The following is a 57,671-nucleotide window of genomic DNA, read 5'->3' on the forward strand; positions in this document are numbered from 1 at the left end:
CCCGGTTTCACCCACTGCTCCGGTTGTTCCTGTCGTTCCGGTACCTCCCGTTGCTCCGGTTTCACCTACGGCTCCTGTGGCCCCTGTCGCTCCAGTACTTCCCGTTGCCCCGGTTTCACCTACCTCACCTGTTGCCCCTGTCACTCCAGTACTTCCTGTTGCTCCGGTTTCACCTACCTCACCTGTGGCTCCCGTCGCTCCGGTTTCACCTGCGGCACCAGTCTCTCCGATCGCACCAGTACTTCCCGTTGTCCCGGTTTCACCCACTGCTCCGGTTGTTCCTGTCGTTCCGGTACCTCCCGTTGCTCCGGTTTCACCTACGGCTCCTGTGGCCCCTGTCGCTCCAGTACTTCCCGTTGCCCCGGTTTCACCTACCTCACCTGTTGCCCCTGTCACTCCAGTACTTCCTGTTGCTCCGGTTTCACCTACCTCACCTGTGGCTCCCGTCGCTCCGGTTTCACCTGCGGCACCAGTCTCTCCGATCGCACCAGTACTTCCCGTTGCCCCGGTTTCACCTACCTCACCTGTTGCCCCTGTCACTCCGGTACTTCCCGTTGCCCCGGTTTCACCTACAGCACCCGTCGCTCCTGTCGTTCCAGTACTTCCCGTCACTCCGGTATCACCCGCGGCACCTGTGGCTCCCGTCGCTCCAGTGCTTCCCGTTGCTCCGGTTTCACCTACCTCACCTGTTGCCCCTGTCACTCCAGTACTTCCTGTTGCTCCGGTTTCACCTACCTCACCTGTGGCTCCTGTCACTCCGGTACTTCCCGTTGCTCCGGTTTCACCTACCTCACCTGTGGCTCCTGTCGTTCCAGTATTTCCCGTTGCTCCGATTTCACCTACGGCACCTGTGGCTCCCGTCGCTCCAGTGCTTCCAGTTGCTCCGGTTTCACCTACGGCACCCGTCGCTCCTGTCGCTCCAGTACTTCCTGTCACTCCAGTTTCACCTGCGCCACCTGTTGCACCTGTCGCTCCAGTGCTTCCCGTCGCTCCGGTTTCACCTGCGGCACCAGTCGCTCCTGTCGCTCCTGTACTTCCTGTTGCTCCAGTTTCACCTGCGGCACCTGTGGCCCCTGTCGCTCCTGTCGTTCCAGAACTACCCGTTGCCCCGGTTTCACCTACAGCACCAGTCGCTCCAGTACTTCCCGTTGCCCCGGTTTCACCTACAGCACCAGTCGCTCCTGTCGTTCCAATACTTCCCGTTGCTCCGGTTTCACCTACAGCACCAGTCGCTCCTGTCGTTCCAATACTTCCCGTTGCTCCGGTTTCACCTACGGCACCAGTGGCCCCTGTCGCTCCAGTACTTCCCATTGCTCCGGTTTCGCCTACGGCACCAGTGGCTCCTGTCACTCCGGTACTTCCCGTTTCCCCGGTTTCACCTACGGCACCAGTGGCTCCTGTCGTTCCAGTGCTTCCGGTTGCTCCAGTTTCACCTGCGGCACCTGTGGCCCCTGTCGCTCCAGTACTTCCCGTTGTCCCGGTTTCACCCGCTGCTCCGGTTGTTCCTGTCGCTCCAGTACTTCCCGTTTCCCCGGTTTCACCTACGGCACCTGTGGCTCCCGTCGCTCCAGTGCTTCCCGTTGCTCCGGTTTCACCTACGGCACCAGTCGCTCCTGTCGCTCCAGTACTTCCTGTCACTCCAGTTTCACCTGCGCCACCTGTTGCACCTGTCGCTCCAGTGCTTCCCGTCGCTCCGGTTTCACCTACGGCACCAGTCTCTCCTGTCGTTCCAGTACTTCCCGTCGCTCCGGTATCACCCGCGGCACCTGTGGCTCCTGTCGCTCCAGTACTTCCCGTTGCTCCGGTTTCACCCACTGCTCCGGTTGTTCCTGTCGCTCCAGTACCTCCCGTTGCTCCGGTTTCACCTACAGCACCTGTAGCTCCTGTCGTTCCAGTACTCCCGGTTGCACCAGTATCACCTGCGGCACCTGTTGCTCCCGTCGCTCCAGTACTGCCTGTTGCTCCGGTTTCACCTACGGCTCCGGTTGCTCCCGTCGCTCCAGTACTGCCTGTTGCTCCCGTTTCCCCTATTGCTCCTGTGCTGCCAGTCACTCCAGTGGATCCCGTTGGGCCAGTTGGGCCCGTCGGCCCTGTTACGCCATCAACATACCAGGATTCGGCTAATTGATAAATATCTGCAACGAAAGCGAACCCGGGAGTTCCCTCACCATGATTCATAACCTGAAACGTAAATAAAAATCGAGAGCCCGGAAAAATATCTGAAGAACGAAATGAAGCTGTAACCGAATGATATCGAATGTTCTGCCACGGAATACCCGATTCAATAGAATGCAAATCAGCAGGCAATGCATAGAGTTCATTATCTAAATAATCCGGCGGAATTGGCATCACAGGATTGCCTATTGCATCGATAAGAGTGATACGCATACTGCAAACTTGGTTGCAAAATAGGGTGAAAAAGATAAGATAAGAAATCTCTTCCGTCCCCTCGAGAATTGGCAATGGTACAGACGCCGTAGCAAAACTGCAAACTTCCCCAGCTTTGGCTACTTGCTTGGACCAAATAAATGTCGGGTTGTTTATCTGCTTGAACCACACATTATTGTCACTAGTGAAAGATTCTAGTTTAAGCCATATCTCATTTACATCTACAATATTTACTGCATTCGGGGAATGCCCAGTGATTAATAATACTACAGCCTCGCCAACAGAATCAGCGACAAACACATTCTTATTGCTGCTTGTAATTCGTTGTAAAGGTGTAATTGTCATTCGCAATACCTCTCCATTCAAAACTAAACCATTATCATAACATCTTATGTAAGCAGCTCCAATTTGGAAACCGTTTTGTTTCAGAACCAATTATCGCAGTAATAGGTGCTGCCAATTGAGAGGTAATTGGTAAGTATGGACATGTTGATAGCTTGTTATTTTCACTATGTTCGTAATAAGTGGCGATATTTCTAGAGTCATCCGATCCTGCCCTACTGCAATATGTGGCCCAATGACAGGCTGAACCTCAAGCGTAAGGAGAAAGTCATACCCACGATTCTTGGGATTTTGATCTATTCTCTCTGCCTTTACAATGTCTATTTCATATGGATACACAACAGGATCTACCTTCAATATCTTACTGTAATAAGAATTGACGGCCTCTTGGATTTGGGGCAGAAGCAGAAGCAACAGCATGTCGGGATACAAATCAGAATCTGCCTCTTTAAGCGTTCTATTGACCTCGGCGTTTGCCTGAATGGGCAGGGACAAGACAACTGTGATTAGAATAATGGTTGTAAAAACATAAAATTGTTTCATTTGATTCACCTCATGCAGACTATCTCCAGAATTATGTTCCTCTATACATGTTCAGGTACTAAGATTCGTCTTCACAAGAAATTATTTTGCTCCAGGCAAAATATGTGTTGTTGGTGAAACATATTTGGAATATACTACATTCAAAGCTCACCTATTCATTATGAGAGAAAAACAGTTGAAGGAGGAGAATTCATACATATGGTTAACATGTATCGAATTCTAATAGAGGGATCAATTTACTCAATCCTATTTCTAGTCATCTTGCTCACCTCTCTTGCCTACAATCCAAGAATATGGCTACAGGATTATCCGAAGGATATACAACGGATGGCAAAGCCTAAAGGCAAGACGGAAGAAAGGCAGTTTCTTCTTATAGGCTCGGTTGTCATGCTGCTTACGCTTGCTCCATTGCTATCATCAATTGTACTCGATGGTGCTCAAATTACGTTCTGGAGTACATTCATCCAGTTTTATTTGATTTTCACAATGGTCAGCTTATCTGACCTCATCATCTTGGATTGGTTCATTTTCTGTATCATTACGCCCTCATTTATAATCATTCCAGGCACACAAGGTGCACGAGGATATAAAAACTTTCGATTCCATTTTACTGGATTTTTAAAAGGCGCTATTATTTATGGAGCATTTAGCTTGATATTGGCCGGCATTCGCATTGCAGTAACGTATATTTAATCAAAAAAGACAAGCACCTTGACTCCTAATGATAAGGATGTGAGGTGCTTGTCCGTAATTCAATGTATGATCCTACTGTTGTGATATTACTTAAACGATGCGTATCCTTCATCAGCCATGACGACACTGCCATTAATTGCACTAGCTTCATCAAGGGAGAGCAAGTATACCGTATCGGCTACTTGTTCAGGCTGTGTCAACTTATTGCCAATAACCTTCGCCTTCATCGCATCTACCATGCCTTGGTCTTTGTAGCCTTGAATAATCGGTGTGTCGACAGCACCTGGCGCAACAGCAAGCACTCGAATGCCATATGCAGAGAGTTCCAGCGCAGCGGACTTCGTCATCATGATGACAGCTCCCTTCGTTGCATGGTAGGCGAATGTCCCCGGCGAAGCCAGAAATCCGAACACCGAAGCGGTATTAATAATTACTCCACGAATACCGAGCTCTCTCATCTTGCGTCCAGCTGCGATAATTCCGTACGCAACTCCATGCTGATTCACATTAATCACATCATGGTAATCCTTCAGATTTTGGTCAAGCACAGGAGTCACGCGGCCAATCCCCGCATTATTGAACATCACATCAATTCGGCCGAACGTTTCAACAGCCTTCTCTACGAGTGCTTCTACCTCTTCTAGTTTGGACACGTCAGTTTTGACAAAGATCGCTTCACCGCCCAGTTTTTCAATGAGGGCAACGACTTCTTGTCCTGCTTGTTCATTAAAGTCAGCGACAACGACACGATCCCCTTTTTTGGCGAACTTCAATGCCGTCTCTTTCCCAATTCCACTTGCCCCACCTGTAATAACCGCTACTCTTGTCTCAGCCATGCTCGATTCCTCCTCGTCGAATGTGTACGTGCTTCATTATAACTGTGAGATTATTCATTGACTCTTGCTTCTTGCTATGCCTTTATTGTAACACTCTAGATAATTAACTAAAATTTATATAAACTAATATATAATTAAGTATTACTTAAGTATTGAATTGAGGTGTCAATATGAATATTGAGCAGCTTGAGAACATTGTTGAGGTGGCGAAGACAGGATCTTTAACGAAAGCCGCGCAACAAGCGCATGTAACCCTGTCGGCCATTAGTCAGTCCATTTCCTTGCTGGAATCAGAACTAGGCATTCGAATATTCCAGCGTTCACGTGGACAAGGAGCGGTTCCAACGCCTGAAGGTCAAGCAATTATTGGCATTGCGAGTGAAGTATTAGTGAAGATCAATGAACTAAAAGCAGAAGCACAGTCTTATACCAATACCGTCAACGGGCTATTACGAATAGCCACAATTCCCGGGCCAATGCATTTATTAATTGATGTTATATCCCGTTTCAAGCGCGATTACCCTGCTGTCAAATTTGAAATCATGGAAAAAGGCCCCAAAGAAATCGTGGATCTAATCAAGCAGGATAAGATTGATATTGGATTGATCGCTTTATCGGAAAGTCTCCTTCACCAACAGCGCAATTTAACATTTCAGAGACTGCTCGAAGGCAAGCTTGTCGTTGGGGTGAACGAGCAATCACCACTGCGATGGGAACATGTGATAACACCAGATAAGCTAATCAATCAGACGTTCGTCCTCTATGAGGATGAACATATTCGGAATTACATGTCACAGTTTGTTGAAACGTATGGTGGGGTTGATATTTTGTTCATCAGCAACAATACGCAAGCGATTCACAATGCGGTAAAAGAAGGAATTGCGGTGACGATAGGAATAGACTACTCGTTCAAAGAGGATAGTCAGCAAATCATTCCTATAACCTTGGAATCACCTAATATAGAGCGATTTTATTATGGCTGGGTGCATGCCTCAGACAAGCAAATTTCGCACGTGGCGAAGCGTTTTCTGAATCGTTTAAAATCCGAACTCTAACACAGTCATCAAAAAATTACTGTTGACAAACAAATGCAGAGGTCTATAATGTGATTTATCACATGAAAGCCCAAAAGCAAAAAAGCAAGAAAGCAAAACAGTAGAATATCAAAAAGCGTAGAACTAATACAGTAGCTGTCTGTGGCGGAAAATCAGAGACTTGGTGGAAGGTGCGAACTAAGCCGGGACATGCAGTGAATTACAATTAGGGAGCTGACTTCGGTCCGGCAATGCCGTTAAATAGATGAGTGAACAAAAGTTATTTTGTTAATCAGGGTGGTACCGCGGAACTTCCGTCCCTATTTGGGGATGGAGGTTCTTTTTTTATATATACAGGTTGTTCAACAAGTCGACTTATGAGCATCAACCACTACAACTACGACATAAAGGAGTGAAACGAACATGAAACGACAAGTATCAATTGGCTTAGCGCTATTACCTATCCTTGCGCTTATGGCTGCGGGTGCTGCCTCGATTTCCATCTGGAAAGCAGGCATGTTCATCCCGCTTATGATTGGCATCATCGTCACCGTTATAGTAGGGGTGATTAGCGGTTATAAATGGGATGAGCTTCAGGAGATGATGGTAAACGGCGTATCCAAAGCAATGCCAGCAATATTCATTTTGCTTGTCATCGGGATGATCGTTGGAACATGGATTTCTAGTGGAGTCATACCTACCATGATCTACTACGGCTTATCTTTTATTCATCCCTCATTCTTTGTTCCAGCAGTCGCCGTCGTGACTGGCATTGTTGCCATTACGCTTGGCAGCTCCTTCACTTCCATCGCTACGATTGGGTTGGCATTCATGGTCATAGGTGAAGGCATGGGATTCTCCCCCGGCTTAATTGCAGGGGCAGTCATATCAGGCGCATTCTTTGGCGATAAGCTGTCGCCGTTATCCGATACAACGAATATTGCACCAGCAATGGCTGATACGGATCTGTTCAGCCATGTACGGCACATGTTATGGGATACGATTCCCGCGTTTATTATCGCAGTTGCTTTATATGCCCTAGTTGGTACGCGCACAGTAGAAGGTTCGGTCGATACAGCCAATATCGATATGATATTGACCGGAATTCAAAATTCGTTCATTATCCATCCCTTACTGCTGTTACTGCCTGTTCTCACCATATTCTTAATGATTAAGAAACTTCCGGCTCTGCCGACATTGCTGTTCGTAGGCATCATTGGCGGAATAATCTCTATGGTCGTGCAAGGTGATAGCATCAGTTCCATGGTGAACACAATGACAAATGGATTTCATACCGAATCCGGTGTGAAAGCAGTGGATTCCTTATTGAATCGCGGCGGTCTAGTCTCTATGCTGAATACGATCGGGCTGTTGACCATTGCAACTGCACTTGGTGGATTGCTTGAAGGAACATGCATTTTCCAAGCACTTGTTCGGCCAGTCGTATCCAGAATTAAGACGTCAAGTTCGCTCATTGCGACTACTATTGCATCAACCTTCCTTGTAGCCTTTGCAAGTGGAGCGCAATTTCTGGCGATTATATTGCCTACGCGTACATTCGTTCAGACCTACAAGGACATGAATATTGATACGAAAAATTTATCAAGATGTGTGGAAGCTGCCGGAACAGTCGGCATAACATTAGTACCTTGGGGAGTACCCGCTGTGTTCGCAGCAAACATGCTTGGCGTAAGTGCGGAACAATTTATTCCATACATTTTCTTCGCCTTTCTAGTTCCGCTTATTAATATCCTATACGGGATCACCGGTTGGACCATTGTGAAGAAGGAATATCCTGTTCACTCGAACCGTGATCAAGTAACAGCAGGAGGAATTGGACATGAATGAGGTTATCGTCAATATTGTCGGAACAGCACAAGATGCTGGGGTACCGCACCCGAATTGTTTCTGTCAGAATTGTATGGCTGCAATGCACAATGGTACACGCAGACGCGCCGCTTCCTTAGCCATTATCGAACTGGGGCGCAAACAATGGCATCTTATCGATGCAACACCAGATATGCGGGAGCAGATGGCTTCCGTACAGATGAAGTACCAGCTTCAAGGGAAACTCATGAGTAGTATTTGGCTGACCCATGCCCATATTGGCCACTACCCTGGGTTGATGTTCTTGGGCAGAGAGGCCATTGGTGCGAGAGGTGTTCCTGTCTTCAGTGGGGATAAAATGAAGAAGATGCTGGAAACCAACGCCCCTTGGTCGCAATTGGTGGAATTGAATAATATACAATTGAACAGCATTCAACACGAGCGGCAAGAGCAGTTGTCTCCTCTCGTTCGAATAACACCGATTGAAGTACCGCATCGCAATGAGTTATCGGAGACATTCGGGTTCTGGATCGAAGGCCCTTCACGCAAGCTGCTCTACATTCCGGACATCGATCGATGGAACGAATGGGATCGGGATATTTATAACGTAGCGAAGGAAGCAGATATCTGCTTATTGGATGGAACATTCCATTCCATTGAAGAAATTGAGCGGATGGGACGCAATTACAAAGAAATCCCCCATCCTGTCATCACCGAAACGATGGATCGGCTACAAGGATTGGCTGAGCACACTGAGATTTATTTTACCCATTTTAATCACACGAATCCTGTCAACGACCGAACGAGTTCCTTCTCGAAGCTCGTACAGGATAGAGCGTTCTATATCGCTGAAGATGGAATGGAACTTAAATTATAGATTGTTGAACGTTCAACAGCACTGCCTTTCTGCAATGATAAGAAGGCGGTGCTGTTTTTTACTCCACTTTCCAGCGCAGGGATCATCTTTCTGATTAGCGAAGCTTCTGATTTACACTTATGCTGCGGGCATATTAGGGAGGGCGGCACGAAAGGATACATGGATGAATTTCCTAACTTCGACTCAAAATAATGGTGATACATGATCGCATTGATTACTGAATTGACTTGAGATCGAACAAAGGAGAACAAACCTCATGCCGCGTCATTCTATTACGTTTCTGCAAGCCTGCTTTATTATCATCATGTCAACAGGCCTAATGAATCACGTTACCGTTATTCCTCTACTGCTGCGTGAAGCTCATAAAGACGGTTGGATCAGTGTATTGATTGCACTCGTACTCGCCTTCTGCTGGATTCCGCTGCTTTTGATCACTGTTCGAGCCAAGCCGAGTCGCCCCCTACCATTGTTCGCTTGGGTTCATTCGCTAGGTGGCAGCTTTGCCGCATGGATGGTTACAACTTTGATTATTGTGTATTTGTTCTTCTCGGCATTTGTGACATTAGAAGACACGGCAACTTGGACCAAAATCTCATATTTGCCAAATACCCCGACGGTCGTAATCGCTGGTGCATTAATACTCTTGCCCCTCTCCAGTGCCTTAATCGGCATACATTCGATTGCGATCTGTGCCGGCATTCTTCTTCCGATCGTCATTATTCTCGGATATGTCGTAATGAGTGCTAACTTTCAATATAAGGATTATTCGCTTATCTTCCCAATATTCGAGCATGGGATTACTCCTATTATAAACGGGCTCATTCTGATTGGAGCTGGCATGGCCGAGCTGATTCTTATCATTTTCTTGCTGCCGCACATGTCAAATAAACCAAGATTCCGGGGAATGTCTACGCTGGCGTTCATTCTTGCTGGCCTTACAATCGGCCCTTATATCGGCTCTATCGCTAACTTTGGGATTATAAATGCTTCTTTCATGCGGTATCCGGCCTTCGAGCAGTGGAGAATTGTAACCGCAGGCAAATACATTGAGCATCTTGATTTTTTGTCAATTTATCAATGGTTATCCGGTTCTTTCATCCGCATAGCTTTGGCGATTTTCCTCATCATTGATGCCATCCCGCATCGAAGTCATCATACGAGAATCGGTGTTGGCGTGGGGACGGCTGCAATCATATTCCTAGCTGTTGTTGTTTATCGTGATGACATTCAATTCGTTAATCTGTTAAGAATTATCTATTTCCCAAGCGTCACTTATTTGCTTGTATTTCTGTCCGTGATATTCGCTATTCTCACCTGCTACAAACACCGTAGATACAAAGGAGGGATCGTCCGTGAAACCAAATAAAGCGTTGACTCAGAGATCGGATGATGATCCAGCAGGCAGCCAGCCGCTCAGCCTTCAACAGTTATTTTGTGCATTGGAGAATTGTGCAGATGTTCAGAAGAAAACCTACTCATTCGGATCAAGCACGCGCTCGTATACTGTATCTTTCATCTATTGTGAAGGATTGGCTGACACTAAACAGTTGAATCAATATGTGATCCCCCAGTTGAAAGCCAATTTGGAGGATGCCAATTCTGTGCAGGATCTACTTCACAAACATAATAGCTTATTAGCAATCCAGCCTATCGAGGCAAAGAATAGAGTACATGACATAGAGACATTATTGTTTGCTGGACATCTCATTATCGAGTTCAAAGAACTAAACGTCTACTATTCTCTCGATATTGCAGATCCGCCCAATCGAGCTCCCGAAGAATCCAATACCGAAATATCAATCAAAGGACCGAAGGATGGCTTTACGGAGAGCTGTCAAATGAACATTGCGCTTATCCGCAAGCGCTTGCGAACCCGCTCTTTGAAGTGCGAATCCTTTGTCCTTGGTACCCGAAGCCAAACCAAAGTATCCTTACTCTATATAGAGGATATTGCAAATCCAAGCATGATGCGCGATATCAAGCAGCGCATCGAAGCAATCGATACAGATGCTATCGTTAGCAGTTCGCAGCTTGGTGAAGCAATTGGCGACTCAACTTATTCCCTGTTTCCTTTACTCGATTACATTGGGAGACCCGACTATGCCGTACAATCCCTAGTCAGGGGCAGATTCATCATCATTGTAGAGGGAACACCCATGGTGCTTATTGGACCTGCAAACTTGATATTCACGTTAAAATCGCCGGAAGACATCCATTTTCCGTATTTTTTCGTAACGTTTCAAAGGCTGCTGCGCATGATCGGCTTAATGGTCTCTATCTATATGCCAGGATTCTGGATTGCGCTAATTGCGTTCAATTTAGAACAGCTTCCGTTCCCTCTCTTGGCAACGGTAACGAATTCTCGATTAGGGCTTCCGCTGTCCGCTCCAATGGAAATGATATTGATGCTTGGTTTATTTGAAATATTCCGCGAAGCAGGCATTCGCTTGCCAAAGGCTGTCGGTCAGACGATTGCCGTCGTAGGTGGACTCATTGTTGGAGATGCCTCGATTCGAGCGGGTCTTAGCTCCCCAACTACATTGGTCGTCGCGGCCGTTACCGCTGTTGCTACCTTTACTTTGGTTAACCAGTCGCTAAGCGGTACAGTCAGCATATTGCGTCTGTTTGTGTTGATCGTGTCGTCCACACTTGGCATGTACGGCTTTTTCATTTCCGTTATGGCCATACTCGTCTATTTATCGGCACTGCATTCATTCGGCATCCCCTATTTATCGCCATTGTCCCCCCCGATTTTCGGGGATATGCTGAAATCGCTTATCGCATTGCCTGTCAGAATTGTGAGCCGACGCCCTATCATGCTCCGAACGACTGATAAGACCCGTGAAGGAAAGGAGCCAAAATGAGCGTATTTGATCACACAGTAGATAAATCTCCGTGCAGACACGGTATAAATAAACGATACTTACTTATCAGCGTTCTTTGCCTATTTTTAATACTTACGGGCTGCTGGGACAGTAAAAATGTTCAGGATCTGAACTACGTCACGGCCTTTGGCATTGATTATGATAAAGGGAAGTATATTGTGTACACAAACTCATTGGAGTTCACGAATGTCGCTAAACAAGAAGGAACAAGATCTCCAAGTAAAACACCTACGTGGATTGGAAGAGGAGAAGGATTTACGCTCGACTCAGCCGTGAACGACATTTATGCTGCTTCCACGCTGCAAATTATTTGGGATCATACGACCGTAATTATTTTCAGTGAGCGCGCCTTACAAAAGGATGTGAATAAGATGGTTGATTCCCTTCTTCGTTTTTCAGGAATTCGATATACTGCGTGGGTGTACGGAACCAAAACCCCAATCGCTGATCTTTTCGCGGTAACGATTCCTTTTAATTTGTCCCCCATTGCGTCTATGCTCTACTCTCCGGATGATATACTGAAACAGCAAACGAACATCCCTCCACTGCAGCTGCAGAAAATGGTCGCACAGCTGAATGAGCCGGGGAGCACCGTATTATTGCCCAGCCTTTCCTTGAACCATGAGGAATGGACGAAGGACAAAAAGATAATTAGTCAGCACGAGCTCAATGGAGTGTTCATCCTTCAAAAAGGGAAGTACAAAAGTTGGATGAAACAAGAACAAGTACTAGGCTTGCGATGGATGTCAAATCAAATCCAGAAGGTACACATAGGAGTAGGGCAATCAACTACCCCTGATGCGGTTCTTACAATTAAGAAGCCCAAATCATCAGTGAAGGTATCTCTGCAAAACGGAGTCCCTAAGTTCAACCTCGAAATCGATGTCCAAGGCTCTGTCGAAGAAATTACGGACAATGCGACCAAAGAACATATCGCCGCCGCGGCAAAGGAAAAAATAAAAAACGACATCCAACAAACATTCCAACAGGGTTTGAACAGAAAGCTCGACATCTATTCGTTACAAAATTGTGTATATCGCAAGTACATCTCTTACTGGCAAAAAAACAATAATGGTTCCTTGCTGCAGCTTACACCCAACTCTCTTAAACAGATTGACGTCCATGTCCAGATAAAGGATTCTGGGATGAACCGTCTGAGCCGATAAATAAAGCCCTGACAATTTTGTCAGGGCTCGCTTGTATGCTTGAAGCTACTGCCCCCACACCTCAAACTCATAGATGCGTGCTGCAGTATCAGATTCTTGTGTCGCCTTGGTTATGTTCAACTTCGCGTAACGAGCTGAAGTTGGTGCAATATTATGTGTCGTCTTGCCAGCACTATTGCCGCTTACTGTCACAGCATCCACCCAATTTACGCCATCTTCACTTAGCTGAATGTTAAAATCTCTAGTATTGAAGTTTGCTGATTCTCCGCCTTCTTGCGCATGCTTGACAATAAATTTATCTACCGTATACATAGAGCCTAAATCGACCTGCAGCCAGTGTGGCTCAGAGCCCGTTGCACACCATTTGCTATTATTTGCTGTAGTTCCGTCAAATGCCTTGGCAGGTGTCTCACCGGGTACGAAGCGGTCTGCCGTAGCATTTTGATTAAGAGCTAAATTCATCGTGGAAGGAGCCTCCTGCCATGCAAAGCTTGCTTGAGCAGCGGAACTTCGTACCCCATTCGTGCCTAAAGCTACCACTTCTAATGTTGTTTGCTGCTCGCCAGAGTTGCGGCTCATCGGTTGAACATAATAGGCTGTATTCGGTGTTGCACCCACGAGCTCACGCGTTCCATCCGGCTTCACTCGATATACTTCATAGGCTTGCACATTGCCGCTGGAAGATGCGTTCCAATTCAAACGGGCATCTGCTGTATTGCCTGAGAAATCGACTTCCTCAATAGCCAGGTTGGTTGCCGCTTCTGGAGCGGACATATCTCCTGTATTCCGAATGGATAATTGCCCAATATTGATCACGTAGTTGTTAATTGCATTGCTGCTGTCGAACTTCAGTGAAATTGCATCAACAGTTCGACCTGCGAAGTTGCTAACGGATATCTCCTTGGTATTCCATACGCCCGGATCCCCATCCCCTACATCAAAGAACTCGAATTGACCCGGATTATCAGCGAACGAAACGCCAACTTTCATATGAGATGCAGTTTGTCCTGTCTTATAGGTAACGGATATTTCCGTATCACCGGACAGCGGCAGATTCGTTCGATAGAGCTTCAGATGCGTTGCGTTCTGTGAACTCAATAAGCCAGACACCTTCAGTGAGCTTCCACCGTAATAAGCTGTACTCCAATCGAAACTCGGCTTCAACGCTGTACCGGAGCTTTCTGTAATCCAACGCCAAGTTGGCAGTACATCCTGTAAGCTGCGATTGTTCCATTCCTTCATACTTAAGACGGAACCATCGACTGCAAATTGATTGCCGTGCCCCGTATTAAAGGTAGTCGTGAACGGCAGATGCTGAATCGATGATTTATCTGCAAAGTAATTAGCGATCCCTTTCCAGCTCGAAGATGTTGTCGTATTGCGTGGGTCGCTGTTCGGACCTACCCAATATTTCATCTCCTTCGTATAGAATTCATCATTGCTCGTTGAACTGCGGTATGTCCAATCTGGCCGATAAATGCCGAGTGAGGTAGCAGGTTTCTGATTGCTTGGGAAGATTCCAGCCCAGTTGACGTTCGTGTTGTAGCCATTCGCCTCTGTATCAATGCCGGCATATAAATCATAAGGATCACGATTTAAGCTGATCGCTTTATTTTTAGAGTTCTGAAGCATAGAAGCGGACCAATTGAAGTTGAGGAACATACTGTCCGCAACCTTTTGCGCACCATTTTGCAGGAACATTTGATTTCGTGCATTTAATTCATTTTGCCAGCTGATGCTGCCGCCGTTCGTCATTGAGTCATACCACATGATGTGCATATTTGATGGCTTATGCGCTTGCAAATATTGCATAAATTGCTGCATCTTCGTGGCGTCCGCCGAATTCCCGCCAGCTGTCTCTTGATTGATGAACCAACCATCGAAGCCGAAGTAACTGGCTGCTTCAATCAGTTTGTCAGCTACTGGGAAGGATCCATCCGGTTTCTGCTGCAGCATTTGTTTCACCCATTGGTATTGGCCACCATATGCAGTTGGAGGGAAGAAGATGGTTCCGAGAATCGGAACTCCATTCTTATGTGCCGCATCAATAATATCAGCACTAGGCGGTACGATCAGGCCCTCGGAAGCTGAACCTCCCCACAGCACCATCACATCAACATATTGCCAGTAACCGAAGGCATCGGCACGGAACTGCCCTGCACCTTGAGACGGAACACCACTCGTATTATCATTCAGCGCCGACAATGCAACAAGCCGGGATTGGTCTTGCGCATTCGGATTTACTTTCTGTCCTGTGAACCGATCTGCAAGTGAGATCGTACCACGGTTGAACTTCGCATCCTTGTCCGTTGTTGGGCTCCACTCTAGGAGAGTAGCTGGATGCCAGTATGAAGTGCGCGGTTGCTCCGCATATGCAGTGGGAGCCATCACCGGGCCGAATGTGGAAATAGCCAGAAGCGAGGTGATGAGTAGAAGCTTCACTTTCTTTTTCATCGTGTTGACCACTGTAAGTCTCCTCCTCGCACCAAAAGGTGCTATATTCGATTACAATTTAAATCTACTAGAAATAAAGCGCTTACATAAGTGTAATTAACTTATATTCAATGTATAAAGTATAGTGTGTTTGAATTGTATATATGGTATTTATATACATATAAATCATAATTTGAAGCATTCCTCTTTTCATGTGCCTGAAAAAGAAATCTCTTGCATCGAGAGGCGATCTACGAGCTGAAGGCAATTACGAAGATATTTATATTTTAGATATTGGGGGAGTAGCCGTTTAAAGTGGTCAACTCAACTGCTTTATACTGTCTGATTTGAGTGTCTACTCTATTCGTTAATTACATGTTCTGTATAGTGCTTCGATGATAGCTAGCGAGATCAACGAGACGAATATCCCCCTGTTCTATTGGTCTCGACCTCAGTAATACCTTCCTACAGAAATTTTCCCTGGCCTGCTCTCTGACAGTCTAGCTCTGCCGAGAAATAACTGCCATACAGAATTAGCCTTGCGATTGTTGTGAACCGCTTGAAGCTCTGATTGCAAACAAGCCGGAAAGTGCAGCAGCTATCCCACAAGCACATAAGACCAGAAATAAATTGATCTGTGTTTGATTCATCACCAGTGCTGCTATCATTGGGCCGGCAGCCACGCCGACAAAGCGCATACTGCTGTACAAGGAACTAATCGTACCTCTATGCTTCTTCTCAATGCTTGCGGTTATAAAGGAATCGAGACAGGGCAAGGATGCTCCTATTCCGAGGAAAGCAGCGCTTAGCCAAATGAACAGGGGTACAACAGATTTCGTTGGTATGCACATGCCAAGTCCTACTGCTGTTAAGGCCAACCCGCACACAATGATCCATTTCATTGCGATTTTATTACTTCCTATGCATTTTCCAGCAATAAAAGAGGAAGTACTCAATACAGCCAACGGTATTGCAAGCAGCAAACCCTTTACAATGCCCTTATACCCATGCTTGTCTTCCAGCGATTCCGATAAATAAAATAACGAACTGAACAGCATGAACATGCCGAGTCCGCCGATAACAAATATAGCGATTAACCAACGCGAATTCTCTCGAATCAGCTTCATCACTTGTTTTAAAAAGTCGCGAACGGGTATTGGTTCGGAATCAGAATCAGATTCCTTGGGCTGCTTGACAAAAAAAAGGACGAGCAGAATCGAAATTAGACACAATACTGGAATGGCCCAAAAAGGAAGATGCCAAACGATTGCGACCAGAGCTGTTCCCAAAATAGGGCTCAATACTTTGCCGCATGTATTGGCCGTTTCGATAATGCCGAGACCACTGCTCACATCTTTTTCACTTTTGAACATATCCCCTACCAACGGCAGAACGATGGGCATTGCTCCAGCAGCTCCAATCCCCTGCAGAACCCTTCCCAATAAAATGACAGAGTAGGAATGATCAATCCAGACCGCTGCTGCACCGCACACACTACCTCCAATGCCTGTTATGATAAGGCTGGGAATAATGACTGCCTTACGGCCAATTCGATCAGATAAATAGCCGGCAATAGGAATGAGGAAAATCGCCATTACGGAATATACGGTAATGAGCAGGCTTGTTTGGAATGAGCTCACCTTCAACTGTCTCCTGATTTCAGGCAATACGGGGATTAGCATTGAATTGCCTAACGTCATTATCAAAGGAATTGATGAAAGTGCTAATAAGTCAAAACGTTTGTCAGCTTGCACTTGGGCACACCTCCGTGGGGTATCCACGTCATTTTAGAATTATTGTACACTTCCTCAATCCTTTTATTCTCTAATTCCGATAAATTAAAACGGATTTAAAGCGAAGTATGGGTACATCTAAGCAACACTTATGGCTTTAATACGACCTTTACGCATTCCTCCTCATGATTATTGAAAATACGGTACGCATGGCTTGCTTGATCCAACGGCATTCGATGCGTAATGATGGCTGTCGGATCAAAACTGCCCTCCATTATTTTGTTATACAGCCACGGCATATAATGGATTACTGGTGCTTGTCCCATTTTTAGTGTAATATTCCTTGCAAAAAAAGCACCTAACGGAAACAAATTATAATTGCCTCCATATACACCTGTTATCTGGACTGTGCCGCATTTACGAACCGCTTTCGCCGATATTTGGATCGGTCCAAGCGTTCCCCCCTGCAGCTTCAGCTTCTGCTCGATATATTCAAGTGTTGATTTCTTCCCGTCCATACCAACGCAATCAATGACTACTTCGGCTCCCCCATGTGTAATTTCCTTTAAATGCTCCCCCATATCATCATGCTTCGTAAAATCAAACGTCTCGACACGATTTATTTGCTTGGCACGTTCCATTCGATAGGTAAGATGATCAACAGCTATGACGCGTTCGGCCCCTCTCATCCAAGCAAAGCGTTGGGCCATTAATCCTACTGGACCGCATCCAAGTACAATTACGGTGTCGCCTGCTTTAACACCTGCATGTTCCACACTCCAATAGGCTGTCGGAAGCACATCAGATAGGAATAGAAGCGACTCATCTTCAAGCTCGCAGGACGGGGGGATAACGAACGGCGTAAAATTGCCAAAAGGCACTCGAAGGTATTCCGCTTGACCGCCGGGGTAATTGCCGAACTTCTCAGAATATCCGAAATAGCCGCCCGAATCATAATGGGGATTACTATTATCGCACTGGCTCTCCAAATTGTGCGTACAGTAATGACATTGACCACAGGCTACAGTAAAGGGGATTACAACACGATCACCCTTCTTCACTCGAGCTACTTCCGATCCTACCTCTTCCACAATTCCCATTGGTTCGTGACCGATGATATAGCCTTTTGGCAGTGGAAAATTCCCTTGATATAAATGAAGATCTGATCCGCAAATGGATGTGCTTGTAATCCGCACGATAATATCATCTTTCTTTTCAATCTTCGCGTCATCTACGTTTTTTACTTCGATTGAATTTGCTCCCTGATATGTTACGGCTTTCATCATGATGCACCTCGCTATGGTTGTATGTTATTCCGTTATTGAGACAATATAATCATCGATATTATGTATCAGGGTTAGTAAGTTATTCAAAATAACACGGACTTCTATATTGGCATGAAAAAAGCCGCGCTGAGGCGGCCTGTATTCTATCGTATGAATATGAAAAATTAGCGCCATGTTAGGTCTACAACTACAGGCAAATGGTCGGATGGAAACTGACCGTTAACCTGATCCGAAAGAATGGAGAGAACCTCGCACGGAACCTAATTTGTCATGATCTCGGCTGGTGAACCTTATGCTTTCGAGCGAGTTAGTAAATACAGAAAGTAAGGGGCGCCAATTACAGCGACGACAATTCCCGTGGGCACCTCTGATGGCTGTAATATCCATCGTCCAATTGTATCTGCTGTAATCACAAGCAAGGAACCGGCTAAAGCCGAGGTCGGCAGAAGGAGTTGGTGTTTGGGACCCACAAGTCGTCTAGCTAAATGCGGTCCAATGAGCCCCACAAAGCCGATGCCACCGCTTACCGCCACACATGAGCCTGCCAATCCTACTGCTGCTGCCAACAGCAAAATTTGTTCTCTCGATACATATGCCCCCAGCCCAGTTGCCGTCTGTTCACCCAAGTTCAGAACATTCATGATTCGAGCTTTGTAGAATATGTATGGTAATAACACGACGATGAATGGAAGCAGTGCAAGTACATACTTCCAATTCGTTCCCCAGATGCTTCCGGCAAGCCATGTCGCCATCGTTTGATATGTTTCGGGACTAAGCTTCAATGTCAGTACGATCATAGCTGCACTGATGCCGGCAGCTACCGCTATACCAGTTAACAGTAATCGCGTAGGCGATATATTCTCATGCCGTTTGAAGGATAACAAGCAGATGAGCGCTGATGTAAGTCCAGCCCCAAGCCACGCGAACACTGGCAATAAATAGATCGGAGCCTGTGCAGTTGATGGGTAAAACGAGATGAACAACATTACGGCGAGACCAGCGCCCGCATTAATGCCTAAAATGCCCGGATCAGCCAATGCATTACGCGATATGGCCTGCATGACACAGCCGGATACCGCCAGACCTGCACCGATTAGCAAAGAAATAACAATGCGCGGTAATCGGAAGTCAAATAGGATTAGCTCTTCTTTTTTTGTTCCTGAACCGAACAATGTACGCAGCAAATCCATGGGGGATAAGCGAATAAATCCTGTATTCATGCTAATGATAACCATAATGACAATCAGTACAGCTATCGTAATCATAATCGCTATGCTCCGCTGCTTCTTTCGTTTTTGAATCATCGGTAAAGATAGACTTGTCATCGTTTACAGTCCCCTCCTTTCCTTGCGTGCCAAGAAGAGGAAGAAGGGTACACCGATTAAAGCGATTAATGCCCCAACAGGTGTTTCGTATGGCGGATTCACCATTCGAGCGGCAAGATCAGCGAAGATAACCAGCAAGCTGCCAAGCAAGGCTGAGCATGGGATAATCCAGCGATAATCCACGCCAACTAAATAACGGGTAACATGTGGAATAATCAAGCCTACAAAGCCAACAGCTCCAACAACAGATACGGCTGCACCAGCCAAAATAAGCACAATGACCGTGCCTGCCAATCTTACGAGGCGTGTTCTCTGACCCAGTCCCTTGGCGATCTCCTCTCCAAGACTGAGCATTGTAATCGAACGTGATAATACAATCGCCCCTACAAGAGCAGCTGCAATCCACGGAAACATCACTTCTAGCTGCGGCCATTTCGTGCCCGCTACTCCACCGGCGTACCAAAAAGCCAAATCCTGTCCAATTCGATAATATAATGCGATGCCTTCGCTCAGTGCGGATAAGAGAGCACTGAGCGCTGCCCCAGCCAATACCATTCGAACAGGGGTTAGTCCTCCCCTAGCTAATGAACCAATTCCATACACGAGCCCTGCGCCCAAGCCTGCGCCAAGAAAAGAATACAAAATTAAATACATGTAAGGCAGGCCTGGAAAAAATGCAAAGCATAGGGCCAGCATGAACCCTGAACCCGCATTCAGGCCAAGCAAGCCTGAATCCGCCATCGGATTGCGAGTCATGCCTTGCATAATAGCTCCGGCCACCGCGAAGCAGGCTCCTACCAACGCCCCCCCCAATACACGCGGCAGTCTGATTTCTTGAATAATTTGATGCTGTGTTACTTCTGGATTGAAGCGAAAAATCGCCTCCCATACGGTAGACATCTGAATATCTGCCGCACCGAACGATACAGATATAGCGATCCCTAACAGCAATGCGAAGGAACCGCCAATAAGAATAAGTGTTGCTGCCATTGGACGTGAGCGAAATTCAAATGCTTGCGATGCAGCTTCCTTAGGTAAAGACTTAGCCACTTGCCCCATACATGCCACCCTTGCTGTTTCTAAATTAGAATGATATTGATTATCATTTGCATCAAGATATATTTTAGGACATTTTTCCTCTTGTGGCAATGGAGAAAATAAATTGATTTTTTGTACAATTGTCACTACTAATTCAGTTCATATCCGTCTTTTTTCAAATAGATGCGGACTAAATTTCTCATTTTCCAATCGTCGTCCACGACCAAAATTTTGCCGCTGTGCATGGTCTCCTCCTCGATGTTCAAGCTTTGTATGTTCACAATACTGCATAAATTTGTGTTTTTTATGAATCTCCATCATTTCTCCATATTTGCTGTCTATGCTGAGACTGTATTCTACAAGAATGATAATTCAGGAGGCATGGAATTGAAAAGCTTATTCTCAACTCGCAATCGGATGCTCCAAACCATGGTCGTCACCGGGATAATTGCATTACTAGCAAGTGGATGCTGGAACGGAGGAACTGCCAAGGATCATACCAACATGGATCATGCTTCTATGTCGAACAAACAAGAGTCGAAGCTTACATCGAATACTGACACAGATACAGTAAAAGAAATAGTGAAGCGTACTGTAACTACACCTAATGTTGATGGCACATCCCTAACCATTACTGCTCAACCAAGTAACTTGGAAGTATCCAATGGGGTGGTGCTGCCCGTTTGGACATTTAACAATTCTGTTCCTGGGCCGCAGATTCGAGTAAAGGTTGGCGATACTGTCAAGATTAAGCTGGAAAATGAATTGCCGGAGCCTGTATCGATCCATTGGCATGGATATCCCGTTCCCAATGGTATGGATGGTATTCCCGGCGTCACCCAAGATGCTGTTGTTCCTGGGAAGTCCTTCATCTATGAGTTCAAAGCAACGGTACCGGGAACGTATTGGTACCATTCGCATCAAGACAGTGTAAATCAAGTAGACAAAGGACTGTATGGCTCGCTCATCGTCGAAGATCCGAAGGAGCAAGTTGATCGAGACTACACGCTTGTGCTGGATGAATGGATAAGCACGGGAAAGATGAATACGGAGCGAGCAGATGAAAATCAATCGAATATTCAATCAGATATGTCAGGAATGGATCACTCCAAGATGAATATGTCGAAATCCGGCATGAGAGGCATGGATCATGGAACGATGTCAATGGGCGGTCATGATATGAGCATGTACGACCTGTTCACTATGAATGGAAAATCGGGTGATGCAATAGAACCGCTCATGGTCAAGCAAGGAGAAAAGGTTCGGATTCGCTTAATCAATGCCGGATATCTCTCACATCAGATGCACCTGCAAGGGCATGAATTCAAGGTCATCGCTATGGATGGTCAACCCGTCAACAGTCCGGCTGTCATTCAAGATCAAGTGATATCAATTGCGCCTGGCGAACGATATGATCTTGAGTTCGTTGCTGACAACCCCGGTACGTGGCTGTTGGATGAACACAGCAAAGAGGATCGAGCTCACAATATGCGGGCTGTCATTCAGTACGAGGCCTTTACGAAGCAGGCTGCCAAATCCGATTCCTCGGAAACCCTGCCTCAGTTCAATCTCGCTGCGTATGGCAAGATGGCTGAATCGGCATTCACACTCGACCAGAAGTATGATCAGCAGGTTCTGATGAATTTAAACACAGAAATGCGAAGTAGCGAGATGGTTTATACCATTAATGGCAAGGTATTTCCGGACACAGACAAAATCAAAGTTGCCAAGGGTGACAAAGTCATGGTTACCTTCGTCAATCAATCGCCAACCGATGATCATCCCATGCATTTGCATGGACATTTCTTTCAGGTATTGAGCAGAAACGGGCAGCCTTTACAAGGCTCTCCTGTCGTCAAGGATACAGTGAACGTTAAACCCGGTGAGCAGTATGTTATCGCTTTTGAAGCTGATAATCCCGGGGATTGGATGTTCCATTGCCATGACCTGCATCATGCTTCAGCAGGAATGGTGACTGATGTTAAATACAAAGGCTATAAGAGTACGTATGTACCAGATTCGAATGTCGACAATAAACCTGAATAATGAACGAAATGAATACAGCCAAGCCTGTTGGTTAAAGAGTCAATAGGCTTGGCAGTTCACAAGGTATCAGCATAAATAGACGTTGATTGATTTCATGATGTCCTTTCATGTCTCATGTTGTACTAGTCATATATCGAGACCACATTCCTATTGCTATTGCTTGTGCTATTACTGGTTACTACCATTTTACTGGACAATCCCATTCCGAAGAGCGTATACGACTGCTTGTGTACGGTCTTCGACTTCCAGCTTCTGCAAGATCCGGTGAACATGTGTTTTCACTGTGCTTTCACTGATGTGGAGTATTGAAGCAATGTCTTCGTTGCGCCATCCATATGCCATTTGTTGAAGCACTTCAATTTCTCTTCCGGTAAATGCTTCCGCACGCTCATCCTGGCATAATGGTTCAAATCGTTGAAGCGCAGGCTTCTCACCGATTCGTATGACTTGACTCATTACTTTGGCTGCAACTGCGGTTCGATAGATCGCTTCTCCACGATGTGCTGCACGAATCGCCTCAAGCAGTTCATTGGGGGTAGCATCTTTGAGCATATATCCTACAGCGCCAGCACGAATGCCATCGTATACATATTGTTCAAGTTCAAATGTTGTGAGAATGATTACCTTCAGTTCGGGAAATGATGCAACAATGTCGCGTGTTGCTGCAATCCCGCTGTATTTCGGCATTTGAACATCCATTAAAAATACATGCGGCTGTACTTGTTCTGCTACGGTAATTGCTTCGCGACCATTGGCTGCATAACCGGCCATCTCCATATCTGACTGAGCATTAATAATATGGCTCCAACCACTGCGAACAAGCTCTTGATCATCTGCAATCGCAACTCGAATCAACTCATCCTTCATCCCTGCTCCCCTCCTCTACAATAGGATCGTGAACTACGTAATCGTGAGTCGGTATCGCTACGGATAGCGCAAGCCCATGAGGATGTATGGGCACTAATCGCAAGGTTCCTCCTGCCGCCTTACATCTCATCTCCATATGAGATAAGCCAAACCCAGGAGTTATAGGCGTCTGCCTAACATTCCTTCCATTATCCTGTACAGTCATTCTAATCTCCTCGTCACGCTCTTCGATTGTTATCTTGACCTCCGTCGCAGCAGCATGACGGATGACATTCGTCAATGCTTCCTGAAGAACCCGGTATAGTAGTTCAGAGATGTGTGGTGTCCAAGAGCTGCTGCAGTCTACAGCTTCAAATGTAATCAATAACTGACTCTGTTCTCTAACTTGCTGGATAAGTTTCTCCAGCGCATTCATTCCACCATATATCTGGTTATGATCTGTCATTTGACGCACGACCGCACGAACTTCGGTCAGGCAATTGCGGGCTACCTCGAGAACGGTGGCCATAGCCCGCTCGGCTTCTTCCTTATTCGCTTGCATCATATAGGGCAATGCCTGAAGCTGGACGATGACCGAGGTTAATCCATGTCCGATACTATCATGAATGTCTCTTGCAATACGGGTTCGTTCTTCTAATACAGCATACTGAAGCAGGCGGCTTGTAGCCTCTTCGAGTTCGTGATGAGCACGCTTCAATTCAAGATGTGCCTGTTCCATTTCGATATGCATGTCGCTCAACTGTTGGTGCGCCTCACGCCTCGTACGCGCTCCCCAGAAGATGACATAGATGCCAACGAGCAGAAGCATGTAGACCCCTACTCCATATTCAGATGAATGACTGGTATAAAAAAACATAACTGCGCTAACAGCCGTGATTACAGCTGCAAACACAGCTGCGAGAATCCCTTTTAACCTCAATGCGATGTATGCGATGAGGTAAATAACTAATGATGCTGACGTTCGTACTGTATCAAAGAACACCCATGAAGCCATAGTAAGTAGCCATAGTAATAGGATGATTATGTAATAGTTCCGTGTATTTCGGACTCGTCTGCCTGGAGTCCATATCAGAAGGAAGACGTACGAGACGAACATCGCCAGTCCTATCCCGATACTCCACAATGAAGAAGAATTCTCATATGGGATAAAGATGATGAGGATGATTAGACTTAATATAATCACCCTCAATCGGCTATGCATAGGTTCCTCATATGAAATTATGGATCGATTGACTCGCATATATTGCAGATCACACCTTCTGAGAGAGGGATTCGTGCCTCATATTCTCCCATGGCCTTGCAGCTGTCGATAGCGCAAAAATAGAAAAAAGCGTCTCGCACATACACTGCCAAGTGGAATCATAACGAGTGCATTACTTAATGATACCAGAGCATGCTCTCTCCCCCAATAGCCAATTGCCAAGCGAAGAAGCATTGCAGCCATAAAAATAATGACGCCTGCAATTGAACTCTGTGAAGTTATTTTCCCAGTAACCGGATGAACACGGAGTTTTTCCAAGGAAGCCCTCCACATGCCCAGCCCTATGCCAAGAACAAGACAGATCACATATAGCAGGAAGCTCCTCCAAGTCAAGTTCGCAGTCTGTGAGATTGTCGTAAAGGTTACCCAAATGAACAATACTGGAGTGATCCACATGCGTGATGGGCGCAATTCCTTTTCCTTTCCCATGCGTAGAAGTACGATTGCCAGCACAATCATAAAAGTTGAAGCAGATGTCATGATATCTCCTCTTTACCTTATATTTGATTTTCTAATTAGCAGTATAAACAGAATGCTGCATATTGAAGTCCACCTACAGATTGAATTTTGATAAATAGAATGCATGTTGGTTCATTGCTGCACGCTGTTCATCGTAGAGTTCAATGGTTGAACTAGATATTCATAGCCATTACAGCGTGTTACGAAAAAACGGTGCACTTCCTCACAAAAACAAGCTGCTGCCTGCAGATTGTGAGGATGTACACCATTATCTCCGCTTACTTCTCTATGTAGTTTCAGTGACGAATGACGTTCAGTTATCCGATATTAATGATGTTGTTGCTCGACAACTGGCGGGATTCCAGGATATTTCACGACTGGCCACTTCGCCACGCGCAAGGCATTCATTAATTCAGGCGAAGCATTCACATTCGATTGGACGAGCTGCTTCGGCGTAAGCGCCATCCATTGATTGAGAGACACGTCTGCAAACCGATCACTCTTGAACATTTCGAGGAACCATAAGCTGTCTGTCCCTGTATTCTGAATATAATGTCCAAACGCAAAAGGAACGTATCCGACATCCCCTGCCCGATAGTTAAAAGTTCGTGCTGCACCATTCCCCGAGAAGACAGTCATTCTGCCCTGTCCGGTAAGGTAATATTGCCATTCATCATTGTTAGGATGCCAATGCATTTCTCTCATGGCGCCAGGCTTAATCTCGACAAGTGCGGCAGCTATCGTCCGTGAAACAGGAAAATTGGTTGAATCCACGATGCGAACTGTCCCACCGGGAGTCGTGATTGGCGGCTGAGCCATCAACCGATGTACGAAACCCGGCTCAATTGTCCCGTATGGATCCGGCACCTGCTGACTCTCGATTGAACCCGGTACTTGAGATTGATAAATGTACACCTGATCAGAAGGAATGTGCTCAAATGCACTTATCGGTACACCAAAATTGGCTGATAATACCTCCTTCGGCGTATGCGCAAACCAATCCGATATCGAAAGGGTATTTAGATCCGAAAAACTCCCGTCATCGAACACGAGCAGGAATTCGCAGCCCTCCTCTAACCCCTGAATGGAATGTGGAATGCCGGGAGGGAAATACCACAGATCTCCCGGTCCAACATCTGCGATAAAATTACGACCATTTTGGTCGACCGAGGTCACTCGGGCGCTTCCTAGGATCATGAACGCCCATTCTGCCTGCTGATGCCAATGCAGCTCCCTTACCCCACCGGGAGTAAGCCGCATGTTGACACCTGCAAGCGTCTTCGCTACCGGCAGTTCTCTTACCGTGACTTCACGCGACCACCCACCCTTATTCAACTGCATGTGTGCATCGGAAAAAGAAAACTTCAAATTCGGAACAAGTCCTGCATCCGTAATCGGAGGAACAAGCATATCTGGATTTTCCATATCCCGCATGACATCGCGTGGACCGAGGTCTGTCGCTCCAGCACCGTCACTTTCGCGAATGGGCTGCGGAATATGCATCTGCTTCGGATCAATCGTACCCATGATTCCATCTCTCCCTTCTCAGAAACCTAGCGAACAACGCTAATGCGATGTTGCGCACATTTAACGTTATCTAGTTAACAAAATTCGAGGAACTGGCAACGATTCCATTGATCCTTATGAACATGATGCTTCGATTATGCGGCATTATTCGTGTTCGGCATGCAATTCAGAGCTAGGAAAATGGATATCTTTCAACAACAACGAGTGATCCCTTATCTAAAGTATATACAAGCATCTTGTTTTAAATGGTATTTATTGTTATTTATCTTCTCGCATTATGGTATAGTAAACTGAAGGAGGGATCCAAGTGAAGCTCCATCGAGTATCAGCATTTGTTTTCATCTGTTTGTCACTGGTAACAGGCTGTATACCAGGATCGTCGGTTCCTGAGCGGATCAATACTCCCCCAACGATAACGTTAACTCCCATTGATCCATTTCAAGGTGAAGCAGCGAAGTTAAAGCCTTTCCTCGGAAATATGACGGGGGCGTTTACCTTGAGATATGAAGGCACAAAACCAAAAGCGAACTTGGATATTGAGATCTGGAACTATGGCAAGAAAGTAAAATCCGTCGGCGGCCTTGGCGATATATTCTTCACACCTAATAAGGAAGAGCGGAAAGAGATTGAGCTTATCATATCCATTGATACCGTTGCTGGCTTAGGACAGGACAATATGAATCATATCAAGATTGGCATCGTCCATGAATCTGGTACAACCCTGTACGGCCTTTCGCCCCCAACAGATCATAAGATGATGGGACGGGGGATCATTTCATATCATGAGCCTCAATCCTTTATTGCACAGGGTACGGTTCGGGTATGGGGCATGCAAATGACGAGTGCAAATCGCATGATTACTGCAGATTTCTCACAGGAATCACTAAGCAAAGTCGAGCAGGCGATCCTCTTCACTTTGCGGTTTGATGATTAATTTACGGTACATCATGTTTATGCTACTATCATTCACGAAGGAGTGTGATGTTTGTGCAAGAACCATGTCTTCCTACTGGTGTGGATGTCAAAGACACCCCGTTTGGCTATACACTGTCTTTAATAGGCGGCAAATATAAAATGATCATTATGTATTGGCTGTCCGAGCATAAGGTCATGCGGCATAATGAGCTGAAGCGAAGCATCGGTACCATTTCATTCAAATCATTAAGCGTTATGTTAAAAGAGATGGAGGCGGATGGCCTTATCCAACGCAAGGAATATCCACAAGTGCCGCCAAAAGTCGAATATTCCTTAACTGAACGTGGTCTATCGCTCATCCCTATAGTAGATATGATGTGTGTTTGGGGAGAGAAGAACAGACTATCCCCCTTAGAAACTGTGGAACATTCATAATGCAAAAGAAGTATCTCCTGCATGAGGAAATACTTCTTTTGCTATTAGACGGGATAGAATTAATAACTTACAGGTTGTCAATGAATTTCACGTAGTCAAGTGCACCCTGATCCAGCTTGCTTGCTGACGGCTCATGCTCCGCCCCGTAAAACGCATAGAACGAGCGATAATCTGCTTTACAATACTGAAAGCTTAATTCGAATGGGGATAATATTTGCTCGAATGTATAACGATATTTCCCTTCCTCGAAGTCCTCTTTTTTAATTCCGGCAGATACAGCCAATGCAGCTTTGCGACCTTTCAGTTTATCACCACTAGAACCATAAGCCCAACCATAAGTAAATACTTCATCAAGCCATTTTTTAAGAAGAGGCGGACAATTAAACCAATAGATTGGGAACTGCAAGACAAGATTGCCATGAGATTCAATCAATTGTTGTTCATGCTGCACATCGATGTTGCCATCCGGGTATGCCTTATACAATTCGTGAATGGTATATTTGTCCGGATACTTCTTGAGTTCTTCAGCCAAGCGTTTATTGACAACGGACGTTTCTAAGTTCGGATGAGTTAAGATAACAAGTGTTTTCATCGATTTGACCTCCATAGATTGGTTTTCCTCTTGAGTATATGATGTAAACTATCTATTTGTAAGTACGCACTTTTAGTTCAGGTACTTACATGAAGGTTAGTATCAAATGGGCAAAACCGACAACACTTGTGCAGATGGCTAGATGCTGGCAACCGCTCCCCCGTCCACCCGAAGATTGCTTCCATTAATGAAAGACGCCTGTCCAGAGGCTAGCACCCGTTACAATGGAGCTGTCTACCCCCAATACCATGTGCAATATAAACAGAGAGGATCGCGCTTTGCACGTCCTCTCTGTTTCCTTACTCATTCAAATACGTTGTCACCCGATTTTGGATTAATTTTGCTACCTCTTCGGCAGACTTCTGGCCAGAAAAATACGATTTTGCTTCTTCCCCGACAATCGAGTATAGCTTGTCTTCACCAGACCGATAACCGCTCGCCGCTGCCAGCAGCTGCTTGGCCTTTATGAAATATCCCTCTGTCGCCTTAACAGCTTGGCCCGATTCCAGCTTAAATTCTCCACTTTCCACTTGCTTCTGTCTTTCGTTAAGCTCCTGTTCATTCACCGATGCAAGTACGGAAAACCCACTTCTCTCTGGCATAGATTGCGCTTGCTCAGATACTAAAAATTTCCAAGCTTCTTCAGAAACATCCGACTTGGATGAAATTGCAAGCTGTTTTGGAGCAGAAAAAGAAACTCCTCTTGTCTGTCCTGCAGCATGCGGCTTATTCAGCAACACAGGTTTTTTATAAAGCGTATGGGGCCAAAAGATAAAGTCAGGAGGAGATACCAGTGTTATCGAACTGAACAACTGCTCTCCGTAATCTGCCTCTTTCGAAGTAGCAACTTGATGATCATACATGCTCTTGATTTGCTCCATAAGAGTAATAAAGCTTGGAGAATCAAAGTTAGCCTTTTGATTGCTGCGATCGATGAACTCGGAAGACTGATCGATGACTATGTCAAGCAGCTGCTCCTCAGGCGGTGTGTTCGCCAATGCATATCGGGAATCGCCTTCATCCATGCTCTTCATAATCTGCTTCGCTACTTGTTCAAATTGCTGCCATGTCCATTTCTGATCATCTACCTGAACGTTAGCCTTCTCCAGTATATTGCCGTCCCCTAGGAAGGTATGCAGGTGTAAGCTAAGCGGCATCGAATATAGCCCGCCATTGATCCCCATCTCATCCACGATATTCGGGTACAAATCGCCCTTTTCCAGCAGCTTCTCTTTTTTGATAAAGTCATTCATATTGAGGAGCAGCTTTTTATTGACATATTTCCCGACAGGCAGGTTGGCAACATCAATGATATCCGCCGCTGCGCCAGATAATAGCTCCGTATTGATTTTTTGCACATACCTGTTGTCATCTTGTTCCTCCACTTTCTCATTTTCTTGCTTAAACAATTGAAGACGAACTTCAATATCTGGATTTTGTTTCTCAAATTTCTTTATTGCAGATACATACCAGGAATTTGGATTGAACAAGGACATCGTTACGATCGTCTTGCCTTCCTTCGTTTTGTTCGTCTTGCCTTCCTTCGTTTTGTTCGTCTTGTCCCCTTCATTCGACGAACCGCATGCCACTGTCATTGTAACGAGCACCAAACTAGTGAAAATAATGATAAGCCGCTTATTCATAATATGATCTCACCTCTAATCAATCTTTGAAATCATTTCTATTGGAGCCGAATCCGATTGCCATCTTGCAAAGGTTCGCTGCTGTCTACAATAATTAGTGTTTGTTCATAGACATTGCCTGATGTGATTAACGTTACTTTGTCATTGTTTTCACTTGATGTGACGGGAACCTTGCGTGCCAAGAAGACGTTGCCAAGCGGCCCCAACTGCTCCTCAACTACATAAATGTACAGTCCTTCTCGCTCACGATGAATCGCTTTATTCGAAATGAGAATTCCCTCTTCACGAGAACGCTTCGTAATATGTACACGACCTTCCTCGCCGCCTTTCAAAGCGGAGTTCACCATTTGGAGACGAACCGTTTTCTGTGCAATGGTTGATTTCGCATTCGTCACAAGATCATCAGCAGCTGCTGATCGCCGTTCATTGTCGACGATATCCATAATCAATGCTTGAAGCTCTAGTAACTTGTTCGCTTTGTCCCCCTTTATTACAACCGGAATCTTCTCCCCTATCGATATCGCGAGTAAATCCAACAATTCAGCATCAATCGTAATGTCAAACTGATACCCACGGCTGCTGTTGGCTAGAATGATATCCGCCGCCCCAGAAGACACCACGCCTGTTACTGCGTTAATCTTCGTCACCATGCCATCGAACGGAGCTTTGATTTCCTTTTGCTGTTCCAACTTCTTTTTCGATTCGTTAATTTTACGAGTTTGTATCCCCAAATCCAGACGACGTGTTTGTATTTCGCGCGACGCGGCGCGCAGCTTCATGTCATCCCCTTCGGAAGTCGCAGATTGAATGTATTGATCCTGATAGGTTTGCAGCTCAATCTTTTGCTTCTCCAGATGGGCAATCTCATCTTGCAATTCTTGCTCGGCGGAACTGCTGTCATAAATCAGCAGCGTCTGATCTTTTTGGACGTAGCTCCCTTCTTTCACGTAAATCTTGCTAACCCGCCATGGTGCCGCATTCATTAATTTCACTTCAGACACAGGCCGCAGGATGCCACTTGCTTCAAGCTTATAATCTAGGCTCCCTAGTGTCGCTTTCTCAGTAACAACCTTGGGGAGCGTTAACGATTCCAATGTATTGCTGAATAGGGTACAAAACACTAACAGTCCGATAAATAACCCGAACAAGATGACTATCGTTCGTTGACGCTTTTTCTCTGTAGCAGCGACTTGTCCTTCACTCCCCACATTCAATACTCCCTTCAAACCAATCTATCCCTTGATGCCTGACAACTGGACACCTTCGATAAAGTAAGGTTCCACATATAAGAACAAGAGCACCATGGGGGCCATATACAGCATTGATGCAGCAAATGCGACACCCCGCGCCCCTTTATTGATGCTCGATAAATATACGGAGAGTGGCTGCTTAAGCGGATCGTCCAGGAAAATAAGAGGCTGCTCCACCATGTTCCAATAATCCACAAATAGCAAAATGACAAGACCCGCTATTCCTGGTTTGATTAAGGGTGCGATAATCGACCAGAAAATTCGGAGGTGACCAGCCCCATCAATTTTAGCTGCCTCGATGTAATCGTACGGAATGTGCATCATGAACTGGCGAAGCATAAATACGCCGAAGGCGGCAAATATCCCAGGAAGAATAACCGAGCTAGGATGATTCAGCAATCCAAGTTGATCGGCCATCATATAATTGGGAACAAGCGTAACTTGATAAGGCATAAGCGTCGTGAACAGGTAAACAAGAAATATGGGCTCGCGACCACGAAAACGCAGTTTGGAGAAGGCATATGCTGCCAGAGCTGCAACTAAGGTTTGACCAGCGATAATTGGCACCACCATAAATACAGAATTCCAGAACATAGCTATATATTTCGAGTTCTGTATCAATAACATGGAATACTGCTCTATGGACACTTGATCCGGCAGCAGCTTCAAATTCGCGAACTGCTGGGCAATAGCAGATTCAGCTGAACCTACATGTCCAATCAATCCATAATTCATTTCAATTTCTTGTTCTGTCATAATTGAATTTGTGAATGTTATCACAATTGGTGACAATATCAATCCGGCAAACACTGCCATAATGGCCGTCATCACGCTTTTTCGTATTCTTCTCATACGTTGATCTCGTTACCTCCTTTCTCATGTCTGCTGCTCTATCTGTTACTTAGTCCAACGAATGTCGAACACGACGCTCTATGAAATACATCCCCATTACGATGACTAAGATGCAAGCTGCCATTAATGATGCCGCTGCCGTTAGCTTCTGTATGTCCAGGGACACAAACATATTGTTCATATAATGCTGCAGCATATATATGCTGTCATGCGGATAGTCGCCGGCAACTAAGTACGTTTCCCGAAATACCTTGAACGAATTCATGATCGACATGAGGACTACGAAGAACATTGTTGGTGTTAGATACACGAGCGTAATGCTTCTGAACTGACGGAAGCGACCTGCCCCTTCTATATAGGCCGTCTCATAATAGTCCTTCGGAATCTGCTGCAAGCCTGCCAAGAATAGAATCATGTTATAGCCAATGTTTTTCCATATGTATACACCGATGATTACATAGCGAGCGGCGTCAGTCTTCATCCAATCCACACGTTCAAGCATCCAAGTTCCTAACCAAGCGTTAAGGGAACCATTCCAGTCGAAGAGGATCTGCCAAATGAGCACGATAGACGCCGTAGGAACGACGAGCGGCAATACATAGGCTGTCCGCAGAATGTTACGGCAATAGATGTTTTTGTTCAACAAAATAGCGATGCCTAGGGAAAGCACTATGAGGATCGGAACGCTTATAACGGTAAAATAAGTCGTATGTAAAAAAGCTTTGCGAAAAGAGTCGCTTTCGAGCAGTTCGCGATAATTGTCAAGTCCAACAAATTGTCCTTGGACAGCGTTGTTCTGAAATGAATACATGATCCCTTTCACAAAAGGGATGAAATAAAATATCGCAAATCCTAATCCACTAGGTAAAAGAAACATGAAAGCTACAGATGTATCCTTGCGCAACCATTTTGTCATTTCACACCCCCCATCATTCCTATCCCATTTGAATTCTTCATGTAGCAATGGGGGTCGATATCAGATTCTACGTGGTATGCATCATCCACATAAACATGAAAATCCCCACTTTCTCTCAACGTTTCTCCTATCCTGCACTTAGAATAGAACAAACTGTTTAAAGAAAAAGTGGGGTAAAAATAAAATTTTTCTTAAATTAACGTTGTGAAGCTTGAAGAGAATCGTCGTTATGAGAAGGCAAGCGCACTTCGAACATCGTTCGTACCGCATCACTCTGAACGGATATCGTTCCATCATGCTGTGAAATGATATTCTTCGTAATGAATAAGCCTAAGCCTGTGCTATCCCCTTGCTGGGATCGGGCTTGATCAGCGGTATAGAACATGTCAAACAAATGAGGGATATGCTCTGGCTTGATCGGATCCCCATAATTAATCACCTTCACAATCACCTCATTCAACACGATTTGGGCTTGAATATCTACAAACTTCCCATCACTTCCGTAGCGATTCGCGTTAGACAGTAGATTCTCGAATACTCTCGCTAGCATTTTTCCATTTCCGCAAATATACATGTGTGACGGTATATTCAAACGAACCTGTAATCCATTCTTCTCTAGAACGGGATATAGTTCCTCGGTAACCTGTATGAGAAGCTCACTTACATCCATTCGATGCCTCTCAATGGCCGCTGTACCATAATTCATTCTCGTTACTTCAAATAACTGATCGATGAGTTTCTCCAATCGTTGCGATTTAGTATAAGCGATTTCCGTGTAATGGATGATTTGTTCTTCTGTTAATTTTTTATCTCGAAGAATGAGATCCAGGTACCCAAGGATAGACGTTAGTGGAGTACGCAAATCATGTGCCAAATTCATGACCAATTGATCCTTACTGTTCTCAGCAAAGTCTCCTCTCTCCACCGCCTGCTGCAGCTTAATCTTGGCCAAGTTAATGTCTTTCGCAATAACCCCGAATTCATCTTTGGATTCGATATGTACTGGACTTGCGAAATCTCCGTTGGCAAGCTGGTTAATTCCATCAGAAATCATGTTAAAGTATACTGCATACCGCTTCGTAAGCAAGAAGAAAAACAAGATCGCAAGCGGTGTGAAAATAAGTAAAAAGAAATTAATATCCCCTATATCCCTAATGAAATATCGAACGGAGGTTAATGGATGTTCGTACTTCATGGTGTGATAATACATCTGAAGAAGTTTGTATAGTAAGAAAATGATTCCTCCGGATAGAAGGATACTGACACCAAAAAGGAACAGCATTTTAGCACGGAAGCTGCGAATGATTTTACCCATTGAATGTGTAACCTACTCCCCAGACTGTTTTGATTAATTTGTTTTTCGCGGTATCTTCTTTCAACTTTTTGCGAAGTGTACGAATATGCACCATGACTGTATTCGCATTCTCATAATAAGCTTCGCCCCACACCTGTTGAAAAATATGCTCCGAGCTGAATACCTTCTTCGGGGAGCTCGCGAGCAGGTGCAAGATATCAAATTCTTTCGGTGTAAGTTCAATCGGTTCATCATACAGCCGAACCGAGCGCTGCTCGAGGTTCATAACAAGTCCGCCGTTCTTCAGTACATTGCGAGCTGATGCAGCAGAAGAATTAAACTGCATGCTGCGCCGCAGATGTGCATTCACCCGAGCAACCAACTCCATGGGGTTGAACGGCTTGGTCATATAATCATCCGCTCCTCTAACCAGACCCGTGATTTTATCCAAGTCGCTTGTCTTGGCGCTTACAAATATAATGGGCATATGGTTCTGTTCTCGGATTTGCCGGGTAACTTCATAGCCATCCAGCTTCGGCATCATAATATCGAGTATCGCCAAATCAATGGAATGGCGATGAACAGCATGTACTGCTTCCTCACCATCTGTCGCAATGATACAATGATAGCCTTCCTTCTCAAGATGATAAGCAATTAAATCAGCTATTTCCTTCTCGTCCTCTGCAATAAGTATCGTAATTTCTCTCATGCGATCTACTCCTGTGAAATGGTAACATTTCCTCCCATTGTAACAGATCCTCACTGCAATTACAGAGCTAAGCAGGCATTGAACAATGATCAACCACCTGCTTAGCTAAGCTGTATTCGCTTCATGTAACGAGTACTGCCCATTTTGTGCGCTGTGACCGGATTTGTCAACCTATGCTTGAACTGCTGAAGCCAAGCTTCGAATCCTAGACTTCCCCTCTTTCTCCATCCATTCCAGAAACGGCATCTGCTTCCTATATTGATGCTTCCATTTTACATCGGGTTCTGTGGAATGAATGGATTGGCATAGGAAAAACAAACTAATTCGAGACACAGCAGCAGGGAGCAAGTATATCTCAATATCGGACAGCTTCCCATATCCAGCCAGAAAACGGGCGTCGAAGGTACTCGCATAATTCGGCAGCAATAAGTAGATTACCCATATCGAATAGGCAATGTCGAAGAGGCGTGTTCCGTTCCGTACAAAATCAAAATCCAGCACACAGCTCACTTCATTGCGAATGTACTTCTGATTCCAGAAATGCCAATCACCGTGGATGATTGTCCGAGGCAGCAACGATGCATCTTTGTCGTATTTATGAAGTACTCGGTTCATGACACGCGATACTTCTGCATGCTCCTTGCTAGGAATTGTCGGCAATTCTCGAAGCCGGCTCAACCGTTCCCTTAAATCGCTGCTCTTATGGTAGAATGACCACTCAGGAAGTGGGCCCGGCGGCTCATCTCCCAGAATATGATGGAATCTCCGAAGCATACTTGCACTCGAATGCACTTGCTGCTCCCGGCACAAGAACGATCTGCCTTGTACAAATGGCGTAACTTGAACCCGCTTCCCATCAAGCTCTACAAAGCTCATACCCTTCTCATCCTGAACAGGACGAGGTACAGGAATCCCTTCATTCTCTAGCTTCGCAAGCAGCTTCGAGACATATTGAAGGTGAGCTTCACTTACGGATGAGCTAATAAAACGTACAACGAATTCCCCATTTGTTGTCGTTATTTTCAGATTAATATTATATGAGCCTTTTAACCTATCTCCTATGCCTACCAATTCCCCTAAGGAGAAATGTTGACAAACGAAATCGATAGCTGCTGCTGTTCGCAGCGATTCGTCTGTGATCATATCGAGTGATGGCTCCATACTCACATCTCCTTCTTCTTGCTTAACCGAAGCAAGTAGACTCTGCTATTCACTATATTCGAAACTTCTTTAGTTTTGGCATTACAATGGTGGAATAAGCAGGACAAATTCCAAAATATACGATTGTACCTTTCACTTTTGTTCCTATGACATATGAATATACTATACGCTAATCCCCTTATAAAGGGCGTGAATCAATGCAGAGAAAAAAACGGACACCGAATGTAACAAAGAATCAAAGAAAGCGCGAAAATCCTAGACGCAAAAAGATTTTCAATACCACACGACACTCTACTTCGGTTACCCTTTCAGAACCTGCTTCCCCCTTATATCGCCCCCCTCCTGTACAGTGGCCGCCGCGTATATTAATGATCATCGATCAATTCAATATTGGAGGAACCGAGACTTACACACTCTCATTGACGCGAGAGCTTATTCGGAGCGGGGCAGTCGTAGCGGTAGCAGGCAAGCGAGGCAAGATAATGGATTCCTTCATTGGTCTCGGCTGTGCGTACTATGAGGTTGATTTCGTGCTTGATAATTATGAGCCTGATGTCCAAAATGCAAAGCTGCATCTCGATGTATTAAAAATGATTATTAGCACGGAACGCATTCAAATTATACACGCGCATCAATACCCTTCCGGAGAGCTCGCTAAGCGCGCAGCTGAGGAGATGAATATCCCCTTTGTCTTTACCGTTCATGGCTGTTATTATGATGCGTCGCACATGCAGAAGTTGAAGCCAAATACCACTTTTGTAAGTGTCAGTCCCGCGATCGAGCACGCACTGAACATGGATGGCATTACGTCCCATCTTATCCCGAATGGACTCGATGCAGTGGAATTCAGCAGTTACCCCGAAGCCTATCAGCAGTATTTGCGAAGAAAACTGGGCATTCCGAATAATGCCTTCGTTGTCATGTATGTAGGCCGTCTAACATGGGAGAAGGCAGATATATGCAAAGACGTCATCCAAGCGACATCTGCACTACGCAAAAAATCAGGAAGCTCAATTGTCCTTCTGATTGTAGGCGGCGGCATCCATCAAGAACAAGTCGAGAAGCTCGTCAAACAGGAACGTCACCGAACTGGGGATTCCTTCATCATCTATCCGGGAGAAATGCTGAATATGAGGGCTTGTTACGCCATAAGCGATTGTGTGATCGGTACGGGGCGCATCGCATTAGAAGCAATGGCCTGTCAACGTCCTCTTATTTGTTCGGGGAGTAAAGGTTATCTTGGGGTCGTAGATGCAAGCTGTTATGAACAAGCGTGGAACTCTTGGTTCGGGGATCACCATGCTGCCAATTCCGTACCGAAGGGACTATTGACGGCACATATTGAACGAATCTGGAATATGGACTTCGAAGAAAAGAATGCGATGGTTCAGTCCGGACGAACATTCGTCATGCAAAGATTCCATGTCGCACAAATCACAAGTAAAATGCTGGATGTGTATCGTCAATTACTATTTCCTAAGCGTGACTAAAATCGATGTGGAGGGAATGCCGTTGGTTCAATTTCATATAGAACCGTGGGAACATCTTATTGATACCGTACCACCCGGCACGATTCTGGAACAATATGTGCCTCCTGAGGTTGAAGAAGCAGCACGTTATGTGATAACGAAATATGATATGCAAGTGTCCAGCATGGTGCTGATTACCTCTAAACCTGACAAGGGCGGTGCGATCTGGCGAATTGAAACGAATCATGGGCCACGAAGCCTTAAAGTCCTTCATCGTACTCCTGCTCGCAGTCTATTCAGCATCGGTGCACAGCAATATCTGGTTGAGCAAGGTGCTCGCGTACCCGCCCTCATCCGGACGGTTGAGAACGATATCTATGTTGAGACTGGCGGAAAGCTGTGGATTGTAACGGACTGGGTTGAGCCCATGCAGCCTGTGTCGAAGGTTGACTTAGAAGGAGCTGCTCTTCTCTGCTACGGTCTCGGTGAATTCCATAAGTTCTCGAAAGGATACATTCCTCCTTCAGGTGCCGGCAAGTCCTCAAGACTATACACATGGCCAGCATATTATGAGAAGATCATCTCCAAAATCGGCTGGTTCCGTGACATTGCCGCCGTTTATACCGAATTTCCTGTCAGTCAGAAACTACTCGAAGTCGTAGATAGTTTTGAAACTCAGGCCAAAGAGACATTAGATCGATTGCTGAATGTATCGAAATATTTCAAAATGGTGGCAATGGGAGAACCCTATTGGGGATTAGTGCATCAAGACTACGGATGGTCTAATGGCCAAATGGGCCCAGGTGGAATATGGGTTATTGACTTGGACGGGGTCGCATACGACCTTCCTTTTCGTGATTTACGCAAACTGATTACAAGTACGATGGATGATATGGGCTGCTGGGATACAACCTGGATTCGCGGAATGATAGGCGCTTATCATGAAGCGAACCCAATGGATCGAGAAACGTTCGAGCTGCTATGCTTGGATATGGCGTTCCCGAACGAATTCTATAAGCATGTCAAAGAAATCGTATTTGACCCAACCACCTTCATGAGTATGGAATTGGAAAGTATTCTGCAACGTGTACTTGCTACAGAAAGCACCAAATGGCAGGCACTAAACGAGCTTGCTGGCGACATCGAAAATTATGAACCCGGAGATTATTCGCAAGTTCCCGAATCATCAATGTGGCAGTTTACCATGCCTGATATCGAATATGCTAACGGAGAACTTGTATTCGACAAGCTTCCTTCGCTGCCCGAACAACCATCTGATCCTGCTCTTCAGCCAGACGGAGAACTTGCACCTGATGCAATATCTACTCTAATACCTAATGCCGTTGATCAATTCGAGAATGAAGCATCGAGCCTTTTACCAGTTGAATCCATTGATGCAGCCAGCTCTCAAGATGCCCCAGCACAACAGCTTCACGCCGAGGAGACAGCCGTTGCCGCTTCCGCTAATGAAGCGCTTCCGCTCTTCCCTACTCTCACTCTTACTCCTGATACGATCTATGCCGTCCGCCGCCGTAGAACTGCTCGCCGCAAGCGTAGAAGAATACGCCGCCACCGCTCAAGAAGAGTGCTTACGCGAAGACGTCTTGCTATTCGCCGCAAGCGCCGCCAAAAATCTTCGATCCTGCGCCGAATCAAGAGAACAAAGTTGTCCCGCTCTTTCGCCGGTCGGAAGAAGCGTATCTCTCGTGCAGCAGCGATACGCAAATCTAGAAAAAAATCACGTTCCGGTAAAACGGGATAAGACAGGAGGAAGCATACGGCATGAACATCTTAATGATCTGTACGGAGAAGCTTCCTGTCCCGAATATTAGGGGCGGCGCCATTCAGACCTATATCGGAGGAGTAAGCTCGCTGTTGAGCCAGAGGCATCACCTTACGATAGTCGGCAGATCGGATCCAGAACTGCCTGATGTTGAAGTTGTCGATGGGATTCGGTATGTTCGCATTCCTTCGGAGGGACTATTCGAGGTATATGCCGAAGGAGTTATTCGATTTCTCGCTCAGAATAGCAAGCAATACGATCTGATCCATATCTTTAATCGTCCACGGCTTGTTCTCCCCGTGCGGAGTACAGCACCTCATGCCCGAATCGTCTTAAGTATGCACAATGACATGTTCCATCCTGGCAAGATTCATCCGGAAGAAGGAAGAGCCGTTGTCGAACAAACGGATGCCATTATTACCATAAGCAATTATATAGGACAGGAAATATGCAGATATCACCCTCACGCCGCAGCGAAAATACGTACAATATATTCCGCAGCAGACCTCTCCCTATTCGCTCCTTGGGTTGAATCCGATTATGCTCGTCAGGCACGCAATAGCCTTCGTACAGAGTACCAGCTGAGTTCGAAGAAAGTCATTTTATTTGTTGGGCGGCTATCTCGCAATAAAGGCCCCCATGTGCTTGTCCGTGCGATGTCCCATCTGAAGCATTCAGATGCTGTATTAGTCGTAGTTGGCGGCGCATGGTACAGCGATAATAAAGTCAGTGACTATATTGGTTACGTAAGAGCAATTGCAGCTCGCTCTCCTGTTCCAGTGATTACGACCGGCTATGTGCAGGCGAACGAAGTCCATCGCTGGTTCTGTGCAGCAGATATATTCGTATGCACCTCAATATGGAATGAACCACTCGCGAGAGTACATTATGAAGCGATGGCAGCAGGCCTTCCATTCCTTACGACCTCTCGCGGCGGTAATCCTGAAGTGATTCTTCAGGGAAATGGTCTTCTAGTTGAAGACCCAGAGAATCCACTAGAATATGCGAATAAGCTGAATCATCTTCTTGCTAATATGGATGAATGCAGACAAATGGGGCTGCGAGGAAGAAGAATTGCTGAGACACGGTTCGTCTGGCAGCGTGTCGCTCAAGAAATATTAGAGGTATGGGGTTGATTTACTGCTGTCATAACTGTGGCGCCGGCAACTCGGCGCCACCTCCTCCGTTATAGTCCATACAATTGTCGAATCGATGCAACCTCCCGCTCTAGCCCCTGTAGCAGATCGATTTGTGGATCGTAAGCGAGCAGCTTCTGCGCCTTACTGATATCTGCCCATGTGTGGCTTGGCTCCCCATAAGTTCTTCCCATATATTGAATGCCTGCTTGATGTGGAATCAGCTGCTGCAACATATGAATGCAATCCATAATTGACGCTCGCTGCTTGCCGCCAATATTCAATATTTGTCCCAGAATACCATCCGTATGAACAGCGGCTGCAATTCCCTCAACACAATCGGATACATAAGTAAAGTCGCGTGTTTGGCTTCCATCACCAAATAAGGTTATCGGTTCACCGTGAATCATTTGACGAATAAAGCGGTGAAAGGCCATATCAGGACGCTGTCTTGGCCCATATACAGTAAAAAAGCGAAGTATCGTTACGGGAATCCCATCATTATGCAAATATACGCGGCACAGGTTCTCCCCAGTCAATTTGCTGACGCCATACGGCGACAATGGATCTGTGATCGCCCCTTCATCCACTCTCCCCGTCTTATCTCCATACACGGATGACGTAGAGGCATAGATAAATTTGCGTACCGGGCTCGACTTGCATGCTTCCAACAGCCGCTGTGTTGCCACGATATTGTGAGAGGCATAGTGAAGAAAATCCGGCCCCCAGCTCGATCTCACGCCCGGCATGCCTGCGAGGTGGCACACGACGTCGACATCCTTCAGCAGCAGTTCATTATTAGATTGCAATAAATTTGTTTCATGAAAGGTAAATCTATCATGAGTTCGCAATGAACTTAGATTGAGTTCCCTCTGAGGGCGCGGTGTGGACGAGTCAATATAGCCATCAACGCCAATAACGTGTACATGTTCGTCCAGCAGCAGCCGTTCACAGAGATGGGAGCCGATGAATCCAGCAGCTCCCGTCACCAATATATACATATTCGACTACTCTCCTCCTTGTCTATTTCTAACGGAACATTTCATACTCTTCTCTCTATTTGTGCCCACCCACTCCTTCATAATCGTATCCAATTGCTTGCATCTCTTTTGCTCTGAGCATATTTCGGCCATCTAACAGAATAGGAGTTCGCATGATAGGGAGGGCCTCACTCCAATTCATAGATTCGTATACCGCCCACTCGGTGCAAATGATAGCTGCATCCGCATTGTGCAATGCATCCAAAATATGAGAATACTGTGTCAACCGAGCTGTTGGATAGTTGGGAGGAAGTGCAGCGACGGGATCATGAACGCTTATAGTGGCACCACTGTTCCATAATTGGGTAATGATCGCTAGCGAAGGCGCTTCTCGTAAATCATCCGTTCCTGGTTTAAAGGCCAGTCCGAGGATTGCGACCTTTTTTCCATCAAGGGTGCCGAGCTTCGCGGTCAGCTTCGTAAGAAAATAAGCATACTGCGTTCGATTAATGTGAACTACTTTCTCTAACAAGCCTAGATGAATGCCATACTGTTCCGCTGTGCTCAGTAATGCATTGACGTCTTTAGGGAAGCACGAACCACCGTAGCCGATGCCTGCTCGTAAAAAGGAAGAACCGATTCGAGGATCCAACCCCATCCCTTGTGCTACATCTGTTATCGATACACCACATTGATCACACAGTCTAGCCAGTTCGTTTACATAGGAAATTTTGGTCGCGAGAAAAGCATTAGAGGCATATTTGATGAGCTCTGCAGTAGATGGCTCTGTTCGAATGATTGGACACGTATACCTTCGGTACAGGCTGCTTACTACATCGGCCGCAGCTTGCGAATCGCTGCCTAGAATAATTCGATCAGGATGGAGCGCGTCATGAAGTGCACTGCCTTCTCGGAGGAATTCGGGATTGGATACGACGTCGAATGAGATTGGTTTGGTTTGCTTGTTAGCAACCCATTCCTTGATACGTTTCTGAGTACCCACTGGCACTGTACTTTTGACTACAATGACTTTGTGTTCTTGCATATGTTCGCCAATCCATTCGGACACCTGCTGTATATATGTTAGATCAGCACTCCCGTCTTCTCGTGACGGTGTACCCACACAAATAAAAAGAATGTGATGCTTCTCAATCGCTTCCTTAGCATCGCTTACAAATTGGATATTGCCCTGATCCACATACTTCTGCAGCAGTTCTCCTAGACCAGGCTCGTAGAAAGGAAGATCTCCCTTCTCTAAGGAACAGAGCTTTGAATGATCCGTATCAAATCCGGCTATTTTCCAACCATTTTCAGCAAAAGCAAGAGCTGTCGTTGTTCCGACATACCCTAGACCTACTACTAAAATATCCATGCTGTTCACCCCCCGGACGGTGATGCGATAGCGTGTTGATTCGCGATCACATTGTTAAGTTGTACATTCGTGATGCTGACATCCTGAAGCACAATGCTGTTCTCGATGCTGCAGTGATTGATCTTAGCTCTTGGACCGATAGTTACATAGGGGCCTATGATACAGTCCTTCAATTCACTGGTAGAATCGATTACAACTGGTGGGATCAGGCGACATCCGGGATATCGCAACCGCAAATCATGGAGGTCTTTCTCTCCTATGTCTTCCAGTACCCATTGGTTCGCCTCCAGCCATCGTCCTATCGTTCCAATATCAGTATGGTTCTTATCCGTAATCGCATAGCCAATTGAGAATTGATGGTCTATCAACCATTGAATGGCGTGTGTAATCTCATATTCTCCTCTCGGAGAGGGAGTTATCGAACGTACAGCTTGAAATATCTGCGCAGTGAACACATATGCCCCGAGAGAAGCTAAATTTGATTTGGGATGCTTCGGCTTCTCTTCTAGCCCTACTACTTGATCATCCCTAACTTCTACGATTCCATAATCTTGTGGCTGAGCAACCTGTCCTAGTAGCATGCACGCATCGTGTTTTTTGTGCGCTACAACTTCCACGAGTCCTGATAGTGACTCCGTGATTAGATTATCTCCAAGCATAAGTACAAAATCACTCCAGCCAATGTAGCTTTCCGCCTGTCTAACTGCATCTGCAATACCAAGAGGCGTATATTGGAAAATATACGTAATCTCTACTCCCCAACGTTCCCCTCTTCCCAACTGTTCCTGGAATAACATATGGTGTCCAGGTTGAATCACGATTCCAACCTCTCGTATCCCCACTTCTATAAGCTTTTCGATGCAGTAATAGAGAAGCGGAACATTGGCAACGGGAAGCAAAGGTTTAGGGGTCGTGAATGAAAATGGTTGAACCCGTGAACCCTTGCCAGCACTGAGGATTAACCCCTTCATTTTGCTCGCTCCTTTATCGGTTAACAGCCATACATCACTATATGATTCTCAACTCTCCCAAGTAAGGGCTTCTGGAGGTTTATAGATGAAAATATACGGTTGCCATCTGTACTACGAACATATGAAAATTCCACACTCTAACACTTTTATTTGTCCATACCCTTGCAGGTTATGAACATAGAATAGAAGGAACGCTCATAACGTTACCAATTCAATCAAGAGAGGATTGATTCGATTGAGTAAGAATGAATATGTAAGCAAGATTAAAAAATTGGAGGATATCGATAGCGTTGAAGTCGAATATGCCGACGGCGAGAAGGTCGAATTTAAGGCAGATGAAGGCAGTGACCTTACGTCTTTTCTTGAAAAAATCGATTGGGATCAAGTTGAGGATGTCGAAGTCGAGCTAGTTAATGGTGAGAAGAATGGCATTAAATTGGGTGATGATGACGAGGACGATGATGAGGCCTACAGCGACGATGATGATGACGATGACGACTATGAGTCCTATAGCGACGACGATGATGACGAGGACGATGATGAGTCTGACAGCGACGATGATGACGAGGACGACGATGAGTATGACAGCGACGATGATGATGACGACGATGAGTATGACAGCGATGATGATGATGACGAAGACGAAGACGATGATGATAAATAAGATTGTTTACGACATAGACAAGACAAAAGACGAGGAGCGAACTCCCCGTCTTTTTTACATCGTTCGACTAGAACCCTCGATGCATGAGCTGGATGTGCCGATGGAACCCCCTAATCACTCGTCCCATAAGGTTGAAATACCTCGCTCCAATTCCATCGCTCATAGTAATTGGTCCCGAGTGTCAGATTTGGAATCCACACATGCGCATTCTTGCCATCAGGTCTTGACAACATAACATCTGCTGTCGAACGATTACTTCGAATCCACGCTACCTTCCTTCCATCTTCCACGAACACAGGCGCATAATCGCCGAATCCCATGGCGGGAGCCGACAGCATCGCTTGTTGCCCTGAATCAAGGTCAACCTTCACAAGCTTAGGCAACGGCCTCTTCTCCGCATCGCTTGACCACAACGCTTCGTCAGCTCTCGACGCGACAATTGTACGATCATTGTACCAAGTGAAGCCAGTCTCTACTTTACCCGCAGGAGTATAGATTTGCTGTTTCATTGGTGTCAAGCTGCTTAATAAGGTCAATTTTTTATTGCTTGTTGCTTCTCTTCCCTCACCCGCAATATAAGCAAGTTGATTTGCACTTGGTGCCCAGTTGAACCATTCTTCATCATGGAGCATGGTTCCCACTTTCAGAAAGGTTGTCCCATCTGAGGACAGCAAGCAGAGTGTATTGCTATCTGCAGATAATGAAGCAGTGGGAACAGCGATAAAGGCGATCCATTTCCTATCAGGAGACCATTTGAATGAGCTGGTTAACACGGCAAAGAAATCATCAGTTTGATTGGGAATCCGATACAGCAGTACTTTATTGGGTGTACCTGTTTCGGTGTCTAGGCCAATACGATATAACAATATATCCTCCCATTTCCCAGTTGGCAGCAGCTTAGAGAGTGTGGATACCAAAAAACCATTTCCGCTCGGATTCCAAGCATAGTTCCCGATGTTGTCTTCTATCGTTGTCACAATTGGGGTGCTAGGTGTATCCACATTGGCCATTCGAAGCGTGTAATCGGTTTGAAATGCGACTATGCTGTGCTTGGGCGACCACTGTATATTCTGACCCTTTCCTACTCTTCGAAGCGATTTCGTAGTCATATGGTATACCCAAACCTCATTTTCTTCCTTGCCTTTTGTAAAAGCGACCCACATCCCGTCATGCGACCATTTGGGATTCCGGATGTACTCCCCTGTTGTGATCTGTGTCTCTTGTGTGCCGCTAGTTATCCATAAATCATTGTTGCGAATAAACGCAGCTGTATAGGACGAATTTGTCGGCCATCCACTAGAGGGTGTCGACCATACGAACAGCAGCACGAATACAACTATGGCTTGTATGCACTTTCTCATGACACACCTACTTATCATTTTCCTTAGTGTGCCACTGAAGCGAACAGCATATGTGTTGGCCAGATCATGCATGGATACATTTACAAAAACGTCCGTAAGCGTTAAGCACTAATTGACGAACCGATATTCCCAGAATACTTCCTTGCTATATTTAGCTCGAAATGCCGGATCTTCCAACGTTCCATTGTCTAATAAGAACCTCACTTGCGATTGGTGTGCATGAATAGCGTGTATTTTCTGCTCGACAAAGTCACTAACATCATTCACAACGCTTGGCTCCCCTAACACAGCCTTGCGATTCGAAGAGAATGCGATGCACAATACCCTAGGGCGCTCGCTCTCAGGCAGCAGCTTCACCGCTTGCACGACCGCAGCTCCGGTTGCATCGTGATCCGGATGCACACTATGACCCGGATAGAACGTGTATACAATTGCCGGCTTAAGCTCTAGCAGCAAGTCAGCAATTCTCTGCGACAGCTTATCCTGCTCTTCGAACTCAATTGTTTTATCATGATAGCCCCACATGCGGACATCTTCGATTCCGATCCGCTTGCACGCCTCCAGCAATTCTTGCTTGCGGATGAGCGGCAATGTCACCCGATTGGCAAAGAGAGGGTTGCCCATGTTCCGCCCCATCTCTCCCAATGTCAAGCATGCATAAGTAACGGTCATGCCTTGATGAATATGTCTCGCCAATGTACCTGCCATAATCCCTTCATCATCGGGATGAGGCAGCACGACGACAATACGCTGTTGTGTTTCCATTTGATGTCCCCTCTTCAGTTGTCTCCTAATAATGATCATTCGCAATCAGCAGTGAGAAGGCTTGTTCCTTAGAATGGCTGCTCACTAAGCATGAAGCTGACAAGCAAACGTCCCTCCGAATCATGGCCAGCCATAATCAGGCGCTTCTCGTCGCTCTCTTCCCAATGTGTCAGCCCTTCCGCATAAATCCACCCTTGCTCTGTCTTTAGGCCGATACGATAAGGGCCTGTTCCTGCCAATGTGCCATGTGAATAGCGGACGGGGGCATTTTTAAAAAATACGGATGCTGTCATTTTTGATTTATCCCGATGTGCCGCATAAGCACCAGTAGTCATCTCAAGATGCGCATATAACAACTTATCCTGTAAGCTTTGCAGTTGCTGTTGAACGCGATCTGGTTGTATAAGTTGCATGATTCGTTCCTCCATGGATCAATTAACCGCTGACTTTATGATATGAATTTCAGTTCTCATTGTATCATATAAAGTTAAAGCTTACGTACCTATTCGCGCAAACAACCCGCATCCTACCGTAACCCTGCTTTAGCTTGCAATTAATGACCTTTCTCGTCTCGACTTCACATTAACAAGGTATATGCTGAACAAAATGAAGACAAGTCCTACTACCAAATTGAACGTGAATTGTTCATGCAAAAATATGACACTTGTGATATTCGAGATGAGTGGAATTAAAAAAGTAAAGGCCCCCACCTTGCTGGCCTCCCCAGACCCGATCAGCACAAAGTAAGTAAGCCAGCCTAATGCGATGACGAAAATAGATATAAACAATAAATTCAAGATAAACGACAAGTTCCATACAATATCCGACCAGTTCTCAATGAATGCCCCCGAACCCGTTAGCAGCAAGCCTCCGATCGTTTGCTGCAGCGATACGACCCACAGGGAGTCGACACGCTCGCTAATTCGCTTCATATAGACGGTTCCGAATGCCCAGCTAAGTGCCGTACCAAGTGCAAGACCGATTCCAATTACCGATGCATGCCCAATAATGCCAAAGGCACAAATGACGGCAACACCCAAGAAACCAAGCACTAAGCCGAACATTTTTCTAGGATACATCGATTCGCCCAGCCATAGCCATGAGAACACGCCCAGCAAAACAGGCTGAAGAAATACAACTGCCGAAAAAAGCCCAGCCGGCGTATAGAGCAAACCGAATGTCATAAGTCCATAGTACAGCATAATATTCAAAAAGGCAGACACCAAATAAATGGGCCACGTTTCCTTGAGCCGCAGGCTTTTGTATCGCGGCAGCGCAAGCAGGAGCAAAATGATCATCCCCCCGATAAAGGTACGCAGCCCCGCAAATAGCAATGGCGGCGCATACTGAAGACCTATTTTCGTCAAAGGCCAGTTCACACCCCACATAATCACAAGAAAGACAAGCAGCAAAATCGTTTTATCTTTGGACAGCTGGTTCATCATATTCATCCATTCCTTCCCTACCATTCTATCTGTAAAAGTTTACTTACACCTCCATGTATCATGTTATATTGTTTATGTGCATAAATAAAATGAATCATTGTTATAAGGAGCATATCAAAATCGTTATGACCATTACACAATTGCGTACTTTTTTGACCGTAGCTGAAACCTCCAGCTTTACAAAAGCCGGAGATATTCTTCATATGACGCAGCCTGCAGTTAGCCGTGCCATTTCAAGCTTGGAAGCCGATCTAGGCGTTACTCTTCTGATTCGTGATCGAAAGAACGGCATACTTCTAACAGATATAGGAAGGCGCATGCTCATCCATATTCGCGACATTATGATTGGAATTGAGAAGCTGGAACAAGAGGCTGCTGCTGAAAAGGGATTGGAGATAGGCACGATCCGCATTGGCTCATTTCCAACCGCATCTGCCTTTTTCTTACCTAAGATTATTAGCCGTATCGAGCACAGATTTCCTCAGTTGGAAATCGAATTGCATGAAGGGACAATAAACGAGGTTAAAAAATGGTTGGCTTCACGTGAGATAGACATTGGCATTATTACAGAGCCTAGTTTCGAATTTGAGACCATACCACTGTACAATGACAAGATGGTTGCACTCTTGCGGGAAGATCATCCCTTATGTCACAAGCCCATTATTTGCATTCAAGATTTGAATGATGAACCGCTCATCATTTGCAAGGGAGGTAATGAAATCCCCATCATTGACATTTTTGAGAAGACGGAAACCAGCATGAATATCAGGTTTGTCGTTCATAACACGGGGGCTCTGCTCAATATGATCCAGGAAGGGCTGGGAGTGGCCATTTTATCAGAATTATCGCTGATTACTACACCTCCTCATATTGTGACACGCGAGCTCGATCCGATGGTACGAAGAGAGATTTGTTTAGCTGCCCCTTCCCTTACGGAATGTTCACTTGCCGTCCAATTGTTCATACGAACAGCACAGGAGTTATTTTGTCACAAAGAAGAGCCTTGATAATCAGATTCTGTTCTGATTCCATCAAGGCTCTACATGCTTCCAATTTTGCTTCTAGCACAAACAGGCCTGCCTCAATTGAGAACAGGGCTGTTCTTCATTTTATTCACTCTTCGACTACTAAGGCCATTACAAATCCATCATAGCCTTTGCTTCCAACGGTTTGAATCGCTGTAGCATTTAAGCGAGGCTCCGCAGCAATCAGTTCGAAGAAGCTGCGCACGCCTAATACGCTTGGATCATCGCTATACTCGTCTACGACAGCGCCGCCGCGGACGACATTGTCCCCGATAATGAGCGTTCCCGGACGGGACAGCTTTAACGCCCATTTCAAATATTCTGGATTGCCCTGCTTGTCTGCATCAATAAAAATAAGATCGAATGGGCCGCGCGCTTCTTCGTCAAGCTGAGCAAGCGAATCAGCGGCAAGTCCTGTTCGAATCTCCACTTTATCCGCTACGCCTGCGTTCAGCAGGTTCGATTGTGCAACTTCGGCGTGCTTGAGACTGGCTTCCAGCGTGTATACCCGGCCGTCCTGCGGCAGTGCACGGGCAAACCATATCGTGCTGTAGCCGCCTAATGTGCCGATTTCTAATATCGTTCGAGCACCTTGAAGTTTGGCCAGAAGATGCAGCAGTTTGCCTTGATTGGGCGATACATCATGAGCCGGCAAGCCTGCAGCGGCATTATCAGCCAGTACTGCTTCCAGCACAGGATCGGAAGGAATGAGTTGCTGATTAAAGTAATGATCAACTGCTGTCCATGTATCTTGTTGATTCATGTCCTTGCCTCCTATTGACTCATATACTCTTACCTGCTTAGATAGAGACGTTCTACAATCTCTTTCATATGCGTCAACTTCTGCATACTCTTGCTGCAATATTGATGGGTACACCGCTCTAGACCGTAACGATCTATGATCACAACCACCCCTCTCATGATCCAGAGGTGGATATTTTCTAGCAGTAAGTCAGCGTCTACCTTCCCGTATAGCATATATCCCTCTATGAAACTGTGCAATGACCTAATACGATCTTCTTGTTCGTCAGTCCACTTCATACTAGAATCCAGCAGGGCAGCAAGATCAAAATGAGTATTGCCGTAACGCGCTTCACCAAAATCAATGATGCGGCATCCTGAATGCGTATATATGACGTTCCACATGCCAAGGTCGGCATGAATCATACCATTCTTCTCATGCTGGTAGGAAATTGCTTGCGTGCTCGCTTTTTAGCTTGCGCAGCGCGTATTTCCCATCGCTTGCCACAACTAGCTTGGCATCTGAACTCGTTCCCTTCGCTAACGGTTCGATACGTATGATCTGTCCAATTGAATAGGCTCTCTCCAGCGTACTGATCCAACTGCTCCATAACGGCTCACTTATCATCTTCTGCATTCCATTCCTTATGAAATTGCTCCAAGAACTCTTCCATAACAAGATGACGCTTATGAGCCAATTGTTTGCCGCTGTTTGTGTTCATGAGCGTCTTCAGCTTTAACAGCTTCTCGGAGAAATGATTAATGGCCGTGGAAGGCTGCTGCCTATACTCGCTTTCGGTCATCGCTTCCCTAGGAGCAAGGTAGGGATCATGCATAAGGTGACCCTTCCATCCAGCATATGCGAATGTGCGTCCGATTCCGATTGCCCCCATTGCGTCCAATCGGTCTGCATCCTGCACGACTTGTCCCTCAATCGAGTCCATTGGCGGATTATGACCGCCATTGTAGGACATATTCGCAATGATCGAAAGGACTTTGTCGCGAATCTTTGATTCGACGCCATTTGACTCCAGCCACTGTGCAACTTTCTGCAAGCCGCTGTCATGATCCGGATTAAGCTTGGCATCTGCCACATCGTGAAGCAGCGCCGCCATTTCACATATGAGCACGTCCGCTCCTTCTTCACCTGCAATGCGGACTGCCAGGCGCCTTACCCGAACAATATGCCACCAATCATGCCCGCTGCTGTCGCGGCACAGCTCTTCGTGGACATATTGCTCCGCTCGTTCAATCCATCCTCGCTGCTCCTCGTTCATCTTCATTCTGCTGCCTTCCGAATGTCCGCAAGCTGTGGCGACGCCGGATGTCGCAACGCCTCCAGGACAGCCTGAGCTTCATACCCATCACGAAAATCGAAATAATCGGCATGCTCTCCGTGAATGGCCCGAATGACCTGAGCGACTATCGGAGTTTGCTCGATTTCTTCAACGGCAACTTTCTCCAGTGGCTGTCCAATTGCTCCAGCATGCAGCTCACTCCAGTTTTCGAGGGCAATTGTGCCTTCACTGCCATAAACAACGAGCGAAACACGTTCCGCGCCTGCCATGCCCGATAAGCCATTCACATAGATCGGAACCTCACTGTTCAGCAGCATTTTTGCGTATATCCCTGTTTCACAGCGTTCTTCATCCACTGGCAGTTCCAACTCGCTCTGTACATGCGTAATCGTGCCGAACAGTTTCTGTATAACGTTAATCCAGTGAACGCCTACTTCTAACACGAATCCACCCTGTGCTCGTGTCGAAATCCAGCTATTATGCTGCCAGCTGCGCGGCCATGTCGGAAAATGCAAGATAAGCTCCATACTGCGAATCGTTCCAATGGCCTGCTCCTTAATCATCCGTTCCATTCGTTTCACAGATGGCTCGTGTGGCATCGAGAAATGAATAGCATGAACAACGTTCGCTTCTTCTGCCAGCTTGAGCAATTCAGCAGCTTCTTGTAAATTGTTAGCAAGCGGCTTCTCACAGAAGACATGAATTTTTTTGCGTAATGCCGCGCATACGATATCATAATGATAGGCAGGAGGGACAGATACGTATAGAAGATTGATATCCAATTCTTCTATCATTTTGGAATAGTCTGTATAGTACTGCACATGCGGATAATCCTTCTGATATTGTTCATGTGCAGCCGCATTCGCCTCACATATCGCAACCAGTTCCACCTTTTCTGCCAACCCTGGATTGGAAATGGTTCGAATCATGTAACTCCCCATATTTCCTAAACCTACAACAGCTAATTTGATCTTGTCCTTCGTCATTGTTCGTTCTCCATTCCATTTGCATGTTGTTGTATGTATAAGTTCCATAATTCGGCAACAGGGACAGCTTTTCTGCTGCTGCGCTCCGCCGAGCCTTCTTCCGTCCATAACGGTGGATAATAACTGATTGCTTCATTTCCTTTCAGCGCTGCTATATCGTTTTCCCAGCCACTCCATCTGAATGTTCGGTAAAAAAGCTCCAAATCCCCGTTGGCCAGCCACTCACAAAAATCGGAGTAAGACAATTCCGTATCCTCCCACTCTAATGTATCCGGGGCAAAATAATAGACGTTATGTCCTTCGCTAGCGAAGCCGCCGCCATTCAAGGCAAAGAAACCACCTGCCAAGTCATAGGCAATTATGCATGCACCATGTAGCAGAGTGATGCCAATGTCATTACCAAAGCCATTCCAGCTCAGTAAATCGCCAAATACAGCATCATTTCCGGAGCCAAGCAGCTTAATCCAACCGCCATCTACTAGGACACCTCCCGAATGACGCGCAATCGCGCCTATATAACTATTTTCGCTTACTTGCAGACTCGATACTGTATTCTGTGCTCGTGCAGGATCAACGAACAAGACGTTAATGCGGTTGGTTCCTTCGTCAAAAATACGGAGTATCTCGTTCCATGTCTGCTCATTCACGTTCACGTCACCATTCACATCACTGCTCAATATCTCATCCCCTTTTCCGTCATGATATTCTTGTTGATAGAAAGTGCAAATAGCGTTATTACAGTTTCATATCTCTGTCCTACTATGCGCTATATGAACCAAGACCGTCAATCAAAATGAATGCCTTAAATTTGAAATGGTAGGCTCCCCTTGCTGTATGACAGATTATAGTCCAAGTTCTGCAGCATAGTTGTCCCAGTGAGGTCGGTTCCCATCCTCATCTACGAAATCATACTCGTCAGACAACCCCCACGAGCTAAGGGATTGCCCTGTCTTTTCCATTTTGTTCGGATCTGCCGCAAGCGCCGCAATTGCTCTTCCGACATACATCGGTGTTTCCCCATGATGAAATGCGGATCCTGCTTCACCGCATCCTTCCAATTCTCCTTCGTCACACCGAAGAGTTCAAGCATCGCCGCAATCCCACGGCCTGCCCCGCGGGTTGCTCCTGCTACTACCGCAACTTGGTCTTGTAATGGCTTCATGAATTGTCCTCCTCAATCGACATGTCTTCGATCTCATTATATCGGGACATATATGACAGCAACTGTCATATTGGATATGATACACTAAGATCACCTTGCAACCAAGAAAGGATGAGTTCGCTTGAGAGCTGATCGTTTACTGTCGATTCTGCTCATGCTGCAAAGCTACGGGAAGATGACAACCCGAGACCTCGCCGACCGATTAGAGGTCTCCGAACGAACCATTATGCGGGATATGGAATCACTCAGTATCGCCGGTATCCCCGTTTACGCTGAGCGTGGTTCCTACGGAGGGTGGTCCTTGTCAGAAGGGTACCGAACGCAATTGACGGGAATGAAGCCGCAAGAATTGATGTCATTGCTCTTAATGAAATCCTCGTCATTAGTTGACGATCTCGGTCTTCGACAAGAACTCGACAATGCTTATCATAAATTGCTTGCCGCAAGTCCGATTGAAATGAGGAGAGACGCCGACATCGCTAGAGAACGTATACACATCGATGGAGCGGGATGGCGCCAAACGGAAGAGGGTACTCAGTGCTTATCAATCGTTCAGGAGGCTGTATGGATGCAGCATAAGCTCCGCATCACCTATGAACGTCATGACAGTACTGTGGTTCGAGACATCATGCCGCTAGGATTAGTTGCCAAACGAGGGGTTTGGTATGTCGTGGCTCAAGTAGAAGATGGATTCCGCAGCTATCGCATTTCACGGATACGCAACGCAGAAGTTTTGAATGAAGCCTTTGCTCGTCCTGACGGATTCGATCTGGCTCGCTATTGGGAGGAATCCACGAAGCAATTTACGTCTACCCTGCCTCGGTACTCCGCACGAATTCGTGTAAGAGATGAATTACTCCAGCGCCTTAAGCATGAACGATACGTAAAATGGTTGCATATCGAACCCGATCATAACGGTTGGTCATGTGCAGACGTCGAGTTCCATACACTTGATTCAGCAGCAGAGATAATCCTAGGATTTGGTGCTGCTATGGAAGCTCTTAAACCAGCAGAACTTCGAGACAAAGTCATAAGTGAAATACGAAATATGCTGTCAACTTATGAGGGAGAACAATAGAGCATTCCATTGTAATCTCCCTCGCCTCCTGCTAGCTTTCCAAAAATTCCAATATATCGTCGCGAGTCAGCTCGTACTGCATCCAGCGCAGCCGCTCGTTGACTTCTTGCCATAACCCCTCTTCTGCAATACGAAGCGTCGTGTCCACTTTATCCATACGGAATGGCCGAATGATGTTATACAGCATATTAACGGCACCCCGTTCCGCATCTGTTAACGAGTATTGCTGGGTATAACCGCTGTAAAATTGCTTAAAGCGCTGCTCCATATACGCGCATTTTTCTCGATGCAACCACTCTTTCCTATAACATTCAAAGCTAAGAAAAATGCCTTCCTGCATCATATACGTCACGAATTTGTCATTGCCAGCCAAATTATAATCAATTATTCCTGCAAATCCCTTCTCTTCATCTACTAAAATATTATTTGTCGAGAAATCACCTTGCACACCGCCTGCAGGCAAAGATGGATATATCGCCTCTAGTTGCTTGCGCTTGCGATTGTAGATCTCCCATATTTCTTCTACCAATCGAACATCTGCTGGCGTATGCCTCAGCTGCTCATACCAAGACAGTGCATCACTGTAGTTTTCCTCGTCTGTATCTAGCAGAACATACGGGCTGCTCCATGCATATTCGATCCTCTCTCGCTTGGCAGCGGAATGCATGCTCCCTATGCAGGCTCCCAGTTGATACAGAAATTCAGAGCCCAAATCCTCTAAGTCGATCTCCAAATCATCTATTGTCTTAGCAGTCATGAATTCTTCTCCCCAGTAATGGAACTGTTTATTGTCGATTGTCATGACAGACCCATAAGCGCCATTCTTCGAACAATAAAATTGTGGAGTTGCAATGCCATTTCGGCGGTACACAGATGCTAAATGGGCCCACCCATCGACCTTGCTGCTGTCCGTATACGAATTGCTATAGCACTTTAAAACGATGTTTTCTCCACTCGTCATGCTGACGATCGCGACATACCTGTGTTCATCTTCCCAACTATTATCAATCAATCGATAGGAATCAACGGTATCATCCATATACTCCTGCAACATGTTCTCCACATGCATTTTCGTAATCATAATCTGGCCACCCTCGCAAGAAATATTTCCTAATTATTTTCTAACGACATAGAATCCTATAAATCTGCCTATCTGCCTTGAAAATATCAAATTATTAAACAACTCTTTCACATGTACAGTCACACACAAGTGATATATTACCAAATTAAATGTAAATTTTGTTAATGATTTTGTTGACAATGGCCTTTTCATTGAATAATATATAACCATGTGGTTATATGTGAGGTGAGTATTACGGATATTTATCGTGTTCTAAGTGACCCGACACGCAGAACGATTCTTCATATGCTTGCGCAAGGAGATCGAACGCAATCGGATTTCGTTCAGTTTTTCGACATCTCTCAACCCGCCGTTAAAAAACACTTGCAAATTTTATTAGAAGAAGGAGCGATCAGCGAGCAGAAGCAAGGGAAATATCGAATTTACCGTTTGGAGCAAGCCTTGCTGCAATCTGCCTATCAATCCCTTTTGCAAGATATGGGTTACATATTAGGAGATCGCTTAACTCGACTCAAAACATTTTTGGAAGGTGAGGAAAACTAATGAATAGCTTACAAACCGTAAAGAGAGATATGCTGATCGAAGCACCCCTTGAGAAGGTATGGAGCGCATTAACAGAAGCAGAGCAATTAACTCGGTGGTATGCCAAGGAAGCAAGTGTTGATTTCCGTGTTGGCGGTCGAATGGAACTGGATCATGGATGGGGAGCGAGCACTTCAGGCGTCATTACTGAAATTGAACACGGCAAGCATTTCATTCTGCAAGGCGAGGATATGTCGTTGACCATTACCACACTTACCCAAGAGGCTGCTGGCGTTCGAGTTTCAATCGAGTACCGCCTTGAACTTCCTTTTGGAGATGCGGGACAAGCGATTGCCGACAATATGGCGTATGGAACCCTTCTCTTCCTTCACAACTTGAAGAACGTATACGAGATCGGTCAGGATTCACGAGATAAAATGTGGAGAACATGGATCGGCATTCAGCATATGACTGTTCATCCGCAAGACGGGCAGCCGGCTGGCTCCAAGGTATTGTCGGTTAAGGATTCTTCCCCAGCCGCTGTTGCTGGACTCCAACCTGGTGACATCATAGTGAACATCAACAACAAGACCATTTCTAGCTACTCTGACTTGGAAGCAGCCATCTGTGAACTGGCGATTGATGAGCAAGTTAGTCTAACCGTATGGCGTAACGAAGATATCATTAGCATTACTTGCAGCATTGGCAGCTATCCTGTTCCATATTGCGTATAAGCATCATTCCAAATAGAATTGAAGAAGAGCAGATCGTTTATTTATCTAACGATCTGCTCTTCTATTTGAATGATGTATGGAATTTTACGAGGTTGAATGCTTCAAGATAACTTCATAGGCTTCAACAAATCGCTCCATCTCTTCTTCTGTTCCGATTGACACTCTTAGGAAATGTTCCGTTCGAGGCATCATAAAATGGCGTACGAGTATCCCTTGCGTTCTCAATTGCGCCTGAATGGTTTTCGCTGAGATATCTCTCTATATTTCTCTATTTCTTTCTCTTCTTTTTATAGTTTTTACTTTTTTAGGTCTCTCTAGATTCTATGTGCTACTCTTTGTTTCTCTTTATTTCTCTTTATTTCTCTTTGTTTTCCTATGTCATACCTATGTGTCACCTATGATTCACCTATGATTCACCTAAGAACACGGGAACTAGCCCGTTTTCTGTTATGACTCCGTTTCTAGATTCTACGCAGTAGGCTCTTGCATGCGGTCTGGAGCTGATCACTCGATGTATGTTCCGATCCAAATAGTGAATACCTACACCATCATCAACAGCTATGCCATGTCCAACCATGCCTTCCTGCATTAACCGATGATAGCTGGGTCTCCGCTCTTGTTCCCCATCATAATGCGGACAATTGCTTCCCGGCAAAAGCCCTAAGCAAGTTAATCCGGTCAGCTCCCCGGGTACTGAATCTGTTACTCCTTCTTCGAACCAACAGATGGAACCAGCACTTAACCCAGCCAAAATAATGCCTTGCT

At 45.7% G+C, this 57,671-nt stretch carries 54 protein-coding genes, 1 pseudogene and 1 other annotated feature (1 of these 56 running past the window's edge); of the genes and pseudogenes, 18 read left to right on the forward strand and 37 right to left on the reverse strand.

Going from position 1 to position 57,671, the window contains the following annotated elements:
• Positions 1-2,733: beta strand repeat-containing protein (locus PBN151_RS26795; protein ID WP_175560808.1), on the reverse strand; the 2,733-nt coding region annotated here is incomplete at its 3' end.
• A 90-nt stretch (positions 2,734-2,823) separates the two neighbouring features.
• Complete coding sequence (locus tag PBN151_RS26800; RefSeq protein ID WP_072731654.1) at positions 2,824-3,273, reverse strand: DUF3888 domain-containing protein; 450 nt, start codon at positions 3,271-3,273, stop codon at positions 2,824-2,826.
• 327 nt (positions 3,274-3,600) lie between these two features.
• On the opposite strand from PBN151_RS26800, the gene PBN151_RS26805 reads away from it, so the two are divergent.
• A complete protein-coding gene (locus PBN151_RS26805; RefSeq protein WP_139295434.1) occupies positions 3,601-3,966 on the forward strand; it encodes a hypothetical protein in 366 nt (121 codons plus the stop codon).
• Between the two features lie 86 nt (positions 3,967-4,052).
• Here PBN151_RS26805 and PBN151_RS26810 read toward each other — a convergent pair whose 3' ends face one another.
• A complete protein-coding gene (locus PBN151_RS26810; protein WP_021254718.1) occupies positions 4,053-4,802 on the reverse strand; it encodes an SDR family NAD(P)-dependent oxidoreductase in 750 nt (249 codons plus the stop codon).
• Between the two features lie 170 nt (positions 4,803-4,972).
• Between PBN151_RS26810 and PBN151_RS26815 the strand changes: the two genes are divergently transcribed.
• From PBN151_RS26815 to PBN151_RS26840, 6 genes are all read left to right on the forward strand, one after another.
• Entirely contained in the window at positions 4,973-5,857 is an 885-nt protein-coding gene (locus PBN151_RS26815) for a LysR family transcriptional regulator (RefSeq protein WP_072731656.1), read from the forward strand.
• 109 nt (positions 5,858-5,966) lie between these two features.
• Positions 5,967-6,161: a binding site (T-box leader), on the forward strand.
• A 98-nt stretch (positions 6,162-6,259) separates the two neighbouring features.
• Positions 6,260-7,684, forward strand: a complete 1,425-nt coding sequence (gene nhaC / locus PBN151_RS26820; RefSeq protein ID WP_072731658.1) for a Na+/H+ antiporter NhaC — start codon at positions 6,260-6,262, stop codon at positions 7,682-7,684.
• Positions 7,677-8,540, forward strand: a complete 864-nt coding sequence (locus PBN151_RS26825) for an MBL fold metallo-hydrolase (protein WP_072731659.1) — start codon at positions 7,677-7,679, stop codon at positions 8,538-8,540. Before nhaC ends, PBN151_RS26825 begins: the two co-directional genes overlap by 8 nt.
• A gap of 256 nt (positions 8,541-8,796) precedes the next feature.
• Entirely contained in the window at positions 8,797-9,906 is a 1,110-nt protein-coding gene (locus tag PBN151_RS26830; protein ID WP_072731661.1) for a GerAB/ArcD/ProY family transporter, read from the forward strand.
• A complete protein-coding gene (locus tag PBN151_RS26835; RefSeq protein WP_072731662.1) occupies positions 9,893-11,404 on the forward strand; it encodes a spore germination protein in 1,512 nt (503 codons plus the stop codon). Before PBN151_RS26830 ends, PBN151_RS26835 begins: the two co-directional genes overlap by 14 nt.
• Positions 11,401-12,591 carry a Ger(x)C family spore germination protein gene (locus PBN151_RS26840; protein WP_072731664.1) on the forward strand — a complete coding sequence of 397 codons (1,191 nt, stop codon included), beginning with the start codon at positions 11,401-11,403 and terminating at the stop codon, positions 12,589-12,591. Before PBN151_RS26835 ends, PBN151_RS26840 begins: the two co-directional genes overlap by 4 nt.
• 45 nt (positions 12,592-12,636) lie before the next feature.
• Here the strand turns inward: PBN151_RS26840 and PBN151_RS26845 are convergent, their stop codons facing one another.
• The 5 genes from PBN151_RS26845 to PBN151_RS26865 all read right to left on the reverse strand — a co-directional run bounded on the left by PBN151_RS26845 (position 12,637) and on the right by PBN151_RS26865 (position 20,427).
• Complete coding sequence (locus PBN151_RS26845; RefSeq protein WP_175560809.1) at positions 12,637-15,057, reverse strand: endo-beta-N-acetylglucosaminidase; 2,421 nt, start codon at positions 15,055-15,057, stop codon at positions 12,637-12,639.
• A gap of 500 nt (positions 15,058-15,557) precedes the next feature.
• Positions 15,558-16,724, reverse strand: a complete 1,167-nt coding sequence (locus PBN151_RS26850) for an MFS transporter (protein ID WP_227775143.1) — start codon at positions 16,722-16,724, stop codon at positions 15,558-15,560.
• 182 nt (positions 16,725-16,906) lie between these two features.
• A complete protein-coding gene (locus PBN151_RS26855; RefSeq protein ID WP_072731771.1) occupies positions 16,907-18,040 on the reverse strand; it encodes a zinc-dependent alcohol dehydrogenase in 1,134 nt (377 codons plus the stop codon).
• A gap of 293 nt (positions 18,041-18,333) precedes the next feature.
• Positions 18,334-19,368, reverse strand: coding sequence for a FecCD family ABC transporter permease (locus tag PBN151_RS26860; protein WP_072731667.1), 1,035 nt, complete (start codon positions 19,366-19,368; stop codon positions 18,334-18,336).
• A 3-nt stretch (positions 19,369-19,371) separates the two neighbouring features.
• A complete protein-coding gene (locus tag PBN151_RS26865; RefSeq protein ID WP_072731669.1) occupies positions 19,372-20,427 on the reverse strand; it encodes a FecCD family ABC transporter permease in 1,056 nt (351 codons plus the stop codon).
• Between the two features lie 360 nt (positions 20,428-20,787).
• On the opposite strand from PBN151_RS26865, the gene PBN151_RS26870 reads away from it, so the two are divergent.
• Positions 20,788-22,452 carry a multicopper oxidase family protein gene (locus PBN151_RS26870; protein WP_072731670.1) on the forward strand — a complete coding sequence of 555 codons (1,665 nt, stop codon included), beginning with the start codon at positions 20,788-20,790 and terminating at the stop codon, positions 22,450-22,452.
• A gap of 186 nt (positions 22,453-22,638) precedes the next feature.
• Here the strand turns inward: PBN151_RS26870 and PBN151_RS26875 are convergent, their stop codons facing one another.
• The 4 genes from PBN151_RS26875 to PBN151_RS26890 form a co-directional block, all read right to left on the reverse strand.
• A complete protein-coding gene (locus tag PBN151_RS26875; RefSeq protein ID WP_072731671.1) occupies positions 22,639-23,319 on the reverse strand; it encodes a response regulator transcription factor in 681 nt (226 codons plus the stop codon).
• Positions 23,309-24,313, reverse strand: coding sequence for an ATP-binding protein (locus PBN151_RS26880; protein ID WP_175560810.1), 1,005 nt, complete (start codon positions 24,311-24,313; stop codon positions 23,309-23,311). The genes PBN151_RS26875 and PBN151_RS26880 overlap by 11 nt, the downstream gene beginning before the upstream one ends.
• Before the next feature lie 285 nt (positions 24,314-24,598).
• A complete protein-coding gene (locus PBN151_RS26885; protein ID WP_072731673.1) occupies positions 24,599-25,060 on the reverse strand; it encodes a CcdC protein domain-containing protein in 462 nt (153 codons plus the stop codon).
• Between the two features lie 306 nt (positions 25,061-25,366).
• Entirely contained in the window at positions 25,367-26,566 is a 1,200-nt protein-coding gene (locus tag PBN151_RS26890) for an oxalate decarboxylase family bicupin (RefSeq protein WP_072731674.1), read from the reverse strand.
• Between the two features lie 307 nt (positions 26,567-26,873).
• Here PBN151_RS26890 and PBN151_RS26895 point away from each other — a divergent pair, with 307 nt between their 5' ends.
• The gene (locus tag PBN151_RS26895; protein ID WP_072731675.1) at positions 26,874-27,500 is read left to right on the forward strand and encodes a hypothetical protein; all 627 of its coding nucleotides are present in this window, start codon (positions 26,874-26,876) and stop codon (positions 27,498-27,500) included.
• Between the two features lie 53 nt (positions 27,501-27,553).
• A complete protein-coding gene (locus tag PBN151_RS26900) occupies positions 27,554-27,916 on the forward strand; it encodes a winged helix-turn-helix transcriptional regulator (protein ID WP_072731676.1) in 363 nt (120 codons plus the stop codon).
• Positions 27,917-27,983: 67 nt separating this feature from the next.
• Here the strand turns inward: PBN151_RS26900 and PBN151_RS26905 are convergent, their stop codons facing one another.
• The 8 genes from PBN151_RS26905 to PBN151_RS26940 form a co-directional block, all read right to left on the reverse strand.
• Positions 27,984-28,508 carry an NAD(P)H-dependent oxidoreductase gene (locus tag PBN151_RS26905; protein WP_072731677.1) on the reverse strand — a complete coding sequence of 175 codons (525 nt, stop codon included), beginning with the start codon at positions 28,506-28,508 and terminating at the stop codon, positions 27,984-27,986.
• Positions 28,509-28,807: 299 nt separating this feature from the next.
• Complete coding sequence (locus PBN151_RS26910; RefSeq protein WP_072731678.1) at positions 28,808-30,151, reverse strand: ABC transporter substrate-binding protein; 1,344 nt, start codon at positions 30,149-30,151, stop codon at positions 28,808-28,810.
• Between the two features lie 38 nt (positions 30,152-30,189).
• Complete coding sequence (locus tag PBN151_RS26915; protein WP_072731679.1) at positions 30,190-31,359, reverse strand: efflux RND transporter periplasmic adaptor subunit; 1,170 nt, start codon at positions 31,357-31,359, stop codon at positions 30,190-30,192.
• Positions 31,360-31,383: 24 nt separating this feature from the next.
• The gene (locus PBN151_RS26920; protein WP_072731680.1) at positions 31,384-32,253 is read right to left on the reverse strand and encodes a carbohydrate ABC transporter permease; all 870 of its coding nucleotides are present in this window, start codon (positions 32,251-32,253) and stop codon (positions 31,384-31,386) included.
• A gap of 49 nt (positions 32,254-32,302) precedes the next feature.
• Complete coding sequence (locus PBN151_RS26925; protein ID WP_072731681.1) at positions 32,303-33,169, reverse strand: carbohydrate ABC transporter permease; 867 nt, start codon at positions 33,167-33,169, stop codon at positions 32,303-32,305.
• 196 nt (positions 33,170-33,365) lie between these two features.
• Positions 33,366-34,484 carry a HAMP domain-containing sensor histidine kinase gene (locus tag PBN151_RS26930; RefSeq protein ID WP_072731683.1) on the reverse strand — a complete coding sequence of 373 codons (1,119 nt, stop codon included), beginning with the start codon at positions 34,482-34,484 and terminating at the stop codon, positions 33,366-33,368.
• Positions 34,477-35,172, reverse strand: a complete 696-nt coding sequence (locus tag PBN151_RS26935) for a response regulator transcription factor (RefSeq protein ID WP_072731684.1) — start codon at positions 35,170-35,172, stop codon at positions 34,477-34,479. Before PBN151_RS26935 ends, PBN151_RS26930 begins: the two co-directional genes overlap by 8 nt.
• 171 nt (positions 35,173-35,343) lie before the next feature.
• Positions 35,344-36,333: a phosphotransferase gene (locus tag PBN151_RS26940; RefSeq protein ID WP_072731686.1), complete on the reverse strand. Its 990-nt coding sequence runs from the start codon at positions 36,331-36,333 to the stop codon at positions 35,344-35,346.
• A 368-nt stretch (positions 36,334-36,701) separates the two neighbouring features.
• Here PBN151_RS26940 and PBN151_RS26945 point away from each other — a divergent pair, with 368 nt between their 5' ends.
• Genes PBN151_RS26945 through PBN151_RS26955 form a run of 3 tightly spaced genes read left to right on the forward strand, consistent with a single transcriptional unit; the run spans position 36,702 to position 40,721 of the window.
• Positions 36,702-37,823 carry a glycosyltransferase gene (locus PBN151_RS26945; RefSeq protein WP_227775132.1) on the forward strand — a complete coding sequence of 374 codons (1,122 nt, stop codon included), beginning with the start codon at positions 36,702-36,704 and terminating at the stop codon, positions 37,821-37,823.
• Between the two features lie 16 nt (positions 37,824-37,839).
• A complete protein-coding gene (locus PBN151_RS26950) occupies positions 37,840-39,564 on the forward strand; it encodes a CotS family spore coat protein (protein ID WP_072731689.1) in 1,725 nt (574 codons plus the stop codon).
• 20 nt (positions 39,565-39,584) lie between these two features.
• Positions 39,585-40,721 (forward strand): glycosyltransferase family 4 protein, encoded by a 1,137-nt coding sequence (locus PBN151_RS26955; RefSeq protein ID WP_072731691.1) that lies wholly within the window; start codon positions 39,585-39,587, stop codon positions 40,719-40,721.
• A 50-nt stretch (positions 40,722-40,771) separates the two neighbouring features.
• Here the strand turns inward: PBN151_RS26955 and PBN151_RS26960 are convergent, their stop codons facing one another.
• Genes PBN151_RS26960 through PBN151_RS26970 form a run of 3 tightly spaced genes read right to left on the reverse strand, consistent with a single transcriptional unit; the run spans position 40,772 to position 44,044 of the window.
• Positions 40,772-41,722 carry an NAD-dependent epimerase/dehydratase family protein gene (locus tag PBN151_RS26960; protein ID WP_072731692.1) on the reverse strand — a complete coding sequence of 317 codons (951 nt, stop codon included), beginning with the start codon at positions 41,720-41,722 and terminating at the stop codon, positions 40,772-40,774.
• Between the two features lie 55 nt (positions 41,723-41,777).
• Positions 41,778-43,073 carry a UDP-glucose dehydrogenase family protein gene (locus PBN151_RS26965; RefSeq protein ID WP_072731694.1) on the reverse strand — a complete coding sequence of 432 codons (1,296 nt, stop codon included), beginning with the start codon at positions 43,071-43,073 and terminating at the stop codon, positions 41,778-41,780.
• A 5-nt stretch (positions 43,074-43,078) separates the two neighbouring features.
• Positions 43,079-44,044, reverse strand: a complete 966-nt coding sequence (locus tag PBN151_RS26970) for a sugar phosphate nucleotidyltransferase (RefSeq protein ID WP_072731695.1) — start codon at positions 44,042-44,044, stop codon at positions 43,079-43,081.
• Between the two features lie 235 nt (positions 44,045-44,279).
• On the opposite strand from PBN151_RS26970, the gene PBN151_RS31565 reads away from it, so the two are divergent.
• A complete protein-coding gene (locus tag PBN151_RS31565; protein ID WP_175560812.1) occupies positions 44,280-44,708 on the forward strand; it encodes a hypothetical protein in 429 nt (142 codons plus the stop codon).
• Positions 44,709-44,818: 110 nt separating this feature from the next.
• Here PBN151_RS31565 and PBN151_RS26980 read toward each other — a convergent pair whose 3' ends face one another.
• The 4 genes from PBN151_RS26980 to PBN151_RS26995 all read right to left on the reverse strand — a co-directional run bounded on the left by PBN151_RS26980 (position 44,819) and on the right by PBN151_RS26995 (position 48,276).
• Positions 44,819-46,069 (reverse strand): TolB-like translocation protein, encoded by a 1,251-nt coding sequence (locus PBN151_RS26980; protein WP_072731699.1) that lies wholly within the window; start codon positions 46,067-46,069, stop codon positions 44,819-44,821.
• Positions 46,070-46,177: 108 nt separating this feature from the next.
• Complete coding sequence (bshB2, locus tag PBN151_RS26985; protein ID WP_072731701.1) at positions 46,178-46,834, reverse strand: bacillithiol biosynthesis deacetylase BshB2; 657 nt, start codon at positions 46,832-46,834, stop codon at positions 46,178-46,180.
• Positions 46,835-46,902: 68 nt separating this feature from the next.
• Positions 46,903-47,247: a YojF family protein gene (locus PBN151_RS26990; protein ID WP_021253524.1), complete on the reverse strand. Its 345-nt coding sequence runs from the start codon at positions 47,245-47,247 to the stop codon at positions 46,903-46,905.
• A gap of 129 nt (positions 47,248-47,376) precedes the next feature.
• Complete coding sequence (locus PBN151_RS26995; protein WP_072731773.1) at positions 47,377-48,276, reverse strand: DMT family transporter; 900 nt, start codon at positions 48,274-48,276, stop codon at positions 47,377-47,379.
• Between the two features lie 128 nt (positions 48,277-48,404).
• Between PBN151_RS26995 and PBN151_RS27000 the strand changes: the two genes are divergently transcribed.
• On the forward strand, positions 48,405-49,286 hold the full coding sequence (locus tag PBN151_RS27000) for a LysR family transcriptional regulator (RefSeq protein WP_072731702.1): 882 nt from the start codon (positions 48,405-48,407) through the stop codon (positions 49,284-49,286).
• Between the two features lie 106 nt (positions 49,287-49,392).
• Here PBN151_RS27000 and PBN151_RS27005 read toward each other — a convergent pair whose 3' ends face one another.
• The 7 genes and pseudogenes from PBN151_RS27005 to PBN151_RS27035 form a co-directional block, all read right to left on the reverse strand.
• Positions 49,393-50,067 (reverse strand): O-methyltransferase, encoded by a 675-nt coding sequence (locus tag PBN151_RS27005; RefSeq protein ID WP_072731703.1) that lies wholly within the window; start codon positions 50,065-50,067, stop codon positions 49,393-49,395.
• 29 nt (positions 50,068-50,096) lie between these two features.
• The gene (locus PBN151_RS27010; RefSeq protein WP_072731705.1) at positions 50,097-50,471 is read right to left on the reverse strand and encodes a phosphotransferase; all 375 of its coding nucleotides are present in this window, start codon (positions 50,469-50,471) and stop codon (positions 50,097-50,099) included.
• A gap of 10 nt (positions 50,472-50,481) precedes the next feature.
• Entirely contained in the window at positions 50,482-50,682 is a 201-nt protein-coding gene (locus PBN151_RS27015; protein ID WP_139295435.1) for a hypothetical protein, read from the reverse strand.
• On the reverse strand, positions 50,663-51,328 hold the full coding sequence (locus tag PBN151_RS27020) for an HD domain-containing protein (RefSeq protein ID WP_072731708.1): 666 nt from the start codon (positions 51,326-51,328) through the stop codon (positions 50,663-50,665). The genes PBN151_RS27015 and PBN151_RS27020 overlap by 20 nt, the downstream gene beginning before the upstream one ends.
• Entirely contained in the window at positions 51,325-52,329 is a 1,005-nt protein-coding gene (locus PBN151_RS27025) for a Gfo/Idh/MocA family protein (RefSeq protein ID WP_072731709.1), read from the reverse strand. Before PBN151_RS27025 ends, PBN151_RS27020 begins: the two co-directional genes overlap by 4 nt.
• Positions 52,326-53,006: a DUF2625 family protein gene (locus PBN151_RS27030; RefSeq protein WP_227775133.1), complete on the reverse strand. Its 681-nt coding sequence runs from the start codon at positions 53,004-53,006 to the stop codon at positions 52,326-52,328. Before PBN151_RS27030 ends, PBN151_RS27025 begins: the two co-directional genes overlap by 4 nt.
• A gap of 165 nt (positions 53,007-53,171) precedes the next feature.
• A pseudogene (locus tag PBN151_RS27035) lies at positions 53,172-53,422 on the reverse strand (dehydrogenase); the annotation flags it as partial.
• A gap of 190 nt (positions 53,423-53,612) precedes the next feature.
• Here PBN151_RS27035 and PBN151_RS27040 point away from each other — a divergent pair.
• A complete protein-coding gene (locus PBN151_RS27040; RefSeq protein WP_072731712.1) occupies positions 53,613-54,569 on the forward strand; it encodes a helix-turn-helix transcriptional regulator in 957 nt (318 codons plus the stop codon).
• A gap of 31 nt (positions 54,570-54,600) precedes the next feature.
• Here the strand turns inward: PBN151_RS27040 and PBN151_RS27045 are convergent, their stop codons facing one another.
• On the reverse strand, positions 54,601-55,650 hold the full coding sequence (locus PBN151_RS27045; protein WP_072731714.1) for a phosphotransferase enzyme family protein: 1,050 nt from the start codon (positions 55,648-55,650) through the stop codon (positions 54,601-54,603).
• Between the two features lie 225 nt (positions 55,651-55,875).
• Here PBN151_RS27045 and PBN151_RS27050 point away from each other — a divergent pair, with 225 nt between their 5' ends.
• Together PBN151_RS27050 and PBN151_RS27055 are read left to right on the forward strand one after the other, a co-directional pair.
• A complete protein-coding gene (locus PBN151_RS27050; RefSeq protein WP_227775136.1) occupies positions 55,876-56,193 on the forward strand; it encodes an ArsR/SmtB family transcription factor in 318 nt (105 codons plus the stop codon).
• Positions 56,193-56,906 (forward strand): PDZ domain-containing protein, encoded by a 714-nt coding sequence (locus PBN151_RS27055; protein WP_072731715.1) that lies wholly within the window; start codon positions 56,193-56,195, stop codon positions 56,904-56,906. The genes PBN151_RS27050 and PBN151_RS27055 overlap by 1 nt, the downstream gene beginning before the upstream one ends.
• 84 nt (positions 56,907-56,990) lie before the next feature.
• On the opposite strand, the gene PBN151_RS32605 is transcribed toward PBN151_RS27055, so the two are convergent.
• A complete protein-coding gene (locus PBN151_RS32605) occupies positions 56,991-57,158 on the reverse strand; it encodes an aminotransferase class I/II-fold pyridoxal phosphate-dependent enzyme (protein WP_139295437.1) in 168 nt (55 codons plus the stop codon).
• A gap of 154 nt (positions 57,159-57,312) precedes the next feature.
• On the reverse strand, positions 57,313-57,671 hold the 3' portion of the coding sequence (locus tag PBN151_RS27060; RefSeq protein WP_072731716.1) for a Type 1 glutamine amidotransferase-like domain-containing protein. It continues 343 nt past the right edge of the window; 359 of the gene's 702 nt are visible here — the last part of the coding sequence; its start codon lies off the right edge, out of view; the stop codon is at positions 57,313-57,315.

Origin of the sequence: Paenibacillus sp. NAIST15-1, assembly GCF_001894745.1 — a bacterium.
Classification (GTDB): Bacteria; Bacillota; Bacilli; order Paenibacillales; family Paenibacillaceae; genus Paenibacillus_B; species Paenibacillus_B suaedae.

Coding starts and splice junctions, on each gene's coding strand:
- PBN151_RS26880 (WP_175560810.1), bottom strand. CDS start 24,313: ATGGCTTCATGGGTGTTCTTTGATACAGTACGAACGTCAGCATCATTA.
- PBN151_RS26885 (WP_072731673.1), bottom strand. CDS start 25,060: ATGACATCTGCTTCAACTTTTATGATTGTGCTGGCAATCGTACTTCTA.
- PBN151_RS26865 (WP_072731669.1), bottom strand. CDS start 20,427: ATGGGGCAAGTGGCTAAGTCTTTACCTAAGGAAGCTGCATCGCAAGCA.
- PBN151_RS26850 (WP_227775143.1), bottom strand. CDS start 16,724: ATGACGTTAGGCAATTCAATGCTAATCCCCGTATTGCCTGAAATCAGG.
- PBN151_RS26905 (WP_072731677.1), bottom strand. CDS start 28,508: ATGAAAACACTTGTTATCTTAACTCATCCGAACTTAGAAACGTCCGTT.
- PBN151_RS26800 (WP_072731654.1), bottom strand. CDS start 3,273: ATGAAACAATTTTATGTTTTTACAACCATTATTCTAATCACAGTTGTC.
- bshB2 (WP_072731701.1), bottom strand. CDS start 46,834: ATGGAAACACAACAGCGTATTGTCGTCGTGCTGCCTCATCCCGATGAT.
- PBN151_RS27045 (WP_072731714.1), bottom strand. CDS start 55,650: ATGATTACGAAAATGCATGTGGAGAACATGTTGCAGGAGTATATGGAT.
- PBN151_RS26960 (WP_072731692.1), bottom strand. CDS start 41,722: ATGTATATATTGGTGACGGGAGCTGCTGGATTCATCGGCTCCCATCTC.
- PBN151_RS27010 (WP_072731705.1), bottom strand. CDS start 50,471: ATGATTCATGCCGACCTTGGCATGTGGAACGTCATATATACGCATTCA.
- PBN151_RS26940 (WP_072731686.1), bottom strand. CDS start 36,333: ATGGAGCCATCACTCGATATGATCACAGACGAATCGCTGCGAACAGCA.
- PBN151_RS26935 (WP_072731684.1), bottom strand. CDS start 35,172: ATGAGAGAAATTACGATACTTATTGCAGAGGACGAGAAGGAAATAGCT.
- PBN151_RS26925 (WP_072731681.1), bottom strand. CDS start 33,169: ATGACAAAATGGTTGCGCAAGGATACATCTGTAGCTTTCATGTTTCTT.
- PBN151_RS27005 (WP_072731703.1), bottom strand. CDS start 50,067: ATGAATCAACAAGATACATGGACAGCAGTTGATCATTACTTTAATCAG.
- PBN151_RS26990 (WP_021253524.1), bottom strand. CDS start 47,247: ATGCAACTTATACAACCAGATCGCGTTCAACAGCAACTGCAAAGCTTA.
- nhaC (WP_072731658.1), top strand. CDS start 6,260: ATGAAACGACAAGTATCAATTGGCTTAGCGCTATTACCTATCCTTGCG.
- PBN151_RS26930 (WP_072731683.1), bottom strand. CDS start 34,484: ATGGGTAAAATCATTCGCAGCTTCCGTGCTAAAATGCTGTTCCTTTTT.
- PBN151_RS27020 (WP_072731708.1), bottom strand. CDS start 51,328: ATGAAGATGAACGAGGAGCAGCGAGGATGGATTGAACGAGCGGAGCAA.
- PBN151_RS26945 (WP_227775132.1), top strand. CDS start 36,702: ATGATCATCGATCAATTCAATATTGGAGGAACCGAGACTTACACACTC.
- PBN151_RS26815 (WP_072731656.1), top strand. CDS start 4,973: ATGAATATTGAGCAGCTTGAGAACATTGTTGAGGTGGCGAAGACAGGA.
- PBN151_RS26955 (WP_072731691.1), top strand. CDS start 39,585: ATGAACATCTTAATGATCTGTACGGAGAAGCTTCCTGTCCCGAATATT.
- PBN151_RS26840 (WP_072731664.1), top strand. CDS start 11,401: ATGAGCGTATTTGATCACACAGTAGATAAATCTCCGTGCAGACACGGT.
- PBN151_RS26810 (WP_021254718.1), bottom strand. CDS start 4,802: ATGGCTGAGACAAGAGTAGCGGTTATTACAGGTGGGGCAAGTGGAATT.
- PBN151_RS26950 (WP_072731689.1), top strand. CDS start 37,840: ATGCCGTTGGTTCAATTTCATATAGAACCGTGGGAACATCTTATTGAT.
- PBN151_RS26860 (WP_072731667.1), bottom strand. CDS start 19,368: ATGACAAGTCTATCTTTACCGATGATTCAAAAACGAAAGAAGCAGCGG.
- PBN151_RS27015 (WP_139295435.1), bottom strand. CDS start 50,682: ATGCAGAAGATGATAAGTGAGCCGTTATGGAGCAGTTGGATCAGTACG.
- PBN151_RS26830 (WP_072731661.1), top strand. CDS start 8,797: ATGCCGCGTCATTCTATTACGTTTCTGCAAGCCTGCTTTATTATCATC.
- PBN151_RS26870 (WP_072731670.1), top strand. CDS start 20,788: ATGGAATTGAAAAGCTTATTCTCAACTCGCAATCGGATGCTCCAAACC.
- PBN151_RS26970 (WP_072731695.1), bottom strand. CDS start 44,044: ATGAAGGGGTTAATCCTCAGTGCTGGCAAGGGTTCACGGGTTCAACCA.
- PBN151_RS26890 (WP_072731674.1), bottom strand. CDS start 26,566: ATGGGTACGATTGATCCGAAGCAGATGCATATTCCGCAGCCCATTCGC.
- PBN151_RS26910 (WP_072731678.1), bottom strand. CDS start 30,151: ATGAATAAGCGGCTTATCATTATTTTCACTAGTTTGGTGCTCGTTACA.
- PBN151_RS26965 (WP_072731694.1), bottom strand. CDS start 43,073: ATGGATATTTTAGTAGTAGGTCTAGGGTATGTCGGAACAACGACAGCT.
- PBN151_RS26825 (WP_072731659.1), top strand. CDS start 7,677: ATGAATGAGGTTATCGTCAATATTGTCGGAACAGCACAAGATGCTGGG.
- PBN151_RS27000 (WP_072731702.1), top strand. CDS start 48,405: ATGACCATTACACAATTGCGTACTTTTTTGACCGTAGCTGAAACCTCC.
- PBN151_RS26805 (WP_139295434.1), top strand. CDS start 3,601: ATGGCAAAGCCTAAAGGCAAGACGGAAGAAAGGCAGTTTCTTCTTATA.
- PBN151_RS26920 (WP_072731680.1), bottom strand. CDS start 32,253: ATGAGAAGAATACGAAAAAGCGTGATGACGGCCATTATGGCAGTGTTT.
- PBN151_RS26995 (WP_072731773.1), bottom strand. CDS start 48,276: ATGAACCAGCTGTCCAAAGATAAAACGATTTTGCTGCTTGTCTTTCTT.
- PBN151_RS26980 (WP_072731699.1), bottom strand. CDS start 46,069: ATGAGAAAGTGCATACAAGCCATAGTTGTATTCGTGCTGCTGTTCGTA.
- PBN151_RS26875 (WP_072731671.1), bottom strand. CDS start 23,319: ATGAAGGATGAGTTGATTCGAGTTGCGATTGCAGATGATCAAGAGCTT.
- PBN151_RS27025 (WP_072731709.1), bottom strand. CDS start 52,329: ATGACGAAGGACAAGATCAAATTAGCTGTTGTAGGTTTAGGAAATATG.
- PBN151_RS26855 (WP_072731771.1), bottom strand. CDS start 18,040: ATGAAAGCCGTAACATATCAGGGAGCAAATTCAATCGAAGTAAAAAAC.
- PBN151_RS27055 (WP_072731715.1), top strand. CDS start 56,193: ATGAATAGCTTACAAACCGTAAAGAGAGATATGCTGATCGAAGCACCC.